Consider the following 52,728-nt stretch of genomic DNA (forward strand, 5'->3'; position numbering starts at 1 on the left):
AAGCCGCGCGCATCCAGTACCGATGCGCTGTTATCCTCCAGTACCACGGCGGACAACAGGCCACCGAAAACGGCGCCGGTGTCGACAGCAATGCGATTGCCGTGGTGTTCGACCTCTTTCACCGGGGTGTGCCCATGGACGACAATAAAGCCGTGATCGGTTTTATCATCGAGGAAAGGCGCGCGAATCCATATGAGATCGGTCTCTTCCTGCTCCGGCAGCGGGACGTTGGGGCGGATGCCGGCGTGGACAAAGAGGTAGCTGCCGACACGGATCATCCGTTCTGCCGTGCGCAGGAAGGTGACGTGCTGGCGGGGAACGGCTGCGGTGAAGGCGGGATGCGCCGCCAGGGGGTCTTCGTCCGAACAGTCGGCAATGCCATATGAAGCGAGCGTCTTGTCGCCCCCCATGCGTGGATTGAGCCAGTGGAGTGTCGGCGTGGATTTGGTCAGCGGTTCCGACAGATAGGTGAGGAAGCAGTGATCGTGATTTCCGTAGATGAAGCGGGTTTCGAGCGCCGTGTCGTCACGCCAGGCAATCAGTTGTTCGACAACGCCACGGCTGTCGCGGCCACGATCCGTGTAATCCCCGAGGAAGACAACGAGGGGCGCATCGTGCGGGCGGGCAGAGAGATCAGCCTGAATATTGGCCCACAGGCTGCCAAGTTCATCGATACTGCCGTGGATGTCGCCGATTGCGTAGATTCGTCGATTGTTGGTGCCGACTGCCAAATTGTTCCCTCACACATGACAAAGCCCCGAGCGATGCGCGGGGCTTGGCCTGAATTTCCGTTATTTCGCGAGCCTCTCAGAGAAGTCCTTCGCGCTGCGCTTTCTTGCGCGCCAGTTTGCGGGCGCGGCGAACAGCCTCGGCCTTTTCACGGGCCTTTTTGACGGAAGGTTTTTCGAAATGCTGCCGGAGCTTCATCTCCCGGAACACACCTTCACGCTGAAGTTTCTTCTTCAGAGCGCGGAGCGCCTGATCGACGTTGTTATCGCGAACCTGTACCTGCACGGATAGTCACCACCTTTCCTGTGTGAGTGTTTCGAAAAATCGCAGGAGGGCGCTATATAGCAACGACACGCGGGGCTGTCCACTCCCTGCTTGTGAAGAAAATGAGGTATTCATGGCGGAAAAGACGATGTCGGAGGCGGAGCATATCGCCGAAGTGCGGGCCAAGGTGTTGGAGGCGGCGCTGCCGCTGGTGGTTTTCGACGGTTGGTCAGACCACACTTTGGCGGAAGCGGTCCGGGACAGTGGCGCCGAACCGGGTATTTCCCGTCTGGCCTTTCCGCGTGGTGGCGTGGACCTCGCATTGGCCTTCCATGCCCGCGGCGATGCCGAAATGTCGGAGAGGCTGGCACAGGAGGATCTGAGCCACCTCAGATACTCTGAACGTGTGGCGCGTGCCATCGAGATGCGGCTTGAACAGGTCGCGCAACACAAGGAAGCCGTCCGGCGCGGCGCGGCGCTATTCGCGCTCCCGGTCTACGCGGCCGATGGCGGCCGGGCCGTCTGGCAGACGGCCGATACGATCTGGAAAGGCCTGGGCGATAGCAGTGACGACTACAACTGGTACACGAAACGGCTGACGCTCTCGGCCGTCTACTCATCCGTCGTTCTGTACTGGCTGGGCGACGAAAGCGAAGACGGACAGGCGACCCGCGACTTCATCCAACGCCGGATCGAGAACGTGATGCAATTCGAGAAATTCAAATCCTCGGTCCGGTCCTCACCTGTCGGTCGGATTTTGGAGGCCGGACCGGGCCGAATCCTCGACCATTTGCGCCCGCCGGGGGCGGTGCGAGAGGATTTGCCGGGCTGGTGGCCAAAACGCTCCTGAGTGGTAGCTTTCAGGACTTCTCAGCGTTAAGACATTGTTCATGACGATCCGGCAATAGGCGGAAAACAGAGGATTTTGACAATGACGGACGCTGTGACACCTTCCGCCCGGCTGCAGAAAATGGGCTTTGAGCTACCGCCCTATGAAGTACCGGAAAAGGAGGTTTTGACACCTTTCGTGGTGCATGGAGATCGCATTCTCGTATCTGCGATTGCCCCTTTCGCGGACCCTGAAGCGCCGATCCCCCGCCTGAACCAGGATGCCAACGTGGAAGCTGAGGGGTTCGACCCCGAGGACCTGAGCGAGAGCCATCCGATGAACCGGGCAATGCTGGGATCGCGGATGGCGACGTTGAGGGCGCTGTCGGTTGCGGCACATGCCGCTGGGGGAGACATCGACCGTATCGCCGCATGCGTGCGGGCCAGTCTCGCGGTGCGCACCGGGCCAAACTTCGAGCGACTGGGACTGGTTTACATGCCTGTGCAACGTATCATGCGTGGCTTGTTTGGTACGGGGCCTGCCTTTGCGGTAACGGGCGTCGCCGCGTTGCCTGCTGCGGCACCTATGCTCCTGGAAACGGAGTTCGTGCTGCGCCATGAGTGACGGGCCGCGCTACAACTTCATCACGGGATTGCCTCGCTCCGGCTCCACGCTCCTGTCTGCGATCTTGCGTCAGAACCCGAAAACGACCGCTGGAATGACAAGCCCGGTCGGCTCTATCACCAATGCCCTGCGGATCATGATGACGCAGAATACCGAGATAAAGGCGCTGGTGGATGATCCGGCGCGAGCCCGAATTCTGCGGGGGATATTCGATGGCTATTACAGTGAGCATCAGGACAAGGAAGTCATCTTCGACACGAACAGGGGCTGGTCCGGACGGATTCCGGAATTGCTGCACTTGTTTCCGGAAGCAAAACTGATTGCGACCGTGCGGGATCCGGCCTGGGTCTTCGACAGTGTCGAGACAATCATCCGCAAGAATCCGATCAGGCAATCGAGCATGGTGAAGCCGGGCATGAACATTGAGGCGCGGGCCGAGGCGATGATGGGCCATGACGGGTTCATCGGCGGTCCGCTCGGCCATCTGAAGGAAGCGGTTTTCGGGCAGGACAGCCACAGAGTCATGATCGTCGATTATCGGGCACTTTGTGTTGCGCCGGACAAGGCGCTGGATGCGATTTACAAGTTCATCGATCTGCCCGCACATGAGCATGATTTCGACAGGGTCGAGTACATGCAGGAGGAGTTCGATGCTGCGCTGAACACGCCGGGCCTGCACACCGTCCGCTCCAAGGTCGAATACCAGGAACGCCAGACCCTGCTGCCGCCGAATATCTTTGCGCGGCTGTCTTCAATGGCATTCTGGACGGGTGAAATGAATACGAAGGCGGCACGGGTGGTGATTGCCGAGAAGGCCGCGATCCCCTTGCAGCCCGCCGATACTGCTGCCACGGTGCCGCAGAACGGCTGAGGCGGAGGGCAGATGGCGCTGGGTGGAAAGATCGCGACCTGGTACGAGGGGCGCTGGCACGAGGGCAACGTGCCGATCATGGGGGCCGCCGATCACGGTACATGGCAAGGAACGCTGGTCTTCGACGGAGCCCGTTTCTTCGATGGCGTGGCGCCGGATCTGGACCTGCACTCGGCGCGTCTGGTCCGCTCTGCCGCGGCCATGGGGCTTTCGGCACCGGTTGGTGCCGACAGGATCGAAGCACTCATTCGCGAGGGCATTTCACGTTTCGCCCCGGACGCGGCGCTGTATCTTCGGCCGATGATGTGGTCCCGCGAGGGCAGCGCCGCGATCATCGACCCATTGCCGGAGAGTACGGGATTCGCGATCTGCCTTGAGGAACTGCCGATGGCGCAGCCGGGGGAAATGGCGCTGACCGTCTCACCGTTCAGGAGGCCACGGCAGGACACAGCGCTGACCGAGGCGAAAGCAGCCTGCCTTTACCCAAACAACGGGCGGATTGTGGCTGAGGCGCGCAAGCGCGGTTTCAACAACGCGCTGAGTCTCGATCTGGACGGGCATGTTGCCGAGACCGCCTCCACCAATGTTTTTCTGGTGCGGGGTGGTGAGGTTTCGACGCCGGTTCCGAACGGCACGTTCCTTGCCGGCATAACGCGGGCGCGGGTTATGGACCTGCTGCGTAAAGACGGTATCACCGTTCAGGAAGCGCAACTGACCGTTGCGGATTTTGCTGAGGCTGAAGAGATTTTTCTGACCGGTAATGCCTCCAAGGTCATGCCGGTCACCCGATTCGAGGAGGCGCGCCTGCAATACGGGCCGGTGGCGCGTAAGGCGCGTGAGCTATACTGGGCCTATGCCCATGGGGAGGTGTGAGATGACGTTACCGGACACAATGCGTGTGATCGAAATATCGGAGGCGGGTGGGCCGGAAGTGCTGAAGCCGGCGACGCGGGCCGTACCCCGGCCAAGTGCCGGCGAAGTGCTGATCAAACTGGAAGCTGCCGGAGTGAACCGCCCGGACGCCTTGCAGAGGGCGGGTGCCTATGATCCGCCTCCTGGCGCGTCGGACTTGCCGGGCCTGGAAGGTGCCGGGCATGTGGCGGCTGTGGGAGAAGGTGTCAGCGGTGTCGCAGAGGGCGATGCAGTCTGCGGCCTTTTTCCGGGTGGCGGATACGCGGAGTATGTCGTTTGCCCGGCGGCGCACGTGCTGCCGATCCCCAAGGGCCTGAGCATGGTCGAGGGGGCAGCGCTTTGCGAAACGTTCTTCACGGTGTGGTCGACGGTATTCGAGCGCGGTGGCCTGAAAGCCGGAGAGCGGTTTCTTGTTCACGGTGGTTCCAGTGGTATCGGTACGACGGCGATTCAACTCGCCGCTGCGCGGGGTGCGCGGGTGTTTGCGACCGCAGGGTCGGAGGAGAAATGTGCGGCCTGTCTCGAACTCGGGGCCGAGATGGCAGTGAACTACCGCGAAGCCGATTACGTTTCAGTTTTAAAGGATGCCGTCAAAGGCGTAGATCTGTCGCTGAACATGGTCGGCGGCGACTACATTCCACGTGATGTCCGCTTGCTGGCACCCGATGGACGGCTGGTGATGATCGCCTTCCTGCAGGGGCCGAAGGTGGAACTGAACTTCGCTCAGGTGATGGTAAAACGACTGACGGTGACAGGCGCTACCTTGCGGCCGCAATCGGACGTGGCCAAGGGCCACATGGCGGAGGCGCTGAGGCGTGAAGTGTGGCCATTGCTCGATGACGGCCGGATCAAGCCGGTTATGGACCAGACCTTCCCGCTTGAAGATGCGGCTGCGGCACACGCACGAATGGAAGCATCTGCCCATATCGGCAAGATTGTTCTGACACTCTGATCTCATCGAAGCGCAGTCGTCCAATTGCGCGCTTCAACGGCACAGCCTTGCTGTGGTCGGGGCGTGCCGGATGTATCGCTGAACGGATGGTCAGCGGATCGGGTCCATTTCTATCGCCTTGGAGGAGCAATCCTGCTGGACATCGCGGCCGCAGATGCGCGGCGAAAGGTCTTTTTCGAGGCAAATGCGTACTTCGGCGAGAAGGCCTGACTTGCAGGTGACCGTGACACCAGCGCCGAGCAAGGTGTCATTTTCTTCGAGGAAGGCTTCTTCGATGACCTTCGGCGGCAGCGAGAAGGTGCGTGGCAGCTTACGAAAGACTTCCGGGCGTTTGATGCTTTCATAGGCTGCCCGGGAGAGATCGAAATAGTCGCTGGCGGAAAGACCGGTGCAACGCCCGTGTTTTTCCCATTGATGCCAGGCGAGCCCCCCTGAGCCCATGATGTCCGTCATTTCCGCGGTCTGGGTACGGGAAGGGTCCTTTTCGGTTGTTCTGCAATAGCTGGGGTAGCCGTCATCGTACTGCGGCCAGAGACCGTGAAGGGTAAACCCATGGTCGTGGCGGGCATCGCACTGGTCCGAGTTTCGGGCGTCACCTTCGAGCGCACACCAACTGGGGCTCCAGCTCAGTGCCATGACGTAGTAGTCGAAGTCTCCTGCCCGTTCGCCTTCGGCGATAGCCGCAAAAGGCCAAACGAGGAGTAGTGCCAGGTATCGCCACATAGGATTGCCTCTTTTCACAGCGCGGGTTTGCGCTTATATACGCCTGAGATTTTCCCACGAAAACCGCATATCCCGGCCAAGGCCCGCGTTTTCGGCCCGGGACGAAGTGTGTTCGAAAGAAAGGAAATGCCATGGCTCTGCCTTTGATGCAAAAAGCGACCGCCGTCTGGCTGGTGGATAATACGACGCTGACTTTCACGCAGATTGCCGAATTCTGCGGCCTGCATGAACTGGAAGTGAACGGAATTGCCGATGGCGAGGTGGGTGTCGGCATCAAGGGGTTCGATCCGATTGCCAATCGCCAGCTTACGCAGGATGAAATCACGCGGTGCGAGCAGGATCCGAAGGCACGGCTGAAGCTGTGGGAAAACCCGGCGGCTGAGGGCGAGACCAAGCGCAAGGGGCCACGGTATACGCCGCTCTCCAAGCGCCAGGACCGTCCGGCGGCGATTGCGTGGCTGGTGAAGTTTCATCCGGAACTGTCCGATGGCCAGATTTCCAAGCTGGTAGGCACTACAAAGCCGACGATACAGTCGATCCGTGAGCGGACGCACTGGAACATCAACAACATCCAGCCAGTCGATCCGGTGGCTCTGGGGCTTTGCAAGCAGATGGAGCTCGATACGGCCGTGGCCAAAGCGGCTGCCAAGGCCGCAAAGACCGGCGAGCTGCTGGATGATGATGCACGCCGGAAACTGGTTTCGACCGAGCAATCCCTCGCCATGGAGGATTCGCAACGTCTGCCCTCCAATGTTTCCGGGCTGGAGGATCTTTCCGTCCTCGGAGGCGATGACCCGCGTGGCGCAGACCCGCGTGATGAGGACGAACGGATTGATGCTGACAGCTTCTTCAATCTTTCCAAGTCCGATGAGGAAGAAGACGAACAACCCTGATGGCGGGGCAATAGCCCCTGCGATGCAGCCGACGTGGCTGCAGCAGGGTCAATGGGCTGGCTGGTCCATGGGGTCCAGCATCGTGCGTCCGCCGTCTACGGCGACAATCTGGCCGGTAACGAAGCTGGCTGCGTCGGATGCCAGGAAGACCGCGACTTCGGCGGCTTCCTCGGCCTCGCCGATCCGACCGAGCGGAGTGACAGCCGTAAGGTTTTCCTGCAAACCGTCCCTGTCTTTCAGTGCGGTTCGCAGTGTAGCGCTCATGACGGAACCCAGCGCAATGGCGTTTACGCGGATGCCTTTCGCAGCGAAGGCTACAGCCATCGACCTTGTTAGCTGATCGAGCGAGGCACTGACGGCTGAGTAGGCCATCAGTTCGGGCAAGGTTCGGCGGGACGCGATCGATGTCACGTTGACGATTGCGCCCAAGGAGCGCTGCGGCTCGTCGCCCGCAAGATGTATCATCTTTCTGGCGACGCTCTGACTTATTCGGAGCGTGGTGTAGACGTTGAGGTCCATCAACGTCTCGAATGTCTTGTCGTCAGGATCCATTGGATCCGAAGCCTGCACGTCGCGGCTCGCATTGACGAGGATGTCGATGCCGTCGTGGGCGTCCACCGTTGCCGAGATAAGATTGGCGACCGTCAGTTTCTGGCGAAGGTCCCCGCAGAAATAGCTGACTTCTGCACCCTTCTTTTGAAGGTTCTCGCACTCATTGGCGAGACGTTCTTCGTCTGCGCCGGTGAGCATTACGCGGGCACCGGCACTTGCGAACTTCGCGGCGATCGCAAGGCCAACGCCCTGGCCCGCGCCAGTGACGATAACCGATTTGCCGTCAAGGGAGTAAGCCATTGCGGATCCTGTTCAGGTTCGGGTTCTGGGGGCTGTCGCAGTAATGACCTTGTACCGGGCGTTGTTTGCCGTCTCGCTCCAACTGCGAAAGGACACATCCAGCGCGGCTTCATAGGGCAGGTGACGGTTGGCGACCATCAGGAAAACACCCTTCGGAGAGAGAATTCGTGCCGCGGCCTCAATGAAGGCGATGCCGAGGGAGGGTTCCGCTTTGCGGGTGGTATGGAAGGGCGGGTTGGAAATCACGAGGTCATACGGCTGCGCCTGCGCTTTCAGCGACGTTACGTCGGACCAATGAAAACTGGCGCGTGGGTCCTGCAAATTCTCGCGGGCGGCATCGAGCGCCTTTCTGTCCGCTTCATAGAGATGCAGAGTGGTGATGCCGGGCGCAGAATTCAGGAGGAGAAGAGACAGGGCGCCCCAGCCGGCACCGAGGTCGGCGGCGCGGCCGGTGCATTTCTGCGGCAAGTTCTCGGCAAGAAACGCTGTGCCTGGGTCGATGCCTTCGTGACTGAACATGCCTGGCGCGGTGATCAACCCGTCGCTGTTCACCTGTGGTGACGCCAGATTTTCCCAGTCTTCCAGGACGTCGGGCAGGTATTCAGGACGAACCAGCCAAAAGACTTTTCCGTGAGACTTCGAGAGGACACCTGCAACTTCGAAATGCGTGCGCATCTGCTTGAGAACGCTGTCAATGCCATCCGTCTTCTGGCCATCGACCAACAGGATGCCACCAGGTGCCAGCCGGCGCATCGCCATCGCGATTTCGGCGTGGTTGGCAACGCGGTTGCGCCCGAGGAAGACGAGCGCCAAGTTTGCCGGCTGTTGCGGCGGTTCTGTAGTGTGACCGGCGAGGGTGATGGATTCGTAGCTGGATTTGTCATCCGAGAGAGCGTGGATCACCACATCTGCGAATGGCCCTTTGTCGAAGCCATCGACGGGATTCACTGCAAGCACGACCGCATCACTCTCAAGAGTGATCAGACCTTCCTCGAACGGCAGGTGAAAACGTGGAGTTTGGATGAGTTTACTCTTTTTCCATGGTGCACTGAAGCGGGTGCTGGTTGCGGCGGGCGTAATCCATCACCTGAGTGACTTTCGTCTCGGCGATTTCGAAAGAAAACACGCCTACGACGGCAACTCCCTTCTTGTGCACCGTCAGCATGATATCCACCGCTTGCTGATGCGTGATGCCGAAGAAACGCTCCAACACGTGCACGACGAATTCCATCGGCGTGTAGTCGTCATTGAGCAGCAATACCTTGTAGAGCGGCGGCTTGGCCGTTTTGGGCCGCGTCTTGGTGACGGTGCCGACGTCGCCCTCCCCATCCTTTTCAGGCGGATCGGCCATCATTCTGGTGCTGAAAGCAGTCACAACCTCGTTCCCTTGCAGAAGTGCGATCCTGAAGACCTTATATATCCGCATGGGCCAACGAGAAAAGGGGGCAGATGCCCCCTTTTCAAAATTGACGATGTTCTAGCGCTCAGGCGGAGAACGTCTTCATGGATTCAGATGCCTTGGAAAAACGGGTCGTCAGCGGTGCTGCGATGTCTTTCGCGGCAGATGCATAGATCTCGTTCATCTTGGTTGCCTGCTGCACCATCATCTCGAAAGCGGACTGAGCGAAAGCTGTCTGCTTTTCCATAAGCTCGGTCACGTTCTTCGCGGATGCCATGTCCTGTGCGGCGGCAACGCCGTCCTCAAAGGATTTCTTGGAGTATGCAGTGATCTCGGAGCCGATGCCTTCTGCAGCTTTGGCGGCGATCTCGGAGGATTTCACCATTGCGTCGACATTTTCCTGGCCGAATGCACTGATATCTTCGAAGCCTTTGGTCATTTTCTCAATTCCTTCTTTCATCGATTTCTGCGCGTCAGCGGCAAATTCTTCGACTTTTGCGGTGGCGGCTTTGGTCGTCTTCGTCGTCATTTCATTTCCCCACTAATCTTGTGTGTTTGCGAGAGGCGGTTCTATTCTGTGATCCACAACTTAGGGATTATGCTGCGCTGCGTCAAGACAATTTGCTGCGGTGCATCAAAAAATTATCGGGGCACCATGAGGCTGTGAAGAAACAGTCGTGATCCTTTGAAAATAAAGCCTTTTGTGAAAATCGATTTGATGCTATGGGTGAGGAATAATAAAGGGATCGGCAGAAGATCGGCCCAGAGGCAGAGACATACAATCGGCGGAGCAACCGATGAATTTTCAGGCAATGCGCGGGCTGCTGCTCGTGCTCATGATCACGATGTATGGGGCCGGAGCCCATGCGGCCCAATATGCAGCACTAGTGATGGATGCGCGAACGGGCAAAGTGCTGCATTCCGAGAATGCCGATACCCGACTTCACCCCGCTTCTCTGACCAAGATGATGACACTCTACCTCGTGTTTACGGAGATTCGCGCCGGACGCATGACGGCGGAAACCAAGGTAACGATTTCCCGTCACGCAGCATCGCAGCCCCCATCGAAGCTCGGGTTGAAAACCGGGCAGGAAATCGAACTCAAGTACCTGATCCGCGCTGCGGCCGTGAAATCCGCCAACGATGCGGCCAGTGCGCTGGCTGAGGCTGTTTCCGGCAGCGAGGAAGCATTTGCGCGTCGGATGACATCGACGGCGCAGGCAATGGGAATGAGCAGCACGACCTTCAAGAACCCGCACGGGCTGACATCGAGCGGACACCTTTCTACGGCGCGGGACATGGCGCTGCTGGGTCGACGGCTCTTCTACGATTTTCCCGAATATTACAACCTGTTCAGCCGTCGTTCCACCAACGCCAAGGTCAAGACCGTATACAACACCAACAGGCGACTACTGGATGCCTATTCCGGCGCAGATGGGATCAAGACCGGGTATACACGCGCCGCGGGATTCAATCTCGTTTCGTCGGCCAAGCGCGGGCAGGAGCGGGTGATCGTTTCCGTATTCGGCGGGACATCCACTGCGGCTCGCAATGCCAAGGTGGCCGAACTGATGGACCTCGGGTTCCGCAAGATGCCGAGCTATGCACAAACGAACAAGCCCGGCCGCTTGCGCCTGAACGCACCGAGCAAGGCATTGGTTGCCAGCAACACCAACGCTCAGCCGAGCATTGCCCGTCGGGCCGGAGCACTGCGCACGAGCGGCAGACCGAAGGCGCGACCACTGGCTCGTCCGAGTACGGAGGATGCGGTTCTATTGGCGACGGCAGTGGATCAGGCTCTGCAGGCGGTGGGTACCAAAGCTGCGACCGATCCGGTGCTGCCGGTAGAGGACATAGTGGCGGAACGGAGCCCGGCGGCTTTCGCAATCGTTCTTCCACGGCCGCGGCCATCCGACTTGCCTGTGCCGAAAACAATCACCGTCGTGAAGGAACCCGAGGCGCCGAAAGTGGCGCGCGCGGTGCAGGAAAGCGGCAAATTCATCGTCGAGCTTGGCGGCCAGCACACTAGGGGTGACGCTGAGCGCCTGCTGCTAACCACGGCCTTGCAGGAAATGGAAGCGCTGGAAGGGTCGCAGCGACATCTGGCGCCAGCCGGCTCAAAGGGCTGGTACAAGGCGCAGTTCGTCGGCCTGTCTGCGCAAGCGGCTGAGACGGCATGCGCGCGGCTGGCGGCGCGGCAGACCGCATGCGAGGTCGTTCAGGGCGGGTGATCCGCCCTAGAAGTTCAGGGTCACATCGGGAAGCCTGAGTGCGCGCATCAGTTCCCGCAGTTCCTGACGGGCCGCAATCTGGGACATGGTCAGTGGGCCTTGGCCCGCGGCCTTCAAGTCCAAAAGTGTGAGGCCCTGCAGGTAGAGTTCCCGAAAGACGACCCTTTCCGAGAAACCGGGAATGAGGCGGAACCCTATGCGCTTGGACAGATCGTCCAGCGCGGAGCCGACACGGCGCTTGTTGCGGGCATTCAATGTTGACATGCGATTGCGCAGAACGACCCAATCCACGGGGATGAGGCCGGCGGTGGCCCGCAAGCTGCGGGCGGACCAGACCATTTCTGCATAGATGCTTGGGCCGAGCACCTTGCCAGATTCGGCGTCCACCTTCGCCAGCAGGCCGAGATCGACCATGCTGTCGTTCAAGGGTGTGATCAGCGTGTCGGCAGCGGAGTGAGCCATTTGGGCATAGCGGGTGTGGGCGCCCGGGCAGTCGATGACAATGAAGCGACAGCTCTTGTCGAGCCTGTCGAGGGCATCGGCAAACCGCGACTCTTCTTCGGCCTGGGCATCGGAGAGGCTGTCTGCGGAACTGATGGCAAGCTCCGCCTTCACCGGCAAAGGGAGAGAGACGTCCTTTCGCGACACGAAGGCATCTCGGTTGCGGGCGTGGTTCATCAGGCTTTCCTGACGGAGGTCGAGGTCGATTATGCCGACCGGGTAGCCTGAATGGAGGAGCGCAGTGGTGACGTGCATGGCGGTGGTGGATTTTCCAGTCCCGCCCTTCTCGTTGCCGAGAACAATGATATGCGCCATTCCCAGATATGTCCCGTCAGTCAGTCAGCAAAAAGGCGCGCTCCGGGCCGGTGCGCGCCTTGATGTTCGTATCGCCTGTGTGGCGGAATTAGAAGCCGAGGCCTTCGTATTTCTTCTTGAAGCGGGAGACGCGTCCGCCGGTATCCATGAGGCGGGTATTACCACCTGTCCACGCGGGGTGGGACGTCGGATCGATGTCGAGCGTCAGCGTTCCGCCCGGTTCGCCATAGGTGGAACGGGTCTGGATGACGGTACCATCAGTCAACTTCACGTCGATCATGTGGTAAGCGGGGTGTATATCTTTTTTCATCTTGTGGTCCTCTGGGTCTGCGGACTGATCAGACTGCGGCCGCCTCTTGCGCCGGTAACCTGTCGCCTCGCTCTGATGAGATGCGGGCTGGTAACACCCGATCGAACGGCTCGCAAGAGTTTTGTGCCGCTATTCGTCTTCGGAATCGCCCGCTCCGCTGCTGTGGCGTTGCCTTTCGGGGACATAGACGGAACGCGCGGCTGAACCGGACTGCCGCTGCTGACGCAGGCTGCGCACCGAAGCCTGATGTTCCTGGAAATCTTCGGGAGACGAGATCGGAGCCTGCTCGAGTTTGATTTCACGGCGCCGGTTCTCCGTCGCCTGTTCATAGGCGAGAGCCATGGCGGCGAACGGGATGCAGTACATGTAGTAGCTGGCCGCGCAAATGGCGACGAGTGCGGCAATGAAAAACGTCAGATTGCCCGCGCTTTCCGACAGCATTCCCAGCCACATGGGATAAGCGGCCATCATTGCCGCCGAGGGCAGAGTGACTCCCACAAAGTAGAGAGCAAGGATCGAAAGGAAGCTGTTGCCAAGGCCGAAGACGAGATCATGGTTGGGGCCGCGTTGGACAGCGTTTGCCCCAACGCCGGCCATCGGCACGCCGAATATCGCCACGCAGATACCGCTCAGCAGTGTCGCCAATACGTAGAAGATCAATCCGGGAGCGATCATGGCGTTGGCGCCGAAAACATCGGAAAAAGGGTCACCGAGCAGGCCGAGCGTGGCAAGAAACCCTACGGCTGAGTCGGAGCCGAAAATGTCGGCGACCTGTTCATTCCAGCCCGGCACCATGGCGGGGAGCAACAGATACTGGAAAACGGTTGTTAGAAGGGCGTAGAGCAGGATCAGGACCAGCAGCTGTGCGAGGAAGTGAACGAACAGAAGTTTGATCGTGCCCATCATCAGGCCGTTTGCTGTGGGTGGGGACGTAACCTTTCTTGCCATCAGCCCGGCACGAATGCCGTTGAGGTAGAGGAACGTCGTGCCGAAGACGCCGAACGCAAATGACACCATGACGACGACGTAGTAGTTTTGCGTCGCAAAAATCATTGCAAGAAAGATCGCCAGCACCAGTGCCGCGACCGGCAGCAGGCGCAGCGCTATCCAGATCGCCAGCACGAGGCCGCGACCAATGAATGCGAACAAGCTCATGGAAATCGGTTTACCGAACTTCGTGGCAAAATGAAGACGTATTTTGCGGAACGGCCGCGATATGTTAGGATTGCGGTCCCAGCGCGGCGGTAGGGCGGTGATTCCCGGAATGCGTTGTGTCGGAAAGGTAATCGGACGCCGAAAACCCTTGCGAACAAGTTATTTTTTCGGGTTTGCCGAATTCACCGTTTGGGCGGTTGACACCTGAACATCTTGGGCCTAGGTTCCGCCCGCTCACGGAAGGGTAATCCTTCTGTAAAACTTAAGCCTGAACTGGCGCGCATGACCCGGAGAATTCTCTCGGTCCTCTGGAATTTCGCCGCGACGGGCCCGGACAACCGGGCAGCCTGTCGTGGCACTATTGGCGTTTTGCACATGGGGTGCGGAAGGCTGTGACGAATTGAAACGGTTAGACGGGGTTTGATCCGAATGCCAACGATCCAACAGCTGATCCGCAAGCCGCGGCAGCCCAAAGTAAAGCGCTCGAAGTCGCTCCACCTGGAGGGGTGTCCCCAAAAGCGCGGCGTCTGCACGCGTGTATATACAACGACACCGAAGAAGCCGAACTCGGCTATGCGTAAGGTTGCCAAGGTGCGCCTGACAAATGGCTACGAGGTCATCAGCTATATTCCCGGTGAGAGCCACAACCTTCAGGAGCACTCTGTTGTCCTGATCCGTGGCGGCCGCGTGAAAGATCTTCCGGGCGTGCGCTACCACATCCTTCGCGGTGTTCTGGATACCCAGGGCGTCAAAGACCGTAAGCAGCGCCGCTCGAAATACGGCGCGAAGCGTCCGAAGTAAGGAGAACACAAGATGTCCCGACGTCACCGCGCCGAGAAACGCGAAGTTCTGCCGGACGCCAAGTATGGCGACCGCGTTCTGACAAAGTTCATGAACAACCTGATGTTCGACGGCAAGAAATCCGCCGCCGAAAGCATCGTCTACGGGGCGATGGACCGCGTTGAATCCAAGCTAAAAAAGGCACCCGTGGAAGTGTTCCACGAAGCGCTGGACAACATCAAACCCTCTGTCGAGGTCCGTTCGCGCCGTGTTGGCGGTGCGACCTACCAGGTGCCCGTCGAGGTCCGTCCCGAGCGCCGCGAGGCTCTCGCGATCCGCTGGCTGATCAAGGCGTCCCGTGCCCGCAACGAAAACACGATGGAAGAGCGTCTGGCAGGCGAACTGATGGATGCAGTGAACTCCCGTGGTTCCGCCGTGAAAAAGCGCGAAGACACGCACAAGATGGCCGACGCCAACAAGGCGTTCAGCCACTACCGCTGGTAAGAAATTCGGATCTGAGGATTAGATCATGGCACGCGATTATCCGCTGGAGCGCTACCGCAACTTCGGCATCATGGCCCACATCGATGCAGGCAAGACCACCTGTTCCGAGCGTATCCTGTTCTACACAGGCAAGTCGCATAACATCGGCGAAGTGCACGATGGCGCCGCGACGATGGACTGGATGGAGCAGGAGCAGGAGCGTGGCATCACGATCACGTCCGCTGCAACGACGACGTTCTGGGAACGGACGGAAAACGGCGTAGAACCGGATTCCAAAAAACACCGTATGAACATCATCGACACACCGGGCCACGTGGATTTCACCATCGAGGTCGAGCGTTCGCTTGCCGTTCTCGATGGCGCGATTGCCGTGCTCGACGCCAACGCCGGTGTCGAACCTCAGACTGAAACCGTCTGGCGCCAGGCTGACCGCTACAAGGTTCCGCGTATCGTGTTCGTCAACAAGATGGACAAGATCGGCGCCGATTTCTTCAATTGCGTCAAGATGATCGCCGATCGTACGGGCGCTCGTCCGTGCCCGATCCAATTGCCGATCGGTGCCGAGAACGAACTCGAAGGTATCATCGACCTGGTGACCATGCAGGAATGGGTCTGGGCCGGCGAAGATCTCGGTGCTTCCTGGGAGCAGCGTGAGATTCGTGCCGAACTGGCCGACAAGGCTGCCGAAATGCGTAACGAGATGATCGAAATGGCCGTCGAGATGGATGACGATGCCATGGAGGCCTACCTCGAAGGCAACGAGCCAGACGTCGACACGCTGCGCAAGCTGATCCGCAAGGGTACACTTTCGATGACGTTCGTGCCCGTGCTGGCTGGTTCCGCATTCAAGAACAAGGGTGTTCAGCCGCTGCTCAACGCGGTTGTGGACTATCTGCCAAGCCCGCTCGACGTTGTCGACTACATGGGCTTCAAGCCGGGCGACGAGACGGAAACGCGTAATATCCCGCGCCGCGCGGATGACGACATGCCGTTCTCAGGCCTTGCATTCAAGATCATGAACGACCCTTACATGGGCACGCTGACCTTCACCCGGATTTATTCGGGCAAGGTGGCCAAGGGCGACAGCATGCTCAACTCCACTAAAGGCAAGAAAGAGCGTATCGGCCGCATGGTCATGATGCACTCCAACAAGCAGGACGAGATCACTGAAGCGTTTGCGGGCGACATCATTGCCTTGGCAGGGCTGAAGGATACCACGACTGGTGACACGCTGTGTGCCGTCAACGATCCGGTGGTTCTGGAAACGATGACCTTCCCGGACCCGGTAATCGAAATTGCCGTCGAGCCGAAGACCAAAGCCGACCAGGAGAAGATGAGCCAGGGTCTGGCGCGGCTTGCTGCCGAGGATCCGTCTTTCCGCGTCGAAACCGATCTCGAATCCGGTCAGACGATCATGAAGGGTATGGGCGAACTTCATCTCGACATCCTCGTCGACCGCCTGAAGCGTGAGTTCAAGGTCGAAGCGAACATCGGTGCGCCGCAGGTTGCGTTCCGTGAAACGATCAGCCATGCGCATACGCAGACTTACACCCACAAGAAACAGTCCGGTGGTTCGGGTCAGTTCGCTGAAGTTCAGCTCGAGATCACTCCGACAGAGCCGGGTGAAGGTTACTCCTTCGAAAGCAAAATCGTCGGGGGGGCCGTTCCGAAGGAATATATTCCGGGCGTTGAAAAGGGTATTCAGTCCGTGATGGACAGCGGTCCGCTGGCCGGTTTCCCTGTGATCGACTTCAAGGTCGCTTTGATTGACGGCAAGTTCCACGATGTGGATTCCAGCGTTCTGGCGTTCGAGATCGCTGCACGCATGGCAATGCGCGAAGGTCTGAAAAAGGCTGGCGCGAAGATGCTCGAGCCAATCATGAAGGTCGAGGTCGTCACGCCGGAAGAGTACACTGGCGGCATCATCGGTGACCTGACATCCCGTCGGGGCATGGTTCAGGGGCAGGACACGCGCGGCAATGCGATCGCGATCAATGCCAATGTGCCGTTGATGAATATGTTCGGCTACATCAACACGCTGCGGTCCATGTCTTCGGGCCGTGCAAACTTCACAATGCAGTTCTCCCACTACGAGGCGTTGCCTCAGAACATCTCCGAAGAGATCCAGGCGAAATTCAGCTGAGGATACTCCGAAGATGTTGAGGACTGTATCAGTACTGGTTGCCTGCGCCTTTGTATTGGGTGCTTGTGCGGGCGCCGCGCCGACAAAGGCCGTGCTGCCTGCGGAGACCATCGCGCAGATATCGATCGTGGATACCACGGTCGATGTCTCGACGATCGGGCCGCAGACGGCAGGCCGGACCGTTTCCGCCGCCGATGTGAAGGCGGCGCTGGAGCGGGAGGCCGGCGTGCTCCGTTTCGAGGGAGGCGCGGCAGCAACGCGGGCGCAGGTGGAAATCACCTCCGTCAACGTGCTGACGGCTGGTCAGGCACTGTTGGTTGGCGGTGAAAGCGTGATGCGCGGCACCGTGACGCTGGTGGATGTTGCCACTGGCAGGACATTGGTCACGCCCCAGGAAATCTCCTCTGGCGGCGGTGGCTACGTACTTGGAGGGATCATCGGTGCGGCATCGCTCGAAGATCCGAAGATAGAAGTGGCCCAGATGGCCAAGGAATTCATGCGCCGGGCCCGCCTTGCGCTTGTCGGAAACAACTGAACACGAAATCCCTAAGGAGGGCTGGACGATGGCAAAGGCAAAATTTGAGCGTACGAAGCCGCACGTGAACATTGGCACGATTGGTCACGTTGACCATGGCAAGACGACGCTGACGGCTGCGATCACGAAGCAGTTCGGCGACTTCAAGGCGTATGACGAGATCGACGGCGCGCCGGAAGAGAAGGCGCGCGGGATCACGATCTCCACGGCGCACGTCGAGTACGAGACGGATTCGCGTCACTACGCGCATGTCGACTGCCCGGGCCACGCCGACTACGTGAAGAACATGATCACGGGTGCTGCGCAGATGGACGGCGCGATCCTGGTCGTGAACGCGGCCGACGGCCCGATGCCGCAGACGCGCGAGCACATCCTGCTGGGCCGCCAGGTCGGTATCCCGCACATGGTCGTGTTCATGAACAAGGTCGATCAGGTTGATGACGAGGAGCTTCTGGAACTCGTCGAGATGGAGATCCGCGAACTGCTGTCCTCCTACGACTACCCGGGCGACGATATCCCGATCATCGCCGGTTCCGCACTGGCGGCTCTGGAAGGCCGTGATGACGCGATCGGTTCGGAGAAGATCGCCGAGCTGATGGCGGCTGTTGACGAGTACATCCCGACGCCTGCGCGTCCGGTGGACCAGCCGTTCCTGATGCCGATCGAGGACGTGTTCTCGATCTCGGGCCGCGGCACGGTTGTGACGGGCCGCATCGAGCGCGGTGTGCTGAACGTGGGCGAGGAAATCGAGATCGTCGGTATCCGCGACACCAAGAAGACGACCTGCACGGGCGTCGAGATGTTCCGCAAGCTCTTGGATCGCGGCGAGGCGGGCGACAACGTCGGCGCGCTGCTGCGCGGCATCGAGCGTGATGGCGTGGAGCGCGGCCAGGTGCTGTGCAAGCCGGGTTCGGTGAAGCCGCACACGAAGTTCGAGGCCGAAGCCTACATCCTGACGAAGGAAGAGGGTGGGCGTCACACGCCGTTCTTCGCGAACTACCGTCCGCAGTTCTACTTCCGGACGACGGACGTGACGGGCACGGTGAACCTGCCGGAAGGCACGGAAATGGTGATGCCGGGCGACAACCTGAAGTTCGACGTTGAACTGATCGCCCCGATCGCGATGGAAGAGAAACTGCGCTTCGCCATCCGCGAAGGCGGCCGCACCGTCGGCGCAGGCGTCGTCTCCAAAATCCACGAGTAATTGAAACCTGAGGGCAGGGGAAACCCTGCCCCTGCTAACCGCCAAAGAGGCACGAAATGCAGAGCCAGAATATAAGAATACGGCTGAAGGCGTTCGATTACCGGGTGCTGGATGCCAGCACTGCCGAGATCGTCTCGACAGCCAAGCGGACGGGTGCGCGCGTGCGCGGCCCTATCCCGCTGCCAAACAAGATCGAAAAGTTCACTGTTCTTCGTGGCCCCCACGTGGACAAGAAAAGCCGTGAACAGTTCGAAATCCGGACGCACAAGCGTCTGCTCGATATCGTTGATCCGACCCCCCAGACGGTGGACGCGCTGATGAAGCTCGACCTCGCCGCTGGTGTGGATGTCGAGATCAAGCTCTGAGGGAGGCATGATGATGCGTTCTGGAGTACTCGCAAAGAAACTGGGCATGACCCGGTTGTTCATGGAAGACGGTCGGCAGATCCCGGTGACGGTTCTGGCGATGGAAGGCTGCCAGGTTGTGGCGCAGCGCACGGCGGACAAGGATGGCTACACGGCTGTTCAACTCGGCTCCGGCAAGGCTCGGGCCAAGAACGTCAGCCAGCCCATGCGTGGCCATTTCGCTGCCGCCAAGGTGGAACCGAAACGGAAGATCGCGGAATTCCGCGTTTCCCCGGAGAACCTGATCGGCGTTGGCGAAGAGATCACGGCGGACCATTACTTCGAAGGTCAGTTCGTGGATATCGCCGGCACCTCGATCGGTAAGGGGTTCGCCGGTGCGATGAAACGGCACAACTTCGGCGGGCTTCGTGCCTCCCACGGTGTGTCGATCTCTCACCGTTCGCACGGCTCCACCGGACAGTGCCAGGATCCTGGCCGCGTGTTCAAGGGCAAGAAAATGGCCGGCCACATGGGTGCCGCCCGCGTGACGACGCAGAACCTGCAGGTTGTGCGCACCGACAGCGAGCGTGGCCTGATCATGGTCAAAGGGGCCGTTCCCGGCTCCAAGGGCGGATGGGTGACGATCAAGGATGCGGTCAAGAAGCCGTTCCCGGAGAACGCCATTCTGCCAGCCGCGCTGAAATCTGCAGCGGAAGAAGCCAAGAAGGCAGCCGAAGCCGCAGCAGCGGAAGCCGCAGCAGCCGAAGAAGAAGCCCGCAAGGCAGCGGAAGAAGCCGCAGCAGCGGAGCAGGAAGCTGCGCTGGAGCAGGCCGAGGCCGAGATTGCAGCCGAGGGCAGTGACGACGCGGCGCCCGAAGCTCCGGCAGAAGGTGACGACAAATGAAAACCGATGTAATCAATCTGGAAGCTGGCTCGGCGGGTTCTATCGAACTTTCCGACGACATCTTCGGCCTCGAGCCGCGTGCGGACATTCTGCACCGTGTCGTGCGCTACCAGCTGGCGAAACGCCAGCAAGGTACGCACAAGGTCAAGACGCGCAGCGAGACAAGCTACTCGACCAAGAAGATCTATCGCCAGAAGGGCACCGGCGGCGCGCGCCACGGTGACCGTAACGCCCCGATCTTCCGCAAGGGTGGTGTCTACAAGGGGCCGACGCCCCGCAGCCACGCGCATGATCTGCCGAAGAAATTCCGTGCCCTCGGCCTGAAGCACGCCCTCAGTGCGAAGGCTGGCGCAGGTGAACTCGTCGTTCTCGAAAACGCCGACGTTGCGAATGGAAAGACGAAGGTTCTGGCTGACGCGATGAAGAAGCTTGGCTGGAAAAAAGCCCTGCTGATCGATGGCGCGGAAGTGAACGAGAACTTCGCGATGGCCGCGCGCAATCTGGATGGGATCGACGTGCTGCCGAGCATCGGTGCGAATGTCTACGACATCCTGAAATCCCGCACGCTGGTGCTGACCAAGGCTGGCGTGGAAGCTCTGGAGGCTCGACTGAAATGAACAAGGCAGAGCTTTATGACGTAATCCGCAAGCCGATCATCACGGAAAAGGCGACCATGGCGTCCGAAAACGGCGCGGTTGTCTTCGAAGTGGCGATCGACGCGAACAAGCCCCAGATCAAGGAGGCCGTCGAAAGCCTCTTCGGTGTGAAGGTGAAAGCCGTGAATACGACCATCACCAAGGGCAAGACGAAGCGCTTCAAGGGCCGCCTCGGCACCCGCAAGGACGTGAAGAAAGCCTACGTGACTCTCGAAGAGGGTAACACGATTGACGTGACGACCGGGCTTTAAGCGCGGTTGCAAAAGTTAGGAAAGGCCCTGCTTCGGCGGGGCCTTTTTCATTTGGCATTTGTCCTGAGGGGGGCAGGCCAATCGGCACGTCGATCTGGCAGCTTTCGATGCGGCCGGGACGGCCAGGCCGGGCAGGGCGCCGCTGGAATGGTGCGGGCGGGTATTCGCGGGAAAGGCGAGGCGCGCCAATACGTTCCGCGACCCCGAAGAATCTCAGCCGCATCGCTTGACCATTCAGCCTTTACCCAATAGGAAGGCGCATCTTCGCTGCCCCGGATTCGTCCGGGGTGGTTTTCTTTGGGAACCCGGTTCCCGAACAAACATAGCTGGGGGACAACCCCCGCAAAGCAAAACGGAAGACAGCAAGATGGCATTGAAGTCGTACAAACCAACGACGCCGGGCCAGCGCGGGCTGGTTCTGATCGACCGTTCGGAGCTTTGGAAAGGCCGCCCTGTAAAAGCCCTCACCGAGGGTTTGAGCAAGAAAGCGGGCCGGAACAACACCGGACGGATTACCATGCGCCGCCGCGGCGGTGGGGCGAAGCGCCTCTACCGGATCGTGGATTTCAAGCGGCGGAAAATGGACGTGACCGCAACCGTCGAAAGGATCGAGTACGATCCTAACCGGACCGCGTTCATCGCTCTGATCCGCTACACGGACAACGAGCAGGCGTATATCCTGGCACCCCAGCGTCTGGCTGTTGGCGATCAGGTTGTCGCGTCGCAGAAGGCGGACGTTAAGCCGGGGAACGCAATGCCGTTCATCGGGATGCCGATCGGCACGATCGTTCACAACATTGAACTGAAGCCGGGCAAGGGCGGGCAGATTGCACGTTCCGCCGGCACCTATGCGCAATTTGTCGGTCGTGATGGTGGCTACGCACAGGTTCGCCTTTCTTCGGGTGAGCTCCGCCTCGTCCGTCAGGAATGCATGGCGACAGTCGGTGCCGTGTCCAATCCGGACCACTCCAACCAGAACCTCGGCAAAGCCGGTCGCAACCGCCACAAGGGCATCCGCCCCTCCGTGCGCGGTGTTGTGATGAACCCGATCGACCACCCGCACGGTGGTGGTGAGGGCCGGACCTCCGGTGGCCGCCACCCGGTGACACCCTGGGGCAAGCCGACCAAGGGTGCCCGCACCCGTTCCAACAAGACGACCGACAAGTACATTTTGCGGTCCCGTCATGCCAAGAAGAAGGGGCGCTAAGATATGCCACGTTCAGTCTGGAAAGGCCCTTTTGTCGACGCGCATGTGTTGAAGAAGGCCGAGAAATCCCGCGAGAGCGGTCGCAACGAAGTCATCAAGATCTGGTCCCGTCGTTCGACGATTCTGCCGCAGTTCGTGGGCCTGACTTTCGGCGTCTACAACGGCCAGAAGCACATCCCGGTAAATGTCACCGAGGAAATGATCGGCCAGAAGTTTGGTGAATATTCCCCCACGCGGACGTACTACGGCCACGCGGCGGACAAAAAAGCGAAGCGGAAGTAAGCCATGGGCAAGGAAAAGAACCCCCGCCGCGTGGCGGAGAACGAGGCGATGGCCGTCAGCCGCATGCTGCGCACGTCTCCTCAGAAACTGAACCTCGTCGCAGCCATGATCCGCGGGAAATCCGTGGAGAAGGCTTTGACGGACCTGACGTTCTCCAAGAAACGGATCTCTGACGAGGTGAAGAAGACGCTTCAGTCCGCGATCGCCAATGCCGAGAACAACCACGGGCTGGACGTTGACGAACTGATCGTCGCCGAAGCCTTCGTGGGCAAGAACCTGGTGATGAAGCGTGGCCGTCCGCGGGCACGGGGCCGGTTCGGCAAGATCCTGAAGCCGTTCAGCCAGGTAACCATCAAGGTGCGGCAGATTGAGGAGCAAGCGTAATGGGACACAAGGTTAATCCGATTGGTCTGCGCCTGCAGGTCAACCGCACATGGGACAGCCGCTGGTACGCCGACGGCGAGGAATACGGCAAGCTGCTTCATGAAGACCTCGCGATCCGCGAGTACATCAAGAAGAACTGCGCGCAGTCCGGCATCAGCCGCGTGATCATCGAGCGCCCGCACAAAAAGTGCCGGGTCACGATCCACGCAGCCCGCCCCGGTGTGATCATCGGCAAGAAGGGCGCGGATATCGAGACGCTGCGCAAGAGCCTCGCGCAGCTGACGGCATCCGAGCTGCACCTCAACATTGTTGAAGTGCGCAAGCCTGAGGTCGATGCTCAGCTTGTGGCCGAGAACATCGGCCAGCAGCTCGAACGCCGCGTGTCGTTCCGCCGAGCCATGAAGCGCGCCGTGCAAAACGCGATGCGTATGGGTGCGCTTGGCATCCGCGTAAACGTGGCCGGGCGCCTCGGCGGCGCGGAGATCGCCCGTACGGAGTGGTATCGTGAGGGTCGTGTGCCCCTGCACACCCTGCGCGCGGATATCGATTATGCGCATTATGAGGCGATGACCGCTTACGGCATCATCGGCATCAAGGTCTGGATTTTCAAAGGCGAGATCATGGATCATGATCCTTCCGCCCGCGACCGTCGCCAGACAGAACTGCAGGAATCAGGAGGTGGCCGTCCTCAGCGTCGCTGAGGATGAGCCGCTCCAAGGAGAACAGAGATGCTTTCACCGAAGCGTACAAAATTCCGCAAGCAGCATAAGGGCCGCATTCACGGCGAAGCCAAAGGCGGTTTCGACCTCAACTTTGGCCATTACGGCTTGAAGGCGATCGAGCCTGAGCGGATCACCGCGCGTCAGATCGAGGCGGCCCGCCGCGCGATGACACGCCACATGAAGCGCCAGGGCCGTGTCTGGATCCGGATCTTCCCCGATGTGCCGGTTTCCAAAAAGCCGACCGAAGTCCGTATGGGTAAAGGTAAGGGCTCCGTCGAATACTGGGCAGCCAAGGTCAAGCCTGGCCGGGTGATGTTCGAGATCGACGGTGTCAACGAAGATGTGGCGAAAGAAGCGCTGCGTCTCGCCGCGATGAAATTGCCCGTCAAATGCCGGTTCGTGGTCCGCGAGGACTGGTAATTTGTTGGGGTGAAACCCACGAAATGTAATCACAAAGGCCCTCCGCTCCAGCGGGGGGCCTTTTTCGTTGAGTAGGGCGGCGCCGAATGATGCACGCTCGATTATTGTTTCAACAAACAACGATCCCGTGCGCGGGATCACGACCGTGCGAGATTTTGCAACGCTTAGCCTTTGTTTTGAAACAAAAAATACCGAGATTTACACAAACGGATTACCTGACGCGCCGGCGGCTTGATCGGATTTCTGGCCGCAGCTATCGGGCTAGGCACTACTTGGGCCGATAGCTGCGCGAGCTGCGACATTCTTAAAAAAGGGATCCGATCAATGACTATGCAAGACAACATTCACGGCAAGGCGGGCCTGCCGTCTATCAGTTTTCAGACATTGGGTCTGATGTTCATCGCGGGCTTTTTCGCGACCTTGGCCTTCGATTTCTGGGGCCAGTTGGTGAGCCCCGGCCTCGGTTGGGCGAACCTCTCGCCACACGGGCTGGCGAAGAGCCTGCTCGGCACCTTCGGCCTGCCGAACAACGATTTCGCCGGCTATTTCGTGCATTTTTATCTGGTGGGTCTCATCGGCTATCCCATTGGATGGTTGTTTGTGTTCAAGCCGCTGTGGAACGGTGTGATCGGGCAGAAGCTCGGCTGGTTCGTGCCCTCCGTTGTTTACGGCTTCGGCCTCTGGGTCTTTGCTATTGGCGGGATCACGGCGATTGCCGGGCTGCCGTTCTTCCTGAACTTCACGGGGATTACCTGGGTAGCTTTGGTGGGTCACGTGCTCTACGGCATCGTTATGGTCGCGGTGATGCAGGTGGTTCGGGAGAAATGAGGCGGGTCGCGAATTGACACACCCTTTTCGGGATGGAAAGCAGTGCCAGCATGGTGGGATTTACGTCCCCTAGTCCAGACTGGCCGTGCCCTTTCTTGTGGGGCACCGAGAATATCCCTTGCCTTTCTGACCGATTGCGCGTACCCAGCGCGCTCATCATGAACTCCACCGGAATCAGGGTGACCCTTCAGGGGCCTGCCGGTGATGTTGAAAAGGGAATACCGGCATGGATGCCACTGACCTCCGGGGCAAGACGCCCGAGGAGCTCCGAACGGAGCTTGAGAACCTCAAGAAGGAAGCTTTCAATCTTCGCTTCCAGCAGGCCACTGGCCAGCTCGAGAATACAGCACGCATGCGCGTCGTGCGCCGCAATGCCGCGCGTGTCAAAACTATCCTTAACGAGAAAGCGGCTGCAGCCGCACAGGAGGCCTGATCCATGCCCAAGCGTATCCTTCAGGGCACCGTCACCTCCGACGCGAATGCCAAGACCGTTACCGTTTCCGTGGAGCGCCGCTTCACGCATCCGGTTCTGAAAAAGACGATCCGGAAATCCAAAAAGTACCGTGCGCATGATGCGAACGACACTTTCAAGGTTGGCGACGTCGTGCGCATTCAGGAATGCGCCCCCGTTTCCAAGAACAAGCGCTGGGAAGTGATCGCCGAGTAAGGCGCTTACACCCGGTTTAAACGAAACCGTGGGGCAGGGTTCCCACAGGTCGGGAGAAACCAAATGATCCAGATGCAGACTAATCTGGATGTCGCTGACAACTCCGGCGCACGCCGGGTGCAGTGCATCAAGGTGCTCGGCGGATCCAAACGGAAGTATGCTTCCGTTGGCGACATCATCGTCGTTTCCGTCAAGGAAGCCATTCCGCGTGGTCGTGTGAAGAAGGGTGACGTCCGCAAGGCCGTCGTCGTGCGCACAGCCAAGGAAGTCCGCCGTGAAGACGGCACCGCGATCCGCTTCGATCGCAACGCAGCCGTGATCCTGAACAATGCGAACGAGCCGGTAGGCACGCGTATCTTCGGCCCGGTTGTGCGTGAGCTTCGCGCCAAAAACTTCATGAAAATCATTTCGCTTGCTCCGGAGGTGCTGTGATGGCTGCCAAACTCCGCAAAGGTGACAAGGTCGTCGTGCTTGCCGGCAAAGACAAGGGCAAGGAAGGCGAGATCACGCAGGTTCTGACGAAGGCCGGAAAGGCCGTGGTTGCCGGCGCGAACACCGCAATCCGCCACACGAAGCAGAGCCAGAACAATCAGGGTGGTCGCATTCCTCAGGACATGCCGATCGACCTTTCCAACTTGGCGCTGGTCGACCCCAAGGATGGCGGCCCGACACGCGTTGGCTTCAAGATGGATGGCGACAAGAAGGTTCGCTATGCCAAGAAATCCGGGGAGGTCCTCGATGCTTGATGATGCGAACTACCAGCCACGCCTGAAGACTCTCTACGCCGAGAGCATCAAGGCCGAGTTGAAATCCGAGTTCAGCTACAAGAACGAAATGATGGTGCCCCGGCTCGACAAGATCGTGCTGAACATGGGCGTGGGCGAGGCTGTTGCGGATTCCAAGAAGATCAAGGCCGCACATGACGACCTTATGGCGATTGCCGGCCAGAAGCCGGTTATCACGAAAGCCAAGAAATCCATTGCGGGTTTCAAGGTTCGTGAAGAGATGCCGCTTGGCGTCAAGGTCACGCTCCGCGGCGATCGGATGTACGAATTCCTCGACCGTCTGATCACCATTGCAATGCCTCGCGTACGCGACTTCCGTGGTGTCTCCACGAAGAGCTTCGACGGTCGCGGCAACTACGCAATGGGCCTCAAGGAGCACATCGTCTTCCCCGAGATCGAGTACGACAAGGTCGACCAGATCTGGGGCATGGACATCGTGATCTGTACGACGGCCAAGACCAACGAAGAAGCGAAGAGCCTGTTGGAGAAATTCAACATGCCGTTCCCGAAACCTGTCGCTGGAGCTTAAGATATGGCAAAAGTCAGCATGATTGAACGCCAGAAGAAGCGCGAGCGTCTGGTTAAGAAATACGCCGCGAAGCGTGCGGATCTGAAAGAGCAGCTTGCCAAGGGCACGGACCTGGAGCTGAAAGAACGTGTGCAGTTGACGATGAAACTCGCCAAGCTGCCGCGCAATTCCAGCCCGACCCGCCTGAACAACCGGTGCCTCGTTTCCGGTCGTCCGAAGGCATACTATCGCAAGCTTAAAATGTCGCGTATCGCACTTCGCGATCTGGCCAGCCGCGGGGAAATCCCCGGCATGGTCAAGTCCAGCTGGTAAGGGGGACATATCATGGCAATGAACGATCCTATCGGCGATATGCTCACGCGGATCCGCAACTCTCAGATGCGCGGCAAATCCACGGTGAAGACGCCTGCTTCCCGCCTTCGTGCCTGGGTGCTCGACGTGCTGGAAGCCGAGGGCTACATCCGCGGCTACGAGAAGACGACGGGAGCCGACGGCCACCCCGAGCTTGTCATCAGCCTGAAATACTTCGACGGCGACCCGGTGATCCGGGAACTGAAGCGCGTGTCCACTCCGGGCCGTCGCGTTTACGCCGGTGTCAAAGACATCCCGCAGGTCCGTCAGGGCCTTGGCGTTGCAATCGTCTCCACACCCAAGGGTGTGATGAGCGATGCGGCTGCCCGTCAGGCGAATGTCGGCGGCGAAGTTCTCTGCACCATTTTCTAAGGGAGGTTGGTATGTCTCGTATTGGTAAGAAACCGGTCGAGCTGCCCGGGGGTGTTTCCGCCACCGTGTCCGGCCAGACCGTGGAAGTGAAAGGCCCGAAGGGCCTGCGTTCCTTTTCCGCAACGGATGATGTGACGCTGAAGCTTGAAGACAATGCAATCACCGTGGAGCCGCGCGGCAAATCCAAGCGTGCGCGCCAGCAGTGGGGCATGAGCCGTTCGCAGGTTGCGAACTGCGTTCAGGGTGTGACGGAAGGCTTCAAGAAGGAGCTCGAAATCAACGGGGTCGGTTATCGTGCGGCTGTTCAGGGCAAAACCCTGAAACTCAGCCTCGGCTACAGCCACGATGTCGACTTTCCGATCCCTGACGACGTGACGATCACTGCTCCCAAACCCACGGAAATCGTGGTCGAGGGCATCGACCAGCAGGTCGTGGGTCAGGTTGCAGCGAAGATTCGCGAATGGCGTGCGCCGGAGCCCTACAAGGGTAAGGGCATCAAGTACAAAGAGGAATTCATCTTCCGCAAGGAAGGCAAGAAGAAGTAAGGACGCGAAGTTATGGCTAACAGTAAAAGACAGCTGTTCCAGAAGCGCCGTATGCGCGTTCGGAGCAAATTGCGGAAGACAGCCAATGGCCGTCCCCGCCTGAGCGTTCACCGCTCGTCCAAGAACATATCGGTTCAGGTGATCGACGATGTTCAGGGCGTGACGCTGGCCTCTGCCTCCACGCTGGAAGGTAAGCTTGGCCTGGTGGGCAAGAACAACATCGAGGCTGCGGCCAAGATCGGTGAAGAAATCGCGGCACGGGCAAAGGCAGCTGGTGTCGACGAGGTCTACTTTGATCGTGGCGGCTTTCTGTTTCACGGCAAGGTGAAGGCTCTGGCCGACGCTGCGCGTGAAGCCGGTCTCAAGTTTTAAGGAGCGGAGAGAATGGCAAGAGAAGACAATCGCCGGGATCGCCGCGACCGCGACGAGACTCCCGAATTTGCAGATCGTCTGGTTGCGATCAACCGCGTTTCGAAGACTGTGAAGGGTGGTAAGCGCTTCGGGTTTGCAGCGCTCGTGGTTGTGGGTGATCAGAAGGGTCGTGTCGGCTTCGGCAAGGGCAAGGCTAAGGAAGTGCCAGAGGCAATCCGCAAGGCAACGGAAGCCGCGAAACGCGGAATGATCCGTGTTCCGCTGCGCGAAGGCCGCACGTTGCATCATGACATGGCGGGTCGCCACGGCGCCGGCAAGGTTGTAATGCGTACGGCACCGCAGGGTACTGGCATCATCGCGGGCGGCCCATGCCGCGCCGTTTTCGAGATGCTGGGTGTTCAGGACGTGGTGGCAAAGTCCACCGGTTCCCAGAACCCATACAACATGATCCGTGCCACAATTGATGGCCTGAAAAAGGAATCCAGCCCCCGCATGGTCGCGCAGCGTCGCGGCAAGAAGGTGGCTGACATCCTGCCGAAGACCGACGCAGCACCCGCTGCCGAGGCTGAGGCCGAGACTGTGGAGGCCTGAGACAGATGGCTAAGACAATCGTCGTGAAGCAGATCGGATCTCCGATCCGCCGCCCAGAGAACCAGCGCCAGACGCTGATCGGCCTCGGGCTGAACAAAATGCACAAGACCCGTGAACTGGAAGACACACCTTCTGTCCGCGGAATGGTCGCCAAGATACCGCATCTTGTGGAAATCATCGAGGAGCGGGGCTGACCCGCGTTTTGCATAGCATCCTTGGATTATAAGAAACCGGCGTTCCATTGGATCGCCGGTTTTTTTCTGTGGTTCTCCTCCACCACAGGCCGCCTGATACCTTTGGCTAATGGCGTGCTGCGACAATTTGCCTAGAGTGGCTTGAACAACAACACGGAGGAGATGAAATGCCCGACTATAATGGCGGTTGCGACCACGTGCACACGCACGCGTCGGCGGAGCCCATCGACAATCATGTTTGCCACTGTAACGTTTGCAAGAATGTGACGGGCCAGCAGACCACGCATGTCGCCTTTTTCAAATACGGTGATCTGGAAATCGATCATCCCGAGAAATTGGCTCGGCAACCTTTCAACGCGGAAAATCCGGGCGGACCGCTCGAACTCTGTACATGCTCTGAGTGCGGTGCGGCGATCATGCTGGACGACAAGGAAAAGCGCATCCGCGTCGCCGTTCCGAACGTGATGGGGTATTCGGGTCCTTTCCCGGAAGCTTCGTACCATGCATTCTACGACGACTCGAAGGGTTATTCCAAACCGGATGATGGCCGACCGGTCTACGACAGCCTGCGACCGGATTTCACCTGGCCGGCGAGCGCCTGACGTTTAGAGAGCGAGATCAGTGGTCAGCTCGGTTCGGTGGCCGGGCTGACTCTACCGGATTGCTCTTGATCCTTTTTTGCGGCGCTACTATAGGAGTGCTTCGGCGGCAGCTTTGCCGCCTGTTCTGTTTTTGACGCCGTGTTTGGCCCAATACGCTTCGGGGCCAATTCCGGCAAAGGAGAAGCGACATGAGACTGAATGAACTCCGGGACAATCCCGGCGCAACCAAATCCCGCAAGCGCATCGCACGCGGCCCCGGTTCCGGCAAGGGCAAGACTGCCGGCCGCGGTATCAAAGGCCAGAAATCCCGCTCGGGCGTGGCGATCAATGGCTATGAAGGCGGCCAGATGCCGCTCTACCAGCGTCTGCCAAAACGTGGGTTCAGCAACATCAATTCAAAACGTCACGCGGTAATCAATCTCGGCATCCTTCAGAAGTTCATCGACGAAGGAAAGATCGACGTGAAATCCGCCGTCGACGAAGATGCGCTGATTGCCAGCGGGCTGGTTCGTCGCAAGCGTGACGGTGTTCGCCTGCTCGCGAAAGGCGAACTGACGGCGAAGATCGACCTGACCGTGACAGGTGCCTCCAAGGCAGCCGTTGAGGCTGTCGAGAAGGCTGGTGGCTCCGTGACACTTGCGGCCCCTGCGGAAGCTGCGGCTGAATAAACCTTGTGGCCCCCACAAGCGGGGCTTACATAGGCACTGTCGAAATTCTGGCGCCGCCTGAGCATCAAAAGACGCTTTGGCGGCGCATTCTTGGGAGGTAAGCCGCATGGCATCAGCCGCGGAACAAATGGCCGCCAACCTCAATTGGGGGTCCTTTGGCAAAGCCAAGGAACTTCAGGCCCGCATTCTTTTCGCTCTGGGTCTTCTGATCGTCTACCGGGTTGGCACCTATATCCCAGTGCCCGGGATCGATACGATAGAATTGCAGCGGTTCTTCGAAGAAGCTTCGCGCGGCATCGGCGGCATGCTCAACATGTTCACCGGCGGTGCGGTGTCCCGGATGGCTATCTTCACCCTAGGGATCATGCCCTATATTTCCGCGTCGATCATCGTACAGCTTCTGTCGGCGATGGTGCCGTCCCTTGAAGCACTGAAGAAAGAGGGCGAGGCCGGGCGAAAGAAGCTGAACCAGTACACGCGCTACGGCACGGTGGCACTGGCGACAGTTCAGGCATATGGCATCTCCGTCGGTCTCGAAGGTCAGGGGCTCGTGCTCGATCCCGGTTGGTTCTTCCGTGCGTCAGCGGTCATCACGCTTGTCGGGGGCACAATGTTCCTGATGTGGCTGGGAGAACAAATTACCCAACGAGGGATCGGCAACGGCATCTCTTTGATCATCTTTACAGGGATTGTGGCGGAAACTCCTGCCGCTCTGGCACAGTTCCTCAGCCAGGGCCGCTCCGGCGCGATCTCTCCGGGCTTCATGCTCTTCGTGTTCGCGCTGTCGATCGTGCTTGTGCTTTTTATCGTGTTCATGGAACGGGCACTGCGGAAGATCACCATTCAGTACCCGCGCCGGCAAGTCGGTATGAAGGTGTATGGTGGTGAGAACTCCAATTTGCCGATCAAGCTGAACCCAGCGGGTGTGATCCCGGCGATCTTTGCCTCGGCGCTGCTGTTGCTACCGACCACCGTTTCGACGTTCGCGGCCAACGACGGCACGGGTATTCTCTCTTACGTCAATGCGTACATCGGTCGGGGCCAACCTCTGTTCCTGGTCTTTTTCGCGGCAATGATCGTATTCTTCACCTATTTCTACACGGCCAATGTCTCTTTCAAATCCGAAGACGTGGCTGACAATCTCAAGAAGCAGGGTGGGTTCGTGCCGGGCATTCGCCCGGGGCCGCGGACGGTTGATTACCTCGATTATGTTGTATCCCGTATCCTCGTGCTTGGCTCTGGCTATCTGGCACTTGTCTGCCTCATCCCGGAGATCCTTTTCTCCAACCTGCCGATTGTGCCCTTTATTTTTGGAGGCACATCGCTTTTGATTGTCGTGTCCGTAACAATGGACACGATTACGCAGGTCCAGTCCCATATGCTCGCGCATCAATATGAAGGGCTGATTGAAAAGTCGAAATTGCGCGGCAAGGGACGGAAGAAAAAGAAACTATGAATATTATTCTGTTGGGCCCGCCGGGGGCGGGGAAGGGCACGCAGGCGCATCGACTGGTCGCCGAAAGAGGTATGGTTCAGCTTTCGACTGGGGATATGCTTCGTGCCGCCCGCACGTCCGGGACCGAGATGGGCAACAAGGTCGCCGATATCATGGACAAGGGCGGCCTCGTGACAGATGAAATTGTTATTGGCTTGATTGCGGAACAACTTGATGCGGGCGCAGGCGAAAGCGGTATCATCTTTGATGGCTTCCCACGGACTCTCGCCCAAGCGGATGCTTTGACCCAGCTTCTGGACGCCAAGGGCAAGAAGCTCGATGTCGTTGTTGAAATGAAGGTTGATGATGAAGCACTGGTCCAGCGCGTTATCGGCCGGTTCACATGTGGCAATTGCGGCGCCGTCTATCATGACGTCACCAAACCTACCTCAAAGGAAGGTGTCTGTGACAAATGTGGCAGTACAGACTTCAATCGTCGGTCTGACGACAATGAGGATAGTATGCGCACACGGTTGATGACCTACTACCGTGAAACCTCGCCGCTGATTGGCTACTACTACGCTCACGGCAAGCTAAACAGCATCGACGGCCTTGGCGAAATTGAAGCTGTGGCGTCCAGGGTGGCGAAGGCTTTAGAGGTCTGAAACCACTTTAAGGGTTGACCTCAGAGAGGGTGATTCTATAAGTCACGCTTCTCTGAAAGGCGACTCGCTTTCTGCTGAAGTTCCTCAAGAGAATTAATCAGCCCACCGGCGCAATGCTCAGGTGGGTTTCGTTGTGAAAAAAGGTTCCGGGATTACGGAACCGCAATGAGAGATCGGAGACCAATTTGGCACGTATCGCTGGCGTGAACATTCCCACCGGGAAGCGGGTTCACATTGCTTTGACATATATTCATGGAATCGGCCGCAGCTCTGCTGTCGAAATCTGCGAGAGCGTCGGCATCGACCTCTCCCGCCGTGTGAACGAACTTTCCGATGCGGAAGTTCTGAAAGTTCGCGAATACATCGACGAGAACCTGATGGTGGAAGGCGACCTGCGTCGCGAGAAATCCATGAACATCAAGCGTCTGATGGACCTCGGCTGCTACCGTGGCCTGCGCCACCGTCGTGGCTTGCCCGTGCGCGGTCAGCGCACGCACACCAACGCCCGTACACGCAAAGGCCCCGCAAAGGCCATTGCCGGCAAAAAGAAATAAGGGGGCAGGTTCATGGCACGTGAAAAAATCCGCGTAAAGAAGAAGGTCAAGAAGAATATCTCGACCGGTGTTGCGCACGTCAACGCCAGCTTCAACAACACCAAGATCCTGATCGCCGATGCGCAGGGCAATGCCATTTCCTGGTCGTCCGCCGGTACGATGGGCTTCAAGGGTTCGCGCAAGTCGACCCCTTACGCAGCCCAGATGGCCGCAGAGGATGCGGGCAAGAAGGCTCAGGAACATGGCGTCCGTACGCTGGAAGTGGAAGTCCAAGGGCCGGGCTCCGGCCGTGAGAGCGCACTGCGTGCTCTCTCCGCTGTGGGTTTCACAATCACCGCGATCCGTGATGTGACTCCGATCGCGCACAATGGTTGCCGCCCGCCGAAACGCCGCCGCGTTTGATTTGACATTGAATTATGCCGGGTGCGTGTTCTGCGCGCCCGGCCCCACGATTTGTTGACGACCCTCGAGTGCTGCCGCCCGAATCCGGATCCGGGCCGATAGCGAGAATGGAGGCCACCTCATGATCCACAAGAACTGGCAAGAACTTATTCGGCCGACTGCACTGGACATTCGTCCGGGTGCGGACGCCATGCGGCAGGCAACTGCCGTGGCTGAACCGTTGGAGCGTGGCTTCGGCCTGACGCTCGGCAACGCGCTACGACGTGTCCTGATGAGCTCGCTGCAGGGCGCTGCCATCACATCCGTCCAGATCGACAACGTTTTGCACGAATTCTCCTCCGTGGAGGGGGTGCGTGAAGATGTTACCGATATCGTTCTGAACCTAAAGGGCGTGGCCGTTGCGATGGAAGTTGAAGGACCGAAGCGTCTTTCGATCTCCAAGACAGGCCCGGGCGTCGTTTTGGCAGGAGATATTTCGGAGTCGAACGGCATCGAAATCCTCAACAAAGACCATGTCATCTGCCATCTTGACGACGGCGCATCCCTTTACATGGAACTGACGGTCGCGAACGGAAAAGGTTACGTTGCCGCTGACAAGAGCCGCCCGGAAGACGCGCCCATCGGCCTGATTTCTGTCGATGCCCTGTTCTCGCCCGTGGTCAAGGTTTCCTACAAGGTGGAACCGACACGCGAAGGCCAGGTCCTCGATTACGACAAGCTGACGCTGAATGTCGAGACCAACGGTGCGATCTCTCCCGAGGATGCCATCGCCTATGCGGCGCGCATTCTTCAGGACCAGCTTGGCGTCTTCGTCAACTTCGATGAGCCGGAAGCGGCTGGTCGGGCGGATGAGGATGACGATCTGGAGTTCAACCCGCTCCTGCTCAAGAAAGTGGACGAGTTGGAACTTTCCGTTCGTTCCGCGAACTGCCTGAAGAACGACAACATCGTCTATATCGGGGACCTGATCCAGAAAACGGAAGCGGAAATGCTGCGCACTCCGAACTTTGGACGCAAGTCGCTGAACGAGATCAAGGAAGTGCTCTCTGGCATGTCCCTCCATCTCGGCATGGATATCGTTGACTGGCCGCCCGACAATATCGAGGAACTGGCCAAGAAGTACGAAGACCACTTCTGATTTTCGTCCTGCGCCATCCCGGGGATGGCGCAGGAGACCGACCCGGGCAATCCCGCCCCAAGGAGAGCCGGACCTACGCAGGCTGGCCCAGACAAAGTATAAAGAAGGATAGAAACCATGCGTCACGGTAACGGATACCGCAAACTGAACCGCACACACGAGCACCGCAAAGCGATGTTCGCCAACATGGTGTGCAGCCTCATTGAGCATGAGCAGATCAAGACGACCCTGCCGAAAGCCAAGGAACTGAAGCGGATCGCCGACAAGATGATCACGCTCGGCAAGCGCGGCGATCTGCATGCCCGCCGACTGGCAGGCTCACGGATCAAGCAGGATGCTGCCGTCGCAAAGTTGTTCGACGTGCTTGGCCCGCGTTATCAGGAACGCTCCGGCGGTTACGTTCGTGTGCTCAAGGCTGGTTTCCGTCACGGCGATATGGCCCCGATGGCGATCGTCGAACTGGTGGATCGTGATCATGCCGCCAAGGGCGCAGCCGACAAGGCCCGCGTTGAAGCGGAAGAAGCCGCGGAATAAATTTCGCAACCTGGAATTTTCTGGCCGCGCAAAGGAAACTTTGCGCGGCCTTTTCGTTCACACCCTACAATTGCTGCGCAGGACCGACTATTCATCAACCTATGGCTGACCTTTTTTCTCATGGCACTCAGGATGAACCGACTCGCGAGGCTGAGGCCCGGCCCCTCGCCGACAAGTTGCGCCCATCGACGCTGAGCGAGGTAATCGGCCAGGATCACATCCTTGGACCGGACAGGCCACTGGGACGAATGCTTGCGGAAAACCGATTGAGCTCCCTCATCCTCTGGGGCCCGCCGGGCGTAGGCAAAACAACAATTGCCCGACTCCTCGCTGGTGCCGGGGGGCTGCATTTTGTACAGATTTCGGCAATCTTCACCGGTGTGCCGGATCTGCGCAAGGTCTTTGAAGCGGCGCGGCTGCGCAAGGAGGCGGGGCAGGGAACGCTGCTGTTCGTGGATGAGATCCACCGTTTCAACAAGGCACAGCAGGACGGATTCCTGCCGAACATGGAAGACGGCACCATTGTTCTCGTAGGTGCGACGACCGAGAATCCTTCGTTTGAACTGAATGCTGCCCTCCTGTCGCGGGCACAGGTGCTGGTTCTCAACAGTCTTACAGAGGCGGACCTCGAGGCTCTTCTCGTCCGGGTGGAGGCGAATGCCGACTTGGCGCTACCGTTAGTGGAGGATGCCCGGCGCGCGCTGATTGAAATGGCCGACGGTGACGGGCGATCGCTGATCAATCTGGCGGAGCAGGTGCAGGCATGGACCGGGGAACCACTAGACCGCGCGGCGCTGATGAACCGACTGACACGTCGCGCCGCCAAATATGACAAGTCCGGCGATGCTCATTACAACCTGATCTCTGCGCTGCACAAATCCGTCCGGGGGTCAGACCCGGATGCGGCTTTGTACTGGTTTGCCCGTATGCTGGAGGGAGGCGAGGATCCTCGCTACCTTGCCCGACGCCTCGTGCGCATGGCGGTAGAAGACATTGGTCTCGCCGATCCGCAGGCGCAGGCGTTCTGTCTGGAAGCGTGGAACATCTACGAAAGGCTTGGAAGCCCGGAAGGTGAACTCGCATTGGCGGAGGCCGTCATTTATCTGAGCCTCGCCCCGAAATCCAATGCGGCTTATGTGGCCTACAAGGCCGCGCGTGCGCTGGCGAAAAAGAGTGGTTCCCTGCCACCTCCGAAACACATCCTGAATGCGCCGACCCAGTTGATGAAGGATGAAGGCTACGGTGCCGGATATATATATGATCATGATACTGAAGAAGGGGTATCCGGCCAGAGGTATTTCCCTGACGATATTCCGGAAGAAAACCTATACGAACCGCTGGAGCGCGGCTTCGAGCGAGAACTTAAAAAAAGGAAACAGTTTTTCTCGAAATTTAGAACGAAGTAGGATTGCCGGTACCCGGCAAGCCCCAATTTTTGGAAACAGGACACATTGACAGCAGAGAGCCCGCGGAAGCACCTGCAAATTGTATTTAAATGCGAGTTGACGGATGTCGCTGGTGCGAACGTCCATTTGTTGCTTCAGGAAGTACAAGCACGTTGCCGGCGCAATGGTCTGACCGGGTTCATCATGGCTGGGGGCAATGTGCTGGTTTCCGTGTTGGAGGGGGGCGCAGATCAGGTGATCGGCGCACTGGATGAAGTCGCCCGCGACAGGCGTCACAAAGGTGTGACGGTTTTGAGGGAATCGACAGTGTCGGGACATCGGTTCGTCAACTTTGGCGTCGGACGGATGGACGCACCGGATCAACCAAACGCCGGAGGGCAGAACTGTCTGGAGTTCGCCGAAAAGCTGGCCAGAAAGTTGCAACATGTATCCTGAAGCCGATCGCCCCTTCGTTCACCAGACCGCGGAACATGACTAAGATGCCAAGTTTTTCCAAAGACGAACAGCTTGTAGCCTTTGCCTACCGCTCCCGTGTGGCACCTGACCTCGTTGACGGTGAGATGGACGCACTTGTCAGGCAAAGCTGGCGAGCCAATATGACGCGCAGGATCACCGGAGTTTTCGGCTTTGATGGACAGGTGTTCCATCAGTATGTCGAAGGTGCGCAGGTGCATATGCTCGACCTGCTTGCATCCATCCTGTGTGATAGCCGACACAACCGCATTGAAATCACGTTGATGGCAACACCGGAGCACCGTCGATGCCGTTCGTGGGTGCTGAGCGGGTTCGAGGGCCATGTCGATGGGTTTCGGACGATTCCGGCCCATCAAAGGCAAGTGGAGCACCTGATTAGGTCGGAAGTGTTCGATTGCAACCGGTCTTTCAACGACCGGCGATGACAGAAAGTTGGAGAGTGTTGACGTCTGATGGCCTTGGTGCCATGGCAAGGCGATGAACATTTTGCTCCAAATTGCAGCCGGAGGCGCGATAGGCGCCACGTTGCGTTACCTCACGGTTTCACGGATCGCGGCGGCAATGCCGGGAGGGTTTCCTGCCGGAACGATACTGGTGAACGTGGTTGGCTCTTTCCTCATGGGCGCGATCTTCGCCGTCGCAATGACGCGGGCCGAGGGGTTACGGCCACTCTTGCCGTTCTTTGCCACTGGCCTCCTTGGTGGCTTCACTACCTTCTCCGCCTTTTCTCTTGATACCCTGCTGTTGATAGAGGAAGGGAAAATTTTGGCCGCAATGGCGTATATTACGAGTTCCGTTCTGCTTTCGCTGCTGGCGTTGGCTTGCGGACTTTGGCTCGTCAGGGGAGTGTGACATGACGCGTGTCCAAACCCTGAAGGTCGATGATGACGGCATTGATCAGCGACTGGACCGATGGCTGCGCAAACGGTTTCCGCATGTCGGCCAAGGCATGATCGAACGGGCGTGCCGCAAGGGTGAAATTCGCGTGGATGGCAAGCGCGTCAAGACATCAGCACGCCTGGAAGAGGGGCAGATGGTACGCGTGCCGCCACTTCCCGATGCTGCGGTGCAGGCTGAGGCAAAAGCGAGAAGGCCGAATGTTTCCGATAGCGATGCAAAAATGATCCGCGGGGCGGTCATCTTTAAAGATGATCATATCATTGCATTGAACAAGCCGCCGGGTCTTGCTGTTCAGGGCGGATCCGGACAAACACGGCATGTGGACGGATTGTCGGCGGCGTTGGCCTTCGAACTGGACAGCCCTCCCAAGTTGGTTCACCGGCTGGACAAGGACACATCCGGCTTGCTGATTCTGGCTCGTACCGGCAGGGCGGCCGCCGGACTGGCCAAGGCCTTTCAGTCCCGTGAAACAAAGAAAATCTACTGGGCCGTTGTGGCAGGCGTACCGCGGCCATCTGAGGGCACGGTTCAGACTGGTCTTGTGAAAGCACCGGGGCATGGCCCGCATGGAGCTGGCGAGAAGATGGTTTCCGTTCATCCAAGCGAGATCGGCGATGTGCCTGGGGCCAAACGAGCCACGAGCGATTATAAACTGATTTCTGCCGCCGCCCGTCGCGCCGCCTGGGTCGCGCTTTCGCCAATTACCGGCCGCACCCACCAATTACGTGTTCACATGGCCGAAATCGGCACACCGATTGTGGGGGATGGCAAGTACGGTACCAACAGTCAGACGAATGAAGGTGATGGCTGGGGAGCACAGCTTGGAGGCGATATCAGCCGAAAGTTGCATTTGCATGCACGGACGCTGATCCTCAAGCATCCTGTCACCGGCAAAATACTGACGCTGACGGCGGCGCTACCCGAGCACATGGCGCGCACCTGGACCTTTTTTGGGTGGCAAGAGTCCGAAGCGGCAACAAATCCCTTTGAAGAGGATGCCTATTGAGATGGGCGAGTGGCAGCTAAAGCGGTTCTGGAAGGATGTGTCAGTTCTGGAAAAGCCGGAAGGTTTTGCTCTGACACTTGACGGCAAACCGGTGATGACACCTTTCAAGTCCGCGTTAACATTTCCAACGCGTGCTCTGGCTGATGCTGCGGCGTCGGAATGGGAGGCCCAGCAGGACAAGGTGCAACCGGACGCGATGCCGATTACACGGGCGGGCAACTCGGCAATTGACAAGGTCGCACCGCAGCGTCCTGCCGTCGAAGAGATGTTGCTCGAATATGCGGAAACCGATCTCGTCTGCTATCGCGCCGAGACGCCGCAGGATCTTGTCGCGCGCCAGACCGAGTTGTGGGACCCGTGCCTCGACTGGATCGAGGATCACCTCGGCGTGCGAATGCTGGCGGTAACCGGTGTAATGTACTTTCCCCAGCCCGGACAGGTAAGACCGGCTTTCGAGAGGCAACTTGCGCAGTACTCGGACTTCGAATTGACGGCACTGCATGATCTGGTGGTCTTGCCGGGGTCACTCGTCCTGGGTCTTGCCGTCGCAGAAGATCATCTGGCGCCGGCGGAGGCCTGGACGCTGGCTAGGCTGGATGAGGAATGGCAATCGGAGTTCTGGGGCAAGGACGCTGAGGCAGAGGCGAAGGCAATGTCGCGGTTCCGGGACTTCGAGGCAGCTGCAACCTTCCTTCGACTGTGCAGATCAGAGAACACGCGATGAAATTTGTCGAGGCAGCTGCCGATCTGCTTTCTCCGAGCGAAATGCTGTCGATGAGCGGCCTTGAGTTCATAACCGGAATTCTGGACGGCCGCTATCCGGCACCGCCCATTTGCCGTACGCTCAACTACCAAATGGTCGAGGCGGAAACCGGCAAGGTCGTGTTTCGGGGGACGCCCAACTTCGGATCTCTCAATCCGCTTGGCACCGTTCACGGCGGTTGGTTCGGGACATTACTGGACAGTTGCATGGCCTGCGCCGTTCAGACTCATTTGCCCACTGGAAGCGCCTACACAACGCTAGAGTACAAGATCAACATCCTGCGTCCGTTGTTGCATGATGATGAAGATGTACTGGCGATCGGAACGTCAGTTCATGTAGGGCGCAAAACAGGTGTTGCGGAGGGCAGAATCGTCGGCACAGAAGACGGTCGAACTTACGCAACAGGTTCAACTACCTGCATTATTTTGGATTCTTGAACCGCACTGCCACAATTTCTATCATTGCAGTGTTTTGAGTGTCCAGTCTTACGGTAAATGGCTTTTGCTGTACATCAAATGTGCATTGTTTCCTTGACCTTTGCGCCTCAATTCTCATTGATAGGGCCCAAGCTTGGGCCAAAGCCCGGCTGAGTTGTCAAACATGAAGGCCGCGCCGGGTTTAAAGGTGGGCCGCAACAGGAAGAGGTACCTATGAAAACGACGGTCTTTTATGGCACGCTGGCAGCCGCAGGGCTCGCCGCCGGACTGGCATCCGCTGCCACGGTAGACGACGTTAAGGCAAACGGAGTACTGAAGTGCGGTGTGACGACCGGTCTTGTAGGTTTCGCCGCACCCGATGCGAACGGCAACTGGGAAGGTTTCGACGTCGCTGTGTGCCGCGCCGTTGCTGCGGCCGTTCTGGGTGACCCGCAGGCGGTAGAATTCGTACCCACCACGGGTAAAACCCGCTTTACGGCCCTTGCGTCGGGCGAGGTCGATCTTCTGGCCCGCAACACGACGTGGACGTTCAGCCGCGATGTCGACCTGAAGTTCACTTTCGTCGGTGTCAACTACTACGACGGACAGGGCTTCATGGTCCGCAAGGATCTGGGCGTTTCTTCCGCCAAGGAACTCGATGGCGCGACCGTCTGCATCCAGACCGGTACGACGACCGAGCTTAACCTCGCGGACTACTTCCGTGCCAACAACATCTCCTATGAGCCGGTTCCCATCGAAACCAACGCCGAGGCGCAGCAGCAGTATCTTGCAGGTGCATGTGACGTGTACACGACGGACGCATCCGGTTTGGCCGCGACGCGCGCGACATTCGAGGATGCGGATGCGCACACGCTTCTGCCGGAAATCATCTCCAAGGAGCCGCTCGGCCCGCTTGTACGCCACGGGGATGACCAGTGGGCGGATATTGCACGCTGGACGCTCAATGCGCTCATCACTGCCGAAGAGCTGGGTGTGACATCAACCAACCTCGAAGAGATGGCCAAAGGCACCAATAATCCGGAGGTCAACCGCCTTCTGGGTACAGAGGGTGATCTTGGCGCGATGATCGGACTCGAAGCCGATTGGGCCAAGAACGCAATTGCTGCTGCCGGCAACTACGGCGAGATTTTCGCCGCAAATATTGGCGAGAGCACACCCATCGGTCTCGCACGTGGTCTGAACGCACAATGGACGCAGGGCGGTCTGCTCTACTCCCCACCGTTCCGTTAATCGGACAACCTGAGGGCGCCATTCGGCGCCCTCAGTGTATTTTGGCGCAGACCAAACCACCTTTTGCGATTGGCAGGACCGGATGAACCGGGCCGCAGGGAGATCGGCAAGGGGGACCAACAACAGAGAGAGGTGCGGGTATGGCCGCGATAAGTGACGAGTCGGAGCCGACTTTCCGTCTGAGCATGCTTATATACGATACGCGGTATCGTTCGCTCACAATCCAAGCAGTAGCATTACTTGGCTTTTTACTGGGAATAGGCTGGCTGATCAGCAACGCTGCGCAGAATTTGGCAGATCTCGGTAAGCCGCTTGGCTTTGGTTTCCTCGCCAATCCGGCCGGTTATGATATCAACCAGCGCCTGATCGAATACAACAGCCAGTCATCGCATGCTCGGGCGGCACTAGTCGGGCTGTTGAATACTTTGCTTGTAGCGGTCCTCGGGTGCATCCTGGCAACCGTTATTGGCGTCGTGGTGGGTGTACTTCGCCTTTCAAAGAATTGGCTGATCGCAAAGGTCATGACTGTATATGTCGAGACCTTCCGGAACGTTCCCGTTCTCCTTTGGATCGTCTTTGCCATGGCGATCTTTATCGAGACACTGCCGCAGCCGCGAGACTTCAGGGGAGATGACCCTGCCGCCTCCATGTGGTTGTGGGACAGCGTGGCCTTCACAAACCGTGGTTTCTACATCCCGATGCCTCAGTTCGGCGCGGGTTCGATCGTTGTCGTAGTGGGGTTCCTCGCTTCGCTTGTGGGTATCTGGGCGTACCGACGCTATGCACGGAAGAAGCAGGAAGCGACCGGTGAGATCTCACCAGTGTTCTGGGTGAGTGTCGGCCTTTTCTTCGTTCCGGCAATCCTGCTGCAACTGATCATGGGCAGCCCGATCACGCTCCAGTATCCGGAACTTGCCGGCTTCAACTTCCGCGGCGGTATTTACATGCGCAATTCCCTGATCGCACTTTGGCTGGCGCTCAGCTTCTACACTGCGGCATTCATCGCCGAAATCGTCCGGGCGGGCATCCTGTCCGTTTCCAAGGGGCAAACGGAAGCGGCTTCCGCGCTGGGCATTCGCCCGTCACGAACGATGCGTCTTGTAATCCTGCCTCAGGCCCTGCGCGTTATCATTCCGCCGCTGATCTCCAACTACCTGAACCTGACCAAGAACTCCTCGCTCGCAATTGCGGTTGGCTACATGGACATCACCGGGACCTTGGGGGGCATCACGCTCAACCAGACGGGAAGGGAAATGGAGACATTGCTGCTGCTGATGCTCTGCTATCTCTGCATCTCGCTGACCGTGAGCTTCATCATGAACTGGTACAACGAATCCATAAAGCTGAGGGAGCGGTGAAATGAGCGACACGCAACAACACAAGATCGCTTCCTTCGTACGCAAGGACATGCTGCCGCCCAGCAACGCGCCAGCCGGAAACGTTGGCTTCGTCAGGTGGGTCAGGGAGAACCTTTTCAGCGGGCCATTCAACACCATTCTGACCGTCGTTCTGCTGTTCTGTATCTGGTACGTTGTCAGCGGGTTTCTTGGCTGGGCTCTGAGGTCGGCCTGGTATGCGGAGTCCCTTACCGAGTGCCGTGAGATCATAGCGGCCCGATATGGGGAAGGTACGCACGGTGCCTGCTGGGCCGTCATTCGCGACCGGTTCCTGCAACTGCTTTACGGGTTTTATCCCAGTGAGCTGTACTGGCGCATCAACCTGTCCTTCGTTCTGTTGCTCGTAGCGCTCGCGCCTATCCTTTTCACGGCCATACCCAGAAAAATGCTCTGGTTTTCAGCTATTTATCCTTTCCTGGGCTACTGGCTGCTCTGGGGTGGGTCCATTTGGGGGCCGGTGATGGTTGTCGCAGGTTTCGCGTTGGGCGGCCTGGCTTTCAAATATGTCGGCGATGCTTTCGGGGCATTGCTCGGCACAATTGCTGCGGCGGCGGTACCGATAATCTGGTGGCTTCTGCTTGCAGGGCCGGTTGCCGGAGCTATCGATGGCCTGATCCCAATCGGAATTACCGAAGTCGAGAGTTCCAAGTTCGGGGGCTTCTCCCTGTCGGTCATTATTGGGGTGTCCGGTATTGTCTGTTCGCTGCCGCTGGGCATTCTGCTTGCGCTTGGCAGACAGTCGAACCTGTTTATTGTCCGGTCAATTTGCATCGGATATATTGAGTTCATCCGGGGCGTGCCGTTGATCACCCTGTTGTTCGTGGCATCGACACTACTGAACTACTTCATGCCGCCCGGCACCAACTTCGACATTATTCTGCGCGTTGTCATCATGGTGACGCTTTTCGCTTCCGCTTACATGGCGGAGGTGATCAGGGGCGGGCTGGCGGCCCTGCCGAAGGGGCAGTATGAAGGTGCGGACAGCCTGGGGCTGAACTACTGGCAGGCGCAGCGGTTGATCGTCATGCCGCAGGCACTGAAGATCTCGATTCCGAACATCGTTTCAACCTTCATCGGTTTGTTCAAGGATACCGTGCTCGTGTCGATCATCGGTCTGCTCGACCCGCTCGGCCTTTCCAATGCGATCCGGGCAGATGCGGCGTGGAACGGCATCGTGTGGGAGCTTTACGCTTTCATCGCGTTCATGTTCTTCATCTTCTGCTTTTCGATGTCCAGATACTCCATCTATCTGGAAAACAAACTGAAAACCGATCACCGCTGACAGGAGTGATGCATATGCAAGACGCCGCAATCGACACGACCAATATGGCGGTCTCCGACAAGGTGGCCATCCAGATTACCAATATGAACAAGTGGTACGGGCAGTTTCACGTGCTGCGGGATATTGATCTTACGGTTTATGAGGGGGAGCGGATCGTCGTCTGTGGGCCCTCCGGATCAGGTAAATCGACATTGATCCGCTGTATAAACCGGCTGGAAGAACATCAGAAGGGCAAGATTATTGTCGATGGAACTGAATTGAGTTCCGACCTGAAGAATATCGACAAAATTCGCTCTGAAGTTGGGATGTGTTTTCAGCATTTCAATCTGTTCCCGCACCTGACTATTCTGGAAAACTGCACGCTGGCACCTATTTGGGTGCGCAAGGTTCCGAAGAGGGAAGCCGAAGAAACGGCGATGCATTACCTGGAGAAGGTGAAGATCCCCGATCAGGCCAACAAGTACCCGGGGCAACTTTCCGGCGGGCAGCAGCAGCGCGTGGCTATTGCGCGGTCACTGTGCATGAAACCGAGGATCATGCTGTTCGATGAGCCGACATCGGCGCTCGATCCGGAGATGATCAAGGAAGTTCTGGATACGATGATCGAACTGGCACAGGAAGGTATGACCATGATCTGCGTAACCCATGAAATGGGCTTTGCGCGCAAGGTCGCGAACCGCGTGATCTTCATGGATCAGGGCCAGATTGTTGAGCAGAACGAGCCGGAAGAGTTCTTCAACAACCCTCAGAGTGACCGGACGAAACTGTTCCTGAGCCAGATCCTCGGACACTGACGGCAGCCGCCACTCCCGATGAAAAACCGGCCTTTGGGCCGGTTTTTTTGTTTCAGGGCAGGTTTCGGGGGACCTGGTAGGCGACGAGGCGGCAGTTTTCCGGCTCAAGTAAAGCCCAAGTATCCGCGAAGCTTTCTATAATAACGCAGGCACCGGTGGGAAACGGCTTCAGAATATGGGTTTGGTATGGGTTTGGTATGGTTTCGGTATGGCTATCGGCATCATTTTCGGACCACCGTGAAAACCCGTTGGTCAGCCTTGCTGCCGTATTGCCGATGCCGGGATTGTGGCCAAGGACGAGGAGGCTGCCGAGCGCGTCATCCTGCGCCTGAATGAGTGCCAGAATGGACCTTTCGGTGGCGAGGTAGAGTTCGGACCGGAAAGAGGTTTCCACGCCCTGCCAGTTTACCTTTTCCCAGGTTTCGCGGGTTCGGGCAGCATCGGAGACAAGGGCGAGATCCGGTTTCGGTGCTTCGGCGGCAAGATAGTGACCGACAGCGGCGGCGGCCTTGCGGCCGCGGTGGTTGAGCGGCCGCTCGTGATCCGGGGCACCGCGCTTCCAATCCGACTTGGTGTGGCGAAGAAGGATGAGGCGCTTCATGACCCGCCCCCCACGAAGGCATCCATATGGAAGGCGGATTGGTCGGGCAGGCGCAGATTCGCGCCGACGGGACAGGCGCGGCGGACAAGGCAGCCGGATCGGCAGGCCACGCCCTCCGGGCTGCGGATGTGGGCCTTGCAGGCGGGCACGTTGTAGCCTTCCGATGTGAGGGCGCCGACCGGGCAGGCCGTGCGGCATGGCTGGTGACACTCCGGGCAGGGCGATCGAGCCGGCGGAATTGAGTTGCGTACCTCAAAAAAACGCATCGCTGCGCGGAAAGACACGAAGAGTCCGTGCTCCGCATGGACCAGCAGGTTGACCGGCGACGAGAAGACCCGGCCTGTGGACAGCGCCCAGTCAAGGAAGGGGTGCCACGGTGGACCACCGAACGGAAAGAGGGCGACTGCTCCGTTCCGGATGGCGATGGCGGTGAGCACGCGGGTGGACCAGCGATCCAGCGGATCGGGCTGGCCATCGGCGTACTCGGGACTGGCCGTGAACCGACGCCAGAACGCTGGCCCGGCTGGCCCGATGAGGGCCATGGTGCCGGGGGAGGCGAATGTGCCGAGGATCATCAGACCCTCCTTTTCAAGTTCTTTTTCCAAATTCATTTCTTAAAAGGCAAAAGCAGGGACCAGATAAAACGCGTCGGCCGGGTATCCTGCCATTCGAGACCGATGGTCATGGCATCGTGCCCGGCGCGGGGTTGGGCAATGTAGGTTCCGAACAGTCTATCCCAAATTGAGAGGGAAAACCCGTAATTACTGTCGTGTTCGGACCTGTGTATGCTGTGGTGGACACGGTGCATGTCCGGTGTGACCAGAATCCGGCGCAGGGCGGCATCGGCTGACGGCGACAGTTTCACGTTTGCGTGATTGAACATCGCCATGCCGTTGAGCAGGATTTCGAACAGGATGACGGCGATGGCGGAGGCGCCGAGCAGATAGACGGCGCCGATCTTGACGAGCATGGACAGGCCGATCTCCACCGGGTGGAAACGGATGGCGGTGGTGACGTCGAGGTCGGGATCGGCGTGGTGGACGCGGTGCAGGCGCCAGAGCAGAGGCACCTTGTGGGTGACGAGGTGCTGCGCCCAGATGACCAGATCGAGGATCAGGACGGCGAACAGGATTTCAAGCCAACCGGGCAGAAGCAAGTGGTTGAAAAGCCCCCAGTTTCGTGCGCCGGCATCCACGGCCGCGCCGACGGCCAGCAGTGGCATGGCGACGGCGAACAGCCGTAGCAGGACGGTATCGGCCAGCACGATGCCCCAGTTGGTGACCCAGCGGCCGCGGCGCGGATAGGTGCGGGCCCGGCGGGGTGCAAGCGCCTCCGCCGTCGCGAGGGCCGCGAAGAGGCCGAGGAAGACGGCGAGTCGGATCAGGGCTTCGTGCTGCATGGGGGTATGGTCACGTTTGCGGTTGGGGCGTCAACCGCCGGTAGAGCGGCATTGTCGCATTGCGGCAGCCACTGCATCAAAAGCCGGGCGTCGACACGCAAGAAGCGTGTCCGGGCCGTGACTCGTGACATGTCAGCTGTGGGTGTGATCCAGCGACGTCAGGTAGTGGGAGAGGGAGCGGTCGGCGCGAACCGGATATTCACCGCCCGGTTCCGCCATTGCGGTGATGCGGTCGAGCCGGAAATTGCGGTAGTCTTCCCGCGTTTCGCACCATGCCAGCAGCGTCCAGCGACCCGTCCAGCCCATCAGACCGAGGGGCCAGACGGTGCGGGAGGTACAGGCACCGGTGGCATCTTCATAGGCGAGGGTGAGCTTGCGGCGGGCGAAGATCGCTTCCCGCAGTTGCTGGTGAGTGATCCGCAGTGGCGTATCGCGCGAAAGCAACGGGATGCGGTAGGGCTGTTCATCGAGTGCCTTCAGCGCGGCATCGTCAAGAATGGCGCGGATCTTGGTTTCAGCGCTTTCGGCGGCAGCGGCCATGCCGGGATCGGTGAAGGCGCGGACCATGGCCGCACCCGTGAGCAGCGCGAGGGTTTCGGCGCGGGTGAACATGATGGGCGGCAGTTCAAAGCCGGGATCGAGGCGGTAGCCCACCCCGGCCTCGCCGGTGATGGGCACGCCGGAGGCCTGCAGATCCGCGACGTCGCGGTAGACGGTGCGGGGGCTGACCTCCAGCGCTTCGGCAAGGGCGGCGCCGGTGACCGCCAGACGGCGGCCCCGGAGTTCCGCGATCAGGCGGAACAGGCGATCCGCCCTGCGGCTCAAGCCGCCGCCAGCCTTTCGGCGAGAAAGGAGTGAACGATGGCTTCGTGGGCCATCTTCACGCTGCCGCCCTCGATGAGGGAAAGATAGGGGGCGTTTGCCGGAGACTTGGGGAAGGCTTCGGCGGCAGCTTCGGCATCGGCGCGGCTGGCCCAGTAGACCGAATGAGCGAAGGTGTAACCTTCGCGGGAGACGGAACTGTAGTTGAAGCCGGGTTGCTGCATCAGCCATTGCTGCGACGTATCCAGCGCGGCGGCGAGATCCGTCTCCGAGGTGCCGGCGACGAGGGTGAAGGTTACGCGTTCGAGACATTCGTGCATCTGAGTGCTCCTGTTGAAGGGCCGGGAGTGGCCCTGATGCATCTCTAGCGCCGGGCTGCTGACAGCATACTGTCAGCAGTGCGCCGGCCGGGGAAAATACTTTCGAAACCTGCGGTCACAAATCTGTTTCCGAAGACTGCCATCGTTTCCGCGCAACTGAGCGATGGGGGATACCTGATGGTTGATACGGATCCGATGCGCGCTGACACGGAGATGCTGGAAACCAGCCACCGTGGCAGCTGGATGGAATGGGTGGCGGTGGCCGCGCTTGTGTACCTGCTGATTTCGGCGGTGAGCGTGATCGGCACGGGCTTCAAGACGGCGACGGGCGGCCATGCGGAGGAGTTGTTCGCCTTCGCGACCAACCCGTTTGCCGGGCTGGTGGTGGGGACGGTGGCGACGGCGCTGATCCAGTCCTCCTCCACCGTCACGTCGATCATTGTCGGGCTGGTCGCCGGTGGACTTCCGGTGGAAGTGGCGGTGCCGATGGTGATGGGGGCCAACATCGGCACCTCGATCACCAACACGATCGTTTCCCTTGGCCATGTGCGGGAGAAGAAGGAATTCGCGCGGGCGTTTTCCGCCGCGACCGTGCATGATTTCTTCAACCTGTTTTCGGTGGTGATCTTCCTGCCCTTGGAGATCATGTTCGGCTTGCTGGAAGGGCTCGGCAAGGCGATGGCATCTGTCTTCGCTGTCGAGGACGCTTCCATGGGCGGGCTGAACTTCGTCAAAGCGGCGACGGCGCCGGTGGTGGACCTGATCAAGGGCATTGCCCATACAATGGGCGACACGATGGGCGGGATCTTCATGATCGTGCTGGGCGTGGCCCTGATCTTCCTGTCGATTCACTTCATCGGCAAGCTGCTGAAGCAACTGATGGTCGGCAAGGCGCGGGAGATCATGCACACGGCCATTGGCAAGGGCCCGGTTTCCGGCATTGCCTCCGGCACGCTGGTGACGGTGCTGGTTCAGTCCTCCTCCACCACCACATCGCTGATGGTGCCGCTGGCCGGTTCGGGTGCATTCGGGCTGAAGCAGATCTACCCGTTCACACTGGGGGCCAACATTGGCACCTGCATCACCGCGCTGCTGGCGGCGACGGCGGTGGATGGCAACACGGTGGCGGCCCTGCAGATCGCCTTCATCCACCTAACCTACAACGTGCTGGGTGTGCTGGTGATCTTCGGATTGCCGTTCCTGCGCTACCTGCCGGTGCGGGCGGCGGAATGGCTGGGGCTGACGGCGGCGGAGAACAAGTTCATCGCCCTCGCCTATATACTGGGTGTGTTCTTCGTGATTCCGGGGCTGTGCCTCGGGGTGACGGCTCTGATCTGATGGAGGATACGATGAACGTCGATGCCGAACTGAAAATGATGAGCACGGACAAGCTGCGCAAGCTGGTTCAGGAAACCGAGGAAACGCTCGGCGATATCAAGCAAGAGATTGAACGGCGGGAGAACGCGGCACAGGCGCGGGAGATCGAGCATCTCGATGTGCACATGAAGAACGCCGAGTTGAGCCTGGAAACGATCCGGAACTTCTTCCGCTATCTCCGGGAGGAGATGCGGAAGGACTGAGAGCGCCGGGGAATGTGGCGGGACGCGCTACCTGCGGGTGGCGCGTCTTGCATTTGGGGAGTGGCTTCAGGAACCGGCGGTTGCAAGCAGCCAGACCACATAGACGCCATACGCGGCGAGCAGCGCGGCGCCCTCGCGCCGGGCCACACGCCAGCCGGACCAGGCGAAGACGATCAGGGCGGTGGTGGCGGCGAGCAGGATCCAGATGTCGAAGGCTGCGATCTGCGGAGGCACGGCCAGCGGCTGGACGAGGGTGGTCACACCGAGGATGCCGAGCACGTTGAAGATGTTCGAGCCGACGATATTGCCGAAGGCGACGTCACCCTGGTTTTTGCGTACGGCGATGATCGAGGTGATCAGTTCCGGTGTCGAAGTGCCGATGGCGACGATGGTGAGGCCGATCACCGTCTCCGAGATACCGGCAGCGGCGGCGAGGGCGACGGCGCCCTGCACGAGAAAGCGGGCGCCGAGGATGGTGATGACGAGGCCGCCGAGGGCGAGGGCCACGGACAACCAGATGCCGGAGCCGGAGGCGGGCAGGGCCGATGCCTCGGCCGCCAGCATGTCGGCGCTGGGCGAGGCGGCGCGGCGTTCCTGCCAGAGCGTGCCGCCGACGTAGGCAAGCAGGGCGAGGAACAGGGCGGCACCGGCGACGCGGCCGATCTCCCCCGTCAGGATCAGCGCGAGTGCCGCGAGGGTGGAGAGAGCGAGCACGGTGCCGTCGCGCCGGAAGGCGGCAGGGTTGACGGCAAGCGGCGAGAGCAGGGCGGCGATGCCGAGGATGAGGAGGATGTTGCCGATGTTGGAGCCGATGACATTGCCGACGGCGATGCCCGGCGAACCGGCCAGCGCGGCCTGCAGGCTGGTGACGAGTTCCGGCGTCGAGGTGCCGAAGCCGACAAGTGTGAGGCCGATGACGAGCGGGGGGATGCCGAACCGCTCCGCGATCGAGACGGCACCGCGCACGAGGGCTTCGCCACCGGCGGCGAGCCCGGCGAGGCCGAGGATAAGCAGGAGGATATCTGTCATGGCGGGCCCCTGTCCGGCGGAGGTGCCGGAGCGTTGAGGTAAGTCACACCGAGGGGGGCGCGTTTCAAGGGGGGCGTGAAAATAACGATGCCGCCGGCGCTTCCGGGGTGGCCTGACGGCGGTTTCGGGGCCGAAACAGCTGGATGTTGCCCGTGAGGTCAATACTTCGGCAGGGCGCTCGCCTTTGCCGGGAGTGGGTGCCGGAAATTTGGGCAGGTGGGGCAATCTGCACGGCGGGCCGGCGGCTCGCGCGGTTGGGTAAGTTGACTCCGGGGCGGCCCCGGCGCGATACTCCATGTGACATAGTTGGCAAATGCGCCTCGCGATCCCGCACTACGACCCGAAAGGGCGGATGGGATCTGCGGGGCTTTTTCGTTTCTGGAGGGTGCCGTGCCACGCGAGATCGACCTTGGGATCCTGTTTTCCCGCTCCGGTACCTATCACCTGATCAGCGAAGCGAGCCGGTCGGGGGCTCTGAAGGCGATTGAGCAGGTGAACGCGGACGAAGCGCTGGACGTGGTGTTTCGCCCGGTGGAGCGTGACCCGGAGGGCAATGTCGATGCCTATGCGCCTTTGTGCGAGGATATCCTGCGGGAGAGCGATGCGCGGCACGTGATCGGCTGCACCACGTCCTGGAGCCGCAAGGAGGTGATCCCGGTGCTGGAACGGACGGACGGGGCCCTGTGGTATCCCGCGCCATACGAGGGGTTCGAAGCCTCGGACCGGATCGTCTACACGCATGCCTGTCCAAACCAGCACCTGTTGCCCCTTCTGGATCATATCTTCGCCAGTTTCGGCCGGCGCAGTTACCTGACCGGTTCCAACTACATCTGGGGTTGGGAGATGGGGCGGCTTGCCCGCGAGATCGGCCAGCGTGCGGGCGGGGAGGTTCTGGGCGAGCGTTATCTTCCGCTCGGATCCACCGAGATCGGACGGATCATCGAGGAAATTGCGGACCTGCAGCCGGACTTCGTGCTGAACCAGCTTATCGGCCCCTCCCAGTATGCGTTTCTGGAAGCAATGGCCGCGCTGCGGCAGAAAGACCCGTATTTCGCCGCGGGACGGTGCCCGGTGCTGTCCTGTAACGTGACCGAGAGTGAGTTGCCGGTGATGGGTGCGGCGGCAGAGGGGCTGATTTCCGCCGGGCCTTGGTTCCGCGGGCTGCATCCGGCGCTGCCCGGCAATTTCGGACGTGAGGATTTCGCGTCGTCGATCGAGGCTGCAGGCCATGCTTCGGTGATGATGCTGGCACGGCTGCTGGCGGATAACCCGGGCGCCGAGGACCTGCCGCTTTCCGACCTGCTGGCGCAGCCGCGCGCGGCGGAGATCGGGATCAGCCCGCGCACCCATCATACCCGGCTGCCCGTCGCCATTGCGCAGGTACGGGACGGGGTCTTCGTGCCGCTGCGGACAGAGGTGCCGGTGGAGGGCGACCCGTATCTCACCCGTGAGCGTGAACCCGCGCCGGCGATGTTGCGGGTGGTGAGATGAGGCGGCGGTTGCGCATTCCCGAACTGGGCGGCGCAAGGGCGGCGATCCTGCACCGCCCCCATGCGACGGTGACGGCGCTGGTGCGCCAGTTGCAGGCCATCGGGCTGGAGGTGGATTGCCACTGGCCGGACCTGCCGGCCTCGGCCCGAGGGGCGGATTACCTGTTCATAGATGTCGATACTGCCTATGCCGAGCAGTTCCCGTGGGAACCGGGCGAAGCGCCGCTGCCGACCATCGCGCTGGTCGGTTCCGAGGCGCCGGGGCGGATCGAGTGGCTGATGAACTTCGGGGCGGATGCGCAGATCCTGAAACCAGTGGGCGACGGCGGTGTCTATTCGGCGCTGCTGATCGCACGGGCGACCTTCGACGCACGGGTGGAACTGGCGGGCGAGATCGAGCATCTGCGCCATCGACTGGGCCAGCGGCAGACTGTGGTTCGGGCGGTGGCGATGCTGGCCGCGCGGGGCAAGACCGAGGACGAGGCCTATGCGCAATTGCGCTCCATGGCGATGGCGTGGCGGGTAAGTTTCGAGGAGGCCGCCGACCGGATCGTGGCGACTTCGGGGCCGCTGGCCGGAGAGGACGGCGACCGTGGTTGAGGTGGCGGTACCAACGGCCCCCGCGGCGGCACCGGCAGGGGTGATGCGCCGACTGTTGCGCCGCAAGCTG

General features: G+C 59.6%; 73 protein-coding genes (2 of these 73 only partly in view). 57 read left to right on the forward strand and 16 right to left on the reverse strand.

Going from position 1 to position 52,728, the window contains the following annotated elements:
• Nucleotides 1-731: the 5' portion of a metallophosphoesterase family protein gene (locus GO499_RS00575; protein ID WP_284154837.1), read on the reverse strand. It extends 16 nt beyond the left edge of the window; the window shows 731 of its 747 coding nt (coding positions 1-731); it begins with the start codon at nt 729-731; the stop codon falls past the left edge of the window.
• 76 nt (nt 732-807) lie between these two features.
• Nucleotides 808-1,014, reverse strand: a complete 207-nt coding sequence (gene rpsU, locus GO499_RS00580) for a 30S ribosomal protein S21 (protein ID WP_161860351.1) — start codon at nt 1,012-1,014, stop codon at nt 808-810.
• Between the two features lie 112 nt (nt 1,015-1,126).
• On the opposite strand from rpsU, the gene GO499_RS00585 reads away from it, so the two are divergent.
• From GO499_RS00585 to GO499_RS00605, 5 genes are all read left to right on the forward strand, one after another.
• Nucleotides 1,127-1,843: a COQ9 family protein gene (locus GO499_RS00585; RefSeq protein WP_161860352.1), complete on the forward strand. Its 717-nt coding sequence runs from the start codon at nt 1,127-1,129 to the stop codon at nt 1,841-1,843.
• Between the two features lie 81 nt (nt 1,844-1,924).
• The gene (locus GO499_RS00590; RefSeq protein WP_161860353.1) at nt 1,925-2,446 is read left to right on the forward strand and encodes a RidA family protein; all 522 of its coding nucleotides are present in this window, start codon (nt 1,925-1,927) and stop codon (nt 2,444-2,446) included.
• On the forward strand, nt 2,439-3,317 hold the full coding sequence (locus tag GO499_RS00595) for a sulfotransferase family protein (RefSeq protein ID WP_161860354.1): 879 nt from the start codon (nt 2,439-2,441) through the stop codon (nt 3,315-3,317). The genes GO499_RS00590 and GO499_RS00595 overlap by 8 nt, the downstream gene beginning before the upstream one ends.
• Nucleotides 3,318-3,329: 12 nt before the next feature.
• Complete coding sequence (locus tag GO499_RS00600) at nt 3,330-4,190, forward strand: branched-chain amino acid aminotransferase (RefSeq protein ID WP_161860355.1); 861 nt, start codon at nt 3,330-3,332, stop codon at nt 4,188-4,190.
• A 1-nt stretch (nt 4,191) separates the two neighbouring features.
• A complete protein-coding gene (locus GO499_RS00605) occupies nt 4,192-5,181 on the forward strand; it encodes an NAD(P)H-quinone oxidoreductase (RefSeq protein WP_161860356.1) in 990 nt (329 codons plus the stop codon).
• Between the two features lie 90 nt (nt 5,182-5,271).
• On the opposite strand, the gene GO499_RS00610 is transcribed toward GO499_RS00605, so the two are convergent.
• Nucleotides 5,272-5,904 (reverse strand): ribonuclease T2 family protein, encoded by a 633-nt coding sequence (locus tag GO499_RS00610; RefSeq protein WP_161860357.1) that lies wholly within the window; start codon nt 5,902-5,904, stop codon nt 5,272-5,274.
• A 131-nt stretch (nt 5,905-6,035) separates the two neighbouring features.
• Here GO499_RS00610 and GO499_RS00615 point away from each other — a divergent pair, with 131 nt between their 5' ends.
• Entirely contained in the window at nt 6,036-6,797 is a 762-nt protein-coding gene (locus tag GO499_RS00615) for a DUF1013 domain-containing protein (protein ID WP_161860358.1), read from the forward strand.
• Nucleotides 6,798-6,845: 48 nt separating this feature from the next.
• Here the strand turns inward: GO499_RS00615 and GO499_RS00620 are convergent, their stop codons facing one another.
• From GO499_RS00620 to GO499_RS00635, 4 genes are all read right to left on the reverse strand, one after another.
• Nucleotides 6,846-7,649, reverse strand: coding sequence for an SDR family NAD(P)-dependent oxidoreductase (locus GO499_RS00620; RefSeq protein ID WP_161860359.1), 804 nt, complete (start codon nt 7,647-7,649; stop codon nt 6,846-6,848).
• Nucleotides 7,650-7,661: 12 nt separating this feature from the next.
• Complete coding sequence (locus GO499_RS00625) at nt 7,662-8,606, reverse strand: class I SAM-dependent methyltransferase (protein ID WP_161860360.1); 945 nt, start codon at nt 8,604-8,606, stop codon at nt 7,662-7,664.
• Nucleotides 8,607-8,676: 70 nt separating this feature from the next.
• Nucleotides 8,677-9,000: an ATP-dependent Clp protease adapter ClpS gene (clpS, locus tag GO499_RS00630; protein WP_161863788.1), complete on the reverse strand. Its 324-nt coding sequence runs from the start codon at nt 8,998-9,000 to the stop codon at nt 8,677-8,679.
• Between the two features lie 133 nt (nt 9,001-9,133).
• Nucleotides 9,134-9,577, reverse strand: a complete 444-nt coding sequence (locus GO499_RS00635) for a phasin family protein (protein WP_161860361.1) — start codon at nt 9,575-9,577, stop codon at nt 9,134-9,136.
• 268 nt (nt 9,578-9,845) lie between these two features.
• On the opposite strand from GO499_RS00635, the gene GO499_RS00640 reads away from it, so the two are divergent.
• Nucleotides 9,846-11,279, forward strand: a complete 1,434-nt coding sequence (locus tag GO499_RS00640; RefSeq protein ID WP_161860362.1) for a D-alanyl-D-alanine carboxypeptidase family protein — start codon at nt 9,846-9,848, stop codon at nt 11,277-11,279.
• 6 nt (nt 11,280-11,285) lie between these two features.
• Here GO499_RS00640 and GO499_RS00645 read toward each other — a convergent pair whose 3' ends face one another.
• The 3 genes from GO499_RS00645 to GO499_RS00655 all read right to left on the reverse strand — a co-directional run bounded on the left by GO499_RS00645 (nt 11,286) and on the right by GO499_RS00655 (nt 13,560).
• Nucleotides 11,286-12,095, reverse strand: coding sequence for a division plane positioning ATPase MipZ (locus GO499_RS00645; protein ID WP_161860363.1), 810 nt, complete (start codon nt 12,093-12,095; stop codon nt 11,286-11,288).
• Between the two features lie 88 nt (nt 12,096-12,183).
• Nucleotides 12,184-12,405 carry a 50S ribosomal protein L31 gene (gene rpmE / locus GO499_RS00650; protein ID WP_161860364.1) on the reverse strand — a complete coding sequence of 74 codons (222 nt, stop codon included), beginning with the start codon at nt 12,403-12,405 and terminating at the stop codon, nt 12,184-12,186.
• 129 nt (nt 12,406-12,534) lie between these two features.
• Nucleotides 12,535-13,560, reverse strand: a complete 1,026-nt coding sequence (locus tag GO499_RS00655) for a hypothetical protein (protein ID WP_161860365.1) — start codon at nt 13,558-13,560, stop codon at nt 12,535-12,537.
• Nucleotides 13,561-13,989: 429 nt separating this feature from the next.
• On the opposite strand from GO499_RS00655, the gene rpsL reads away from it, so the two are divergent.
• From rpsL to GO499_RS00880, 45 genes are all read left to right on the forward strand, one after another.
• Nucleotides 13,990-14,361, forward strand: coding sequence for a 30S ribosomal protein S12 (gene rpsL / locus GO499_RS00660; protein WP_036175706.1), 372 nt, complete (start codon nt 13,990-13,992; stop codon nt 14,359-14,361).
• Between the two features lie 12 nt (nt 14,362-14,373).
• Nucleotides 14,374-14,844, forward strand: a complete 471-nt coding sequence (gene rpsG, locus GO499_RS00665; protein ID WP_161860366.1) for a 30S ribosomal protein S7 — start codon at nt 14,374-14,376, stop codon at nt 14,842-14,844.
• A gap of 25 nt (nt 14,845-14,869) precedes the next feature.
• A complete protein-coding gene (fusA, locus tag GO499_RS00670; RefSeq protein WP_161860367.1) occupies nt 14,870-16,987 on the forward strand; it encodes an elongation factor G in 2,118 nt (705 codons plus the stop codon).
• Between the two features lie 13 nt (nt 16,988-17,000).
• The gene (locus GO499_RS00675; protein WP_161860368.1) at nt 17,001-17,522 is read left to right on the forward strand and encodes a hypothetical protein; all 522 of its coding nucleotides are present in this window, start codon (nt 17,001-17,003) and stop codon (nt 17,520-17,522) included.
• Between the two features lie 28 nt (nt 17,523-17,550).
• Nucleotides 17,551-18,726: an elongation factor Tu gene (gene tuf, locus GO499_RS00680; protein WP_161860369.1), complete on the forward strand. Its 1,176-nt coding sequence runs from the start codon at nt 17,551-17,553 to the stop codon at nt 18,724-18,726.
• 56 nt (nt 18,727-18,782) lie between these two features.
• Complete coding sequence (gene rpsJ, locus GO499_RS00685; protein WP_154449015.1) at nt 18,783-19,091, forward strand: 30S ribosomal protein S10; 309 nt, start codon at nt 18,783-18,785, stop codon at nt 19,089-19,091.
• 10 nt (nt 19,092-19,101) lie between these two features.
• Nucleotides 19,102-19,974, forward strand: coding sequence for a 50S ribosomal protein L3 (rplC, locus tag GO499_RS00690; protein ID WP_161863789.1), 873 nt, complete (start codon nt 19,102-19,104; stop codon nt 19,972-19,974).
• Entirely contained in the window at nt 19,971-20,591 is a 621-nt protein-coding gene (gene rplD, locus GO499_RS00695) for a 50S ribosomal protein L4 (RefSeq protein WP_161860370.1), read from the forward strand. The genes rplC and rplD overlap by 4 nt, the downstream gene beginning before the upstream one ends.
• Entirely contained in the window at nt 20,588-20,881 is a 294-nt protein-coding gene (locus GO499_RS00700; protein WP_161860371.1) for a 50S ribosomal protein L23, read from the forward strand. The genes rplD and GO499_RS00700 overlap by 4 nt, the downstream gene beginning before the upstream one ends.
• Before the next feature lie 367 nt (nt 20,882-21,248).
• On the forward strand, nt 21,249-22,088 hold the full coding sequence (gene rplB, locus GO499_RS00705; protein WP_161860372.1) for a 50S ribosomal protein L2: 840 nt from the start codon (nt 21,249-21,251) through the stop codon (nt 22,086-22,088).
• A gap of 3 nt (nt 22,089-22,091) precedes the next feature.
• The gene (gene rpsS / locus GO499_RS00710) at nt 22,092-22,370 is read left to right on the forward strand and encodes a 30S ribosomal protein S19 (RefSeq protein WP_161860373.1); all 279 of its coding nucleotides are present in this window, start codon (nt 22,092-22,094) and stop codon (nt 22,368-22,370) included.
• 3 nt (nt 22,371-22,373) lie between these two features.
• Nucleotides 22,374-22,754: a 50S ribosomal protein L22 gene (gene rplV, locus GO499_RS00715; protein WP_161860374.1), complete on the forward strand. Its 381-nt coding sequence runs from the start codon at nt 22,374-22,376 to the stop codon at nt 22,752-22,754.
• A complete protein-coding gene (rpsC, locus tag GO499_RS00720) occupies nt 22,754-23,455 on the forward strand; it encodes a 30S ribosomal protein S3 (protein ID WP_161860375.1) in 702 nt (233 codons plus the stop codon). The genes rplV and rpsC overlap by 1 nt, the downstream gene beginning before the upstream one ends.
• Before the next feature lie 27 nt (nt 23,456-23,482).
• Nucleotides 23,483-23,896, forward strand: a complete 414-nt coding sequence (rplP, locus tag GO499_RS00725; RefSeq protein ID WP_161860376.1) for a 50S ribosomal protein L16 — start codon at nt 23,483-23,485, stop codon at nt 23,894-23,896.
• 324 nt (nt 23,897-24,220) lie between these two features.
• On the forward strand, nt 24,221-24,724 hold the full coding sequence (locus tag GO499_RS00730; RefSeq protein WP_284154838.1) for a hypothetical protein: 504 nt from the start codon (nt 24,221-24,223) through the stop codon (nt 24,722-24,724).
• 226 nt (nt 24,725-24,950) lie between these two features.
• Nucleotides 24,951-25,157, forward strand: a complete 207-nt coding sequence (rpmC, locus tag GO499_RS00735; RefSeq protein ID WP_161860377.1) for a 50S ribosomal protein L29 — start codon at nt 24,951-24,953, stop codon at nt 25,155-25,157.
• Between the two features lie 3 nt (nt 25,158-25,160).
• Nucleotides 25,161-25,391, forward strand: coding sequence for a 30S ribosomal protein S17 (rpsQ, locus tag GO499_RS00740; protein WP_161860378.1), 231 nt, complete (start codon nt 25,161-25,163; stop codon nt 25,389-25,391).
• 63 nt (nt 25,392-25,454) lie between these two features.
• On the forward strand, nt 25,455-25,823 hold the full coding sequence (gene rplN, locus GO499_RS00745; protein ID WP_044050560.1) for a 50S ribosomal protein L14: 369 nt from the start codon (nt 25,455-25,457) through the stop codon (nt 25,821-25,823).
• Nucleotides 25,823-26,137, forward strand: a complete 315-nt coding sequence (rplX, locus tag GO499_RS00750) for a 50S ribosomal protein L24 (protein ID WP_161860379.1) — start codon at nt 25,823-25,825, stop codon at nt 26,135-26,137. Before rplN ends, rplX begins: the two co-directional genes overlap by 1 nt.
• Nucleotides 26,130-26,705, forward strand: a complete 576-nt coding sequence (gene rplE / locus GO499_RS00755) for a 50S ribosomal protein L5 (RefSeq protein WP_161860380.1) — start codon at nt 26,130-26,132, stop codon at nt 26,703-26,705. The genes rplX and rplE overlap by 8 nt, the downstream gene beginning before the upstream one ends.
• A 3-nt stretch (nt 26,706-26,708) precedes the next feature.
• Nucleotides 26,709-27,017, forward strand: coding sequence for a 30S ribosomal protein S14 (gene rpsN, locus GO499_RS00760; protein ID WP_161860381.1), 309 nt, complete (start codon nt 26,709-26,711; stop codon nt 27,015-27,017).
• A gap of 12 nt (nt 27,018-27,029) precedes the next feature.
• Nucleotides 27,030-27,428 carry a 30S ribosomal protein S8 gene (gene rpsH / locus GO499_RS00765; RefSeq protein ID WP_284154839.1) on the forward strand — a complete coding sequence of 133 codons (399 nt, stop codon included), beginning with the start codon at nt 27,030-27,032 and terminating at the stop codon, nt 27,426-27,428.
• A gap of 11 nt (nt 27,429-27,439) precedes the next feature.
• Nucleotides 27,440-27,973 carry a 50S ribosomal protein L6 gene (rplF, locus tag GO499_RS00770; protein ID WP_161860382.1) on the forward strand — a complete coding sequence of 178 codons (534 nt, stop codon included), beginning with the start codon at nt 27,440-27,442 and terminating at the stop codon, nt 27,971-27,973.
• 12 nt (nt 27,974-27,985) lie between these two features.
• Nucleotides 27,986-28,345, forward strand: coding sequence for a 50S ribosomal protein L18 (gene rplR, locus GO499_RS00775; protein WP_161860383.1), 360 nt, complete (start codon nt 27,986-27,988; stop codon nt 28,343-28,345).
• Nucleotides 28,346-28,357: 12 nt separating this feature from the next.
• Nucleotides 28,358-28,936 (forward strand): 30S ribosomal protein S5, encoded by a 579-nt coding sequence (rpsE, locus tag GO499_RS00780; RefSeq protein WP_161860384.1) that lies wholly within the window; start codon nt 28,358-28,360, stop codon nt 28,934-28,936.
• Between the two features lie 5 nt (nt 28,937-28,941).
• The gene (gene rpmD, locus GO499_RS00785; RefSeq protein WP_161860385.1) at nt 28,942-29,130 is read left to right on the forward strand and encodes a 50S ribosomal protein L30; all 189 of its coding nucleotides are present in this window, start codon (nt 28,942-28,944) and stop codon (nt 29,128-29,130) included.
• Between the two features lie 167 nt (nt 29,131-29,297).
• Entirely contained in the window at nt 29,298-29,732 is a 435-nt protein-coding gene (locus GO499_RS00790) for a GFA family protein (RefSeq protein WP_161860386.1), read from the forward strand.
• 188 nt (nt 29,733-29,920) lie between these two features.
• A complete protein-coding gene (gene rplO, locus GO499_RS00795) occupies nt 29,921-30,400 on the forward strand; it encodes a 50S ribosomal protein L15 (protein ID WP_161860387.1) in 480 nt (159 codons plus the stop codon).
• Nucleotides 30,401-30,506: 106 nt separating this feature from the next.
• Nucleotides 30,507-31,856 carry a preprotein translocase subunit SecY gene (gene secY, locus GO499_RS00800; RefSeq protein ID WP_161860388.1) on the forward strand — a complete coding sequence of 450 codons (1,350 nt, stop codon included), beginning with the start codon at nt 30,507-30,509 and terminating at the stop codon, nt 31,854-31,856.
• Nucleotides 31,853-32,500 carry an adenylate kinase gene (locus GO499_RS00805; RefSeq protein ID WP_161860389.1) on the forward strand — a complete coding sequence of 216 codons (648 nt, stop codon included), beginning with the start codon at nt 31,853-31,855 and terminating at the stop codon, nt 32,498-32,500. Before secY ends, GO499_RS00805 begins: the two co-directional genes overlap by 4 nt.
• 185 nt (nt 32,501-32,685) lie before the next feature.
• Nucleotides 32,686-33,054: a 30S ribosomal protein S13 gene (rpsM, locus tag GO499_RS00810; RefSeq protein WP_161860390.1), complete on the forward strand. Its 369-nt coding sequence runs from the start codon at nt 32,686-32,688 to the stop codon at nt 33,052-33,054.
• A gap of 12 nt (nt 33,055-33,066) precedes the next feature.
• On the forward strand, nt 33,067-33,456 hold the full coding sequence (rpsK, locus tag GO499_RS00815) for a 30S ribosomal protein S11 (protein WP_161860391.1): 390 nt from the start codon (nt 33,067-33,069) through the stop codon (nt 33,454-33,456).
• Between the two features lie 121 nt (nt 33,457-33,577).
• On the forward strand, nt 33,578-34,594 hold the full coding sequence (locus GO499_RS00820) for a DNA-directed RNA polymerase subunit alpha (protein WP_161860392.1): 1,017 nt from the start codon (nt 33,578-33,580) through the stop codon (nt 34,592-34,594).
• 117 nt (nt 34,595-34,711) lie between these two features.
• Nucleotides 34,712-35,128: a 50S ribosomal protein L17 gene (rplQ, locus tag GO499_RS00825; protein WP_161860393.1), complete on the forward strand. Its 417-nt coding sequence runs from the start codon at nt 34,712-34,714 to the stop codon at nt 35,126-35,128.
• Nucleotides 35,129-35,229: 101 nt separating this feature from the next.
• On the forward strand, nt 35,230-36,534 hold the full coding sequence (locus GO499_RS00830) for a replication-associated recombination protein A (RefSeq protein ID WP_161860394.1): 1,305 nt from the start codon (nt 35,230-35,232) through the stop codon (nt 36,532-36,534).
• Between the two features lie 129 nt (nt 36,535-36,663).
• On the forward strand, nt 36,664-36,969 hold the full coding sequence (locus tag GO499_RS00835; protein ID WP_284155006.1) for a BLUF domain-containing protein: 306 nt from the start codon (nt 36,664-36,666) through the stop codon (nt 36,967-36,969).
• Between the two features lie 35 nt (nt 36,970-37,004).
• A complete protein-coding gene (locus tag GO499_RS00840) occupies nt 37,005-37,433 on the forward strand; it encodes a BLUF domain-containing protein (RefSeq protein ID WP_284154840.1) in 429 nt (142 codons plus the stop codon).
• Nucleotides 37,434-37,485: 52 nt separating this feature from the next.
• Nucleotides 37,486-37,860: a fluoride efflux transporter CrcB gene (gene crcB, locus GO499_RS00845; RefSeq protein WP_161860397.1), complete on the forward strand. Its 375-nt coding sequence runs from the start codon at nt 37,486-37,488 to the stop codon at nt 37,858-37,860.
• Between the two features lies 1 nt (nt 37,861).
• On the forward strand, nt 37,862-38,914 hold the full coding sequence (locus GO499_RS00850) for an RluA family pseudouridine synthase (RefSeq protein ID WP_161860398.1): 1,053 nt from the start codon (nt 37,862-37,864) through the stop codon (nt 38,912-38,914).
• 1 nt (nt 38,915) lies between these two features.
• Nucleotides 38,916-39,638 (forward strand): ATP12 family chaperone protein, encoded by a 723-nt coding sequence (locus GO499_RS00855; protein ID WP_161860399.1) that lies wholly within the window; start codon nt 38,916-38,918, stop codon nt 39,636-39,638.
• The gene (locus GO499_RS00860) at nt 39,635-40,114 is read left to right on the forward strand and encodes a PaaI family thioesterase (RefSeq protein ID WP_161860400.1); all 480 of its coding nucleotides are present in this window, start codon (nt 39,635-39,637) and stop codon (nt 40,112-40,114) included. Before GO499_RS00855 ends, GO499_RS00860 begins: the two co-directional genes overlap by 4 nt.
• A gap of 213 nt (nt 40,115-40,327) precedes the next feature.
• Nucleotides 40,328-41,344, forward strand: coding sequence for an amino acid ABC transporter substrate-binding protein (locus GO499_RS00865; RefSeq protein ID WP_161860401.1), 1,017 nt, complete (start codon nt 40,328-40,330; stop codon nt 41,342-41,344).
• Nucleotides 41,345-41,484: 140 nt separating this feature from the next.
• Nucleotides 41,485-42,702 carry an amino acid ABC transporter permease gene (locus GO499_RS00870; protein ID WP_161860402.1) on the forward strand — a complete coding sequence of 406 codons (1,218 nt, stop codon included), beginning with the start codon at nt 41,485-41,487 and terminating at the stop codon, nt 42,700-42,702.
• 1 nt (nt 42,703) lies between these two features.
• A complete protein-coding gene (locus GO499_RS00875) occupies nt 42,704-44,023 on the forward strand; it encodes an amino acid ABC transporter permease (RefSeq protein WP_161860403.1) in 1,320 nt (439 codons plus the stop codon).
• 14 nt (nt 44,024-44,037) lie between these two features.
• A complete protein-coding gene (locus GO499_RS00880) occupies nt 44,038-44,817 on the forward strand; it encodes an amino acid ABC transporter ATP-binding protein (RefSeq protein WP_284154841.1) in 780 nt (259 codons plus the stop codon).
• A gap of 52 nt (nt 44,818-44,869) precedes the next feature.
• On the opposite strand, the gene GO499_RS00885 is transcribed toward GO499_RS00880, so the two are convergent.
• The 5 genes from GO499_RS00885 to GO499_RS19605 form a co-directional block, all read right to left on the reverse strand.
• Complete coding sequence (locus GO499_RS00885) at nt 44,870-45,418, reverse strand: SixA phosphatase family protein (RefSeq protein ID WP_161860404.1); 549 nt, start codon at nt 45,416-45,418, stop codon at nt 44,870-44,872.
• The gene (locus GO499_RS00890; RefSeq protein ID WP_284154842.1) at nt 45,415-45,993 is read right to left on the reverse strand and encodes a ferredoxin; all 579 of its coding nucleotides are present in this window, start codon (nt 45,991-45,993) and stop codon (nt 45,415-45,417) included. Before GO499_RS00890 ends, GO499_RS00885 begins: the two co-directional genes overlap by 4 nt.
• 32 nt (nt 45,994-46,025) lie before the next feature.
• Nucleotides 46,026-46,817, reverse strand: a complete 792-nt coding sequence (locus GO499_RS00895; protein ID WP_161860406.1) for a sterol desaturase family protein — start codon at nt 46,815-46,817, stop codon at nt 46,026-46,028.
• Between the two features lie 132 nt (nt 46,818-46,949).
• Nucleotides 46,950-47,642, reverse strand: coding sequence for a helix-turn-helix transcriptional regulator (locus GO499_RS00900; RefSeq protein WP_284154843.1), 693 nt, complete (start codon nt 47,640-47,642; stop codon nt 46,950-46,952).
• On the reverse strand, nt 47,639-47,959 hold the full coding sequence (locus tag GO499_RS19605; protein ID WP_284154844.1) for a hypothetical protein: 321 nt from the start codon (nt 47,957-47,959) through the stop codon (nt 47,639-47,641). The genes GO499_RS00900 and GO499_RS19605 overlap by 4 nt, the downstream gene beginning before the upstream one ends.
• A 177-nt stretch (nt 47,960-48,136) precedes the next feature.
• On the opposite strand from GO499_RS19605, the gene GO499_RS00910 reads away from it, so the two are divergent.
• Together GO499_RS00910 and GO499_RS00915 are read left to right on the forward strand one after the other, a co-directional pair.
• Complete coding sequence (locus GO499_RS00910; protein WP_161860409.1) at nt 48,137-49,297, forward strand: Na/Pi symporter; 1,161 nt, start codon at nt 48,137-48,139, stop codon at nt 49,295-49,297.
• Between the two features lie 11 nt (nt 49,298-49,308).
• Entirely contained in the window at nt 49,309-49,539 is a 231-nt protein-coding gene (locus GO499_RS00915) for a hypothetical protein (protein WP_161860410.1), read from the forward strand.
• A gap of 66 nt (nt 49,540-49,605) precedes the next feature.
• Here GO499_RS00915 and GO499_RS00920 read toward each other — a convergent pair whose 3' ends face one another.
• A complete protein-coding gene (locus GO499_RS00920; RefSeq protein WP_161860411.1) occupies nt 49,606-50,568 on the reverse strand; it encodes a calcium/sodium antiporter in 963 nt (320 codons plus the stop codon).
• A 390-nt stretch (nt 50,569-50,958) separates the two neighbouring features.
• On the opposite strand from GO499_RS00920, the gene GO499_RS00925 reads away from it, so the two are divergent.
• The 3 genes in view from GO499_RS00925 to GO499_RS00935 are tightly spaced (at most 43 nt apart) and all read left to right on the forward strand, a layout consistent with a single transcriptional unit that may run on beyond the window.
• Nucleotides 50,959-52,059 (forward strand): transporter substrate-binding protein, encoded by a 1,101-nt coding sequence (locus tag GO499_RS00925; RefSeq protein ID WP_161860412.1) that lies wholly within the window; start codon nt 50,959-50,961, stop codon nt 52,057-52,059.
• Entirely contained in the window at nt 52,056-52,658 is a 603-nt protein-coding gene (locus GO499_RS00930) for an ANTAR domain-containing response regulator (RefSeq protein ID WP_161860413.1), read from the forward strand. Before GO499_RS00925 ends, GO499_RS00930 begins: the two co-directional genes overlap by 4 nt.
• 43 nt (nt 52,659-52,701) lie before the next feature.
• A protein-coding gene (locus GO499_RS00935) for an ABC transporter permease (RefSeq protein ID WP_161860414.1) crosses the window boundary here: on the forward strand, nt 52,702-52,728 show its beginning. It continues 813 nt past the right edge of the window; only the first 27 of its 840 coding nucleotides appear in the window; it begins with the start codon at nt 52,702-52,704; the stop codon falls past the right edge of the window.

Origin of the sequence: Algicella marina (assembly GCF_009931615.1) — a bacterium.
GTDB lineage: Bacteria > Pseudomonadota > Alphaproteobacteria > Rhodobacterales > Rhodobacteraceae > Algicella > Algicella marina.

What these genes read in the sequence shown, in the direction of transcription:
- GO499_RS00675 (WP_161860368.1), top strand. Translation starts at nt 17,001, where the DNA reads ATGTTGAGGACTGTATCAGTACTGGTTGCCTGCGCCTTTGTATTGGGT.
- rpsE (WP_161860384.1), top strand. Translation starts at nt 28,358, where the DNA reads ATGGCAAGAGAAGACAATCGCCGGGATCGCCGCGACCGCGACGAGACT.
- GO499_RS00645 (WP_161860363.1), bottom strand. Translation starts at nt 12,095, where the DNA reads ATGGCGCATATCATTGTTCTCGGCAACGAGAAGGGCGGGACTGGAAAA.
- GO499_RS00585 (WP_161860352.1), top strand. Translation starts at nt 1,127, where the DNA reads ATGGCGGAAAAGACGATGTCGGAGGCGGAGCATATCGCCGAAGTGCGG.
- GO499_RS00820 (WP_161860392.1), top strand. Translation starts at nt 33,578, where the DNA reads ATGATCCACAAGAACTGGCAAGAACTTATTCGGCCGACTGCACTGGAC.
- rpmC (WP_161860377.1), top strand. Translation starts at nt 24,951, where the DNA reads ATGGATGCCACTGACCTCCGGGGCAAGACGCCCGAGGAGCTCCGAACG.
- rpsL (WP_036175706.1), top strand. Translation starts at nt 13,990, where the DNA reads ATGCCAACGATCCAACAGCTGATCCGCAAGCCGCGGCAGCCCAAAGTA.
- GO499_RS00860 (WP_161860400.1), top strand. Translation starts at nt 39,635, where the DNA reads ATGAAATTTGTCGAGGCAGCTGCCGATCTGCTTTCTCCGAGCGAAATG.
- GO499_RS00635 (WP_161860361.1), bottom strand. Translation starts at nt 9,577, where the DNA reads ATGACGACGAAGACGACCAAAGCCGCCACCGCAAAAGTCGAAGAATTT.
- rpmD (WP_161860385.1), top strand. Translation starts at nt 28,942, where the DNA reads ATGGCTAAGACAATCGTCGTGAAGCAGATCGGATCTCCGATCCGCCGC.
- rplN (WP_044050560.1), top strand. Translation starts at nt 25,455, where the DNA reads ATGATCCAGATGCAGACTAATCTGGATGTCGCTGACAACTCCGGCGCA.
- GO499_RS00830 (WP_161860394.1), top strand. Translation starts at nt 35,230, where the DNA reads ATGGCTGACCTTTTTTCTCATGGCACTCAGGATGAACCGACTCGCGAG.
- rpsG (WP_161860366.1), top strand. Translation starts at nt 14,374, where the DNA reads ATGTCCCGACGTCACCGCGCCGAGAAACGCGAAGTTCTGCCGGACGCC.
- rplP (WP_161860376.1), top strand. Translation starts at nt 23,483, where the DNA reads ATGCTTTCACCGAAGCGTACAAAATTCCGCAAGCAGCATAAGGGCCGC.
- rpsJ (WP_154449015.1), top strand. Translation starts at nt 18,783, where the DNA reads ATGCAGAGCCAGAATATAAGAATACGGCTGAAGGCGTTCGATTACCGG.
- GO499_RS00865 (WP_161860401.1), top strand. Translation starts at nt 40,328, where the DNA reads ATGAAAACGACGGTCTTTTATGGCACGCTGGCAGCCGCAGGGCTCGCC.
- tuf (WP_161860369.1), top strand. Translation starts at nt 17,551, where the DNA reads ATGGCAAAGGCAAAATTTGAGCGTACGAAGCCGCACGTGAACATTGGC.
- GO499_RS00895 (WP_161860406.1), bottom strand. Translation starts at nt 46,817, where the DNA reads ATGCAGCACGAAGCCCTGATCCGACTCGCCGTCTTCCTCGGCCTCTTC.
- rpsQ (WP_161860378.1), top strand. Translation starts at nt 25,161, where the DNA reads ATGCCCAAGCGTATCCTTCAGGGCACCGTCACCTCCGACGCGAATGCC.
- rplO (WP_161860387.1), top strand. Translation starts at nt 29,921, where the DNA reads ATGAGACTGAATGAACTCCGGGACAATCCCGGCGCAACCAAATCCCGC.
- rpsS (WP_161860373.1), top strand. Translation starts at nt 22,092, where the DNA reads ATGCCACGTTCAGTCTGGAAAGGCCCTTTTGTCGACGCGCATGTGTTG.
- rpsN (WP_161860381.1), top strand. Translation starts at nt 26,709, where the DNA reads ATGGCAAAAGTCAGCATGATTGAACGCCAGAAGAAGCGCGAGCGTCTG.
- GO499_RS00600 (WP_161860355.1), top strand. Translation starts at nt 3,330, where the DNA reads ATGGCGCTGGGTGGAAAGATCGCGACCTGGTACGAGGGGCGCTGGCAC.
- GO499_RS00655 (WP_161860365.1), bottom strand. Translation starts at nt 13,560, where the DNA reads ATGAGCTTGTTCGCATTCATTGGTCGCGGCCTCGTGCTGGCGATCTGG.
- crcB (WP_161860397.1), top strand. Translation starts at nt 37,486, where the DNA reads ATGAACATTTTGCTCCAAATTGCAGCCGGAGGCGCGATAGGCGCCACG.
- GO499_RS00890 (WP_284154842.1), bottom strand. Translation starts at nt 45,993, where the DNA reads ATGATCCTCGGCACATTCGCCTCCCCCGGCACCATGGCCCTCATCGGG.
- GO499_RS00595 (WP_161860354.1), top strand. Translation starts at nt 2,439, where the DNA reads ATGAGTGACGGGCCGCGCTACAACTTCATCACGGGATTGCCTCGCTCC.
- rplB (WP_161860372.1), top strand. Translation starts at nt 21,249, where the DNA reads ATGGCATTGAAGTCGTACAAACCAACGACGCCGGGCCAGCGCGGGCTG.
- GO499_RS00910 (WP_161860409.1), top strand. Translation starts at nt 48,137, where the DNA reads ATGGTTGATACGGATCCGATGCGCGCTGACACGGAGATGCTGGAAACC.
- GO499_RS00840 (WP_284154840.1), top strand. Translation starts at nt 37,005, where the DNA reads ATGACTAAGATGCCAAGTTTTTCCAAAGACGAACAGCTTGTAGCCTTT.
- GO499_RS00730 (WP_284154838.1), top strand. Translation starts at nt 24,221, where the DNA reads ATGACTATGCAAGACAACATTCACGGCAAGGCGGGCCTGCCGTCTATC.
- rpsK (WP_161860391.1), top strand. Translation starts at nt 33,067, where the DNA reads ATGGCACGTGAAAAAATCCGCGTAAAGAAGAAGGTCAAGAAGAATATC.
- GO499_RS19605 (WP_284154844.1), bottom strand. Translation starts at nt 47,959, where the DNA reads ATGCACGAATGTCTCGAACGCGTAACCTTCACCCTCGTCGCCGGCACC.
- rpsH (WP_284154839.1), top strand. Translation starts at nt 27,030, where the DNA reads ATGGCAATGAACGATCCTATCGGCGATATGCTCACGCGGATCCGCAAC.
- GO499_RS00880 (WP_284154841.1), top strand. Translation starts at nt 44,038, where the DNA reads ATGCAAGACGCCGCAATCGACACGACCAATATGGCGGTCTCCGACAAG.
- rplD (WP_161860370.1), top strand. Translation starts at nt 19,971, where the DNA reads ATGAAAACCGATGTAATCAATCTGGAAGCTGGCTCGGCGGGTTCTATC.
- rplQ (WP_161860393.1), top strand. Translation starts at nt 34,712, where the DNA reads ATGCGTCACGGTAACGGATACCGCAAACTGAACCGCACACACGAGCAC.
- GO499_RS00790 (WP_161860386.1), top strand. Translation starts at nt 29,298, where the DNA reads ATGCCCGACTATAATGGCGGTTGCGACCACGTGCACACGCACGCGTCG.
- GO499_RS00590 (WP_161860353.1), top strand. Translation starts at nt 1,925, where the DNA reads ATGACGGACGCTGTGACACCTTCCGCCCGGCTGCAGAAAATGGGCTTT.
- GO499_RS00605 (WP_161860356.1), top strand. Translation starts at nt 4,192, where the DNA reads ATGACGTTACCGGACACAATGCGTGTGATCGAAATATCGGAGGCGGGT.
- rplC (WP_161863789.1), top strand. Translation starts at nt 19,102, where the DNA reads ATGATGCGTTCTGGAGTACTCGCAAAGAAACTGGGCATGACCCGGTTG.
- GO499_RS00870 (WP_161860402.1), top strand. Translation starts at nt 41,485, where the DNA reads ATGGCCGCGATAAGTGACGAGTCGGAGCCGACTTTCCGTCTGAGCATG.
- rplX (WP_161860379.1), top strand. Translation starts at nt 25,823, where the DNA reads ATGGCTGCCAAACTCCGCAAAGGTGACAAGGTCGTCGTGCTTGCCGGC.
- clpS (WP_161863788.1), bottom strand. Translation starts at nt 9,000, where the DNA reads ATGGCCGATCCGCCTGAAAAGGATGGGGAGGGCGACGTCGGCACCGTC.
- GO499_RS00855 (WP_161860399.1), top strand. Translation starts at nt 38,916, where the DNA reads ATGGGCGAGTGGCAGCTAAAGCGGTTCTGGAAGGATGTGTCAGTTCTG.
- secY (WP_161860388.1), top strand. Translation starts at nt 30,507, where the DNA reads ATGGCATCAGCCGCGGAACAAATGGCCGCCAACCTCAATTGGGGGTCC.
- GO499_RS00930 (WP_161860413.1), top strand. Translation starts at nt 52,056, where the DNA reads ATGAGGCGGCGGTTGCGCATTCCCGAACTGGGCGGCGCAAGGGCGGCG.
- rplF (WP_161860382.1), top strand. Translation starts at nt 27,440, where the DNA reads ATGTCTCGTATTGGTAAGAAACCGGTCGAGCTGCCCGGGGGTGTTTCC.
- rplR (WP_161860383.1), top strand. Translation starts at nt 27,986, where the DNA reads ATGGCTAACAGTAAAAGACAGCTGTTCCAGAAGCGCCGTATGCGCGTT.
- rplE (WP_161860380.1), top strand. Translation starts at nt 26,130, where the DNA reads ATGCTTGATGATGCGAACTACCAGCCACGCCTGAAGACTCTCTACGCC.
- GO499_RS00620 (WP_161860359.1), bottom strand. Translation starts at nt 7,649, where the DNA reads ATGGCTTACTCCCTTGACGGCAAATCGGTTATCGTCACTGGCGCGGGC.
- GO499_RS00875 (WP_161860403.1), top strand. Translation starts at nt 42,704, where the DNA reads ATGAGCGACACGCAACAACACAAGATCGCTTCCTTCGTACGCAAGGAC.
- GO499_RS00805 (WP_161860389.1), top strand. Translation starts at nt 31,853, where the DNA reads ATGAATATTATTCTGTTGGGCCCGCCGGGGGCGGGGAAGGGCACGCAG.
- rpsC (WP_161860375.1), top strand. Translation starts at nt 22,754, where the DNA reads ATGGGACACAAGGTTAATCCGATTGGTCTGCGCCTGCAGGTCAACCGC.
- fusA (WP_161860367.1), top strand. Translation starts at nt 14,870, where the DNA reads ATGGCACGCGATTATCCGCTGGAGCGCTACCGCAACTTCGGCATCATG.
- rpmE (WP_161860364.1), bottom strand. Translation starts at nt 12,405, where the DNA reads ATGAAAAAAGATATACACCCCGCTTACCACATGATCGACGTGAAGTTG.
- GO499_RS00850 (WP_161860398.1), top strand. Translation starts at nt 37,862, where the DNA reads ATGACGCGTGTCCAAACCCTGAAGGTCGATGATGACGGCATTGATCAG.
- GO499_RS00700 (WP_161860371.1), top strand. Translation starts at nt 20,588, where the DNA reads ATGAACAAGGCAGAGCTTTATGACGTAATCCGCAAGCCGATCATCACG.
- GO499_RS00610 (WP_161860357.1), bottom strand. Translation starts at nt 5,904, where the DNA reads ATGTGGCGATACCTGGCACTACTCCTCGTTTGGCCTTTTGCGGCTATC.
- GO499_RS00885 (WP_161860404.1), bottom strand. Translation starts at nt 45,418, where the DNA reads ATGAAGCGCCTCATCCTTCTTCGCCACACCAAGTCGGATTGGAAGCGC.
- GO499_RS00615 (WP_161860358.1), top strand. Translation starts at nt 6,036, where the DNA reads ATGGCTCTGCCTTTGATGCAAAAAGCGACCGCCGTCTGGCTGGTGGAT.
- GO499_RS00915 (WP_161860410.1), top strand. Translation starts at nt 49,309, where the DNA reads ATGAACGTCGATGCCGAACTGAAAATGATGAGCACGGACAAGCTGCGC.
- GO499_RS00640 (WP_161860362.1), top strand. Translation starts at nt 9,846, where the DNA reads ATGAATTTTCAGGCAATGCGCGGGCTGCTGCTCGTGCTCATGATCACG.
- GO499_RS00920 (WP_161860411.1), bottom strand. Translation starts at nt 50,568, where the DNA reads ATGACAGATATCCTCCTGCTTATCCTCGGCCTCGCCGGGCTCGCCGCC.
- rplV (WP_161860374.1), top strand. Translation starts at nt 22,374, where the DNA reads ATGGGCAAGGAAAAGAACCCCCGCCGCGTGGCGGAGAACGAGGCGATG.